Annotated in this window: 33 protein-coding genes, 3 rRNA genes and 1 pseudogene (2 of these 37 running past the window's edge); 22 read left to right on the top strand and 15 right to left on the bottom strand. The window is 61.1% G+C overall.

The window, feature by feature from the left end; all coding sequences use genetic code 11:
- From NWV16_RS01610 to NWV16_RS27765, 5 genes and pseudogenes are all read left to right on the top strand, one after another.
- Positions 1 to 2,173: ribosomal RNA gene (locus NWV16_RS01610) — 23S ribosomal RNA — on the top strand; it begins 718 nt to the left of the window's first position.
- 150 nt (positions 2,174 to 2,323) lie between these two features.
- Positions 2,324 to 2,439: ribosomal RNA gene (gene rrf, locus NWV16_RS01615) — 5S ribosomal RNA — on the top strand.
- 106 nt (positions 2,440 to 2,545) lie between these two features.
- Positions 2,546 to 2,661 (top strand): 5S ribosomal RNA (rrf, locus tag NWV16_RS01620).
- 258 nt (positions 2,662 to 2,919) lie between these two features.
- Positions 2,920 to 3,945 (top strand): annotated as a pseudogene (locus tag NWV16_RS27760) (cache domain-containing protein); the annotation flags it as partial.
- Between the two features lie 69 nt (positions 3,946 to 4,014).
- A complete protein-coding gene (locus NWV16_RS27765; RefSeq protein ID WP_404820990.1) occupies positions 4,015 to 4,800 on the top strand; it encodes a methyl-accepting chemotaxis protein in 786 nt (261 codons plus the stop codon).
- A 59-nt stretch (positions 4,801 to 4,859) separates the two neighbouring features.
- On the opposite strand, the gene NWV16_RS01630 is transcribed toward NWV16_RS27765, so the two are convergent.
- From NWV16_RS01630 to NWV16_RS01650, 5 genes are all read right to left on the bottom strand, one after another.
- Positions 4,860 to 5,327, bottom strand: a complete 468-nt coding sequence (locus tag NWV16_RS01630; RefSeq protein WP_260521714.1) for an SRPBCC family protein — start codon at positions 5,325 to 5,327, stop codon at positions 4,860 to 4,862.
- A gap of 23 nt (positions 5,328 to 5,350) precedes the next feature.
- Positions 5,351 to 8,740 carry a non-ribosomal peptide synthetase gene (locus NWV16_RS01635; protein WP_260521715.1) on the bottom strand — a complete coding sequence of 1,130 codons (3,390 nt, stop codon included), beginning with the start codon at positions 8,738 to 8,740 and terminating at the stop codon, positions 5,351 to 5,353.
- Positions 8,741 to 8,753: 13 nt separating this feature from the next.
- The gene (locus NWV16_RS01640) at positions 8,754 to 9,683 is read right to left on the bottom strand and encodes a diiron oxygenase (RefSeq protein WP_260521716.1); all 930 of its coding nucleotides are present in this window, start codon (positions 9,681 to 9,683) and stop codon (positions 8,754 to 8,756) included.
- The gene (locus NWV16_RS01645) at positions 9,680 to 10,453 is read right to left on the bottom strand and encodes a DUF3050 domain-containing protein (protein ID WP_409519315.1); all 774 of its coding nucleotides are present in this window, start codon (positions 10,451 to 10,453) and stop codon (positions 9,680 to 9,682) included. Before NWV16_RS01645 ends, NWV16_RS01640 begins: the two co-directional genes overlap by 4 nt.
- Positions 10,454 to 11,209: 756 nt before the next feature.
- On the bottom strand, positions 11,210 to 11,920 hold the full coding sequence (locus NWV16_RS01650) for a GntR family transcriptional regulator (protein WP_260521717.1): 711 nt from the start codon (positions 11,918 to 11,920) through the stop codon (positions 11,210 to 11,212).
- Positions 11,921 to 12,115: 195 nt separating this feature from the next.
- Here NWV16_RS01650 and lapG point away from each other — a divergent pair, with 195 nt between their 5' ends.
- Together lapG and lapD are read left to right on the top strand one after the other, a co-directional pair.
- Positions 12,116 to 12,808, top strand: a complete 693-nt coding sequence (gene lapG / locus NWV16_RS01655) for a cysteine protease LapG (protein WP_260521718.1) — start codon at positions 12,116 to 12,118, stop codon at positions 12,806 to 12,808.
- Between the two features lie 14 nt (positions 12,809 to 12,822).
- On the top strand, positions 12,823 to 14,766 hold the full coding sequence (lapD, locus tag NWV16_RS01660; RefSeq protein ID WP_260521719.1) for a cyclic di-GMP receptor LapD: 1,944 nt from the start codon (positions 12,823 to 12,825) through the stop codon (positions 14,764 to 14,766).
- A gap of 49 nt (positions 14,767 to 14,815) precedes the next feature.
- Here the strand turns inward: lapD and NWV16_RS01665 are convergent, their stop codons facing one another.
- Both NWV16_RS01665 and NWV16_RS01670 read right to left on the bottom strand, forming a co-directional pair.
- Positions 14,816 to 15,154, bottom strand: a complete 339-nt coding sequence (locus NWV16_RS01665) for a tryptophan synthase subunit beta (RefSeq protein ID WP_065261691.1) — start codon at positions 15,152 to 15,154, stop codon at positions 14,816 to 14,818.
- Positions 15,155 to 15,302: 148 nt separating this feature from the next.
- On the bottom strand, positions 15,303 to 30,635 hold the full coding sequence (locus NWV16_RS01670) for a LapA family giant adhesin (protein ID WP_260521720.1): 15,333 nt from the start codon (positions 30,633 to 30,635) through the stop codon (positions 15,303 to 15,305).
- A 360-nt stretch (positions 30,636 to 30,995) separates the two neighbouring features.
- On the opposite strand from NWV16_RS01670, the gene NWV16_RS01675 reads away from it, so the two are divergent.
- The 11 genes from NWV16_RS01675 (at position 30,996) to NWV16_RS01725 (ending at position 45,141) form a co-directional block, all read left to right on the top strand.
- Entirely contained in the window at positions 30,996 to 32,348 is a 1,353-nt protein-coding gene (locus tag NWV16_RS01675) for a TolC family outer membrane protein (RefSeq protein WP_260521721.1), read from the top strand.
- Between the two features lie 34 nt (positions 32,349 to 32,382).
- Complete coding sequence (locus NWV16_RS01680) at positions 32,383 to 34,539, top strand: type I secretion system permease/ATPase (RefSeq protein WP_065258111.1); 2,157 nt, start codon at positions 32,383 to 32,385, stop codon at positions 34,537 to 34,539.
- Complete coding sequence (locus tag NWV16_RS01685) at positions 34,529 to 35,896, top strand: HlyD family type I secretion periplasmic adaptor subunit (protein WP_065258110.1); 1,368 nt, start codon at positions 34,529 to 34,531, stop codon at positions 35,894 to 35,896. Before NWV16_RS01680 ends, NWV16_RS01685 begins: the two co-directional genes overlap by 11 nt.
- A gap of 399 nt (positions 35,897 to 36,295) precedes the next feature.
- Positions 36,296 to 37,192 carry a TauD/TfdA family dioxygenase gene (locus NWV16_RS01690; protein WP_260521722.1) on the top strand — a complete coding sequence of 299 codons (897 nt, stop codon included), beginning with the start codon at positions 36,296 to 36,298 and terminating at the stop codon, positions 37,190 to 37,192.
- Between the two features lie 18 nt (positions 37,193 to 37,210).
- Positions 37,211 to 38,236, top strand: coding sequence for an ABC transporter substrate-binding protein (locus NWV16_RS01695; protein ID WP_260521723.1), 1,026 nt, complete (start codon positions 37,211 to 37,213; stop codon positions 38,234 to 38,236).
- 5 nt (positions 38,237 to 38,241) lie between these two features.
- Complete coding sequence (locus NWV16_RS01700; protein ID WP_260521724.1) at positions 38,242 to 39,102, top strand: ABC transporter ATP-binding protein; 861 nt, start codon at positions 38,242 to 38,244, stop codon at positions 39,100 to 39,102.
- 20 nt (positions 39,103 to 39,122) lie between these two features.
- Entirely contained in the window at positions 39,123 to 39,989 is an 867-nt protein-coding gene (locus NWV16_RS01705) for an ABC transporter permease (protein WP_260521725.1), read from the top strand.
- 58 nt (positions 39,990 to 40,047) lie between these two features.
- Positions 40,048 to 40,965, top strand: coding sequence for a LysR family transcriptional regulator (locus NWV16_RS01710; protein WP_260521726.1), 918 nt, complete (start codon positions 40,048 to 40,050; stop codon positions 40,963 to 40,965).
- A 102-nt stretch (positions 40,966 to 41,067) separates the two neighbouring features.
- A complete protein-coding gene (locus tag NWV16_RS01715; RefSeq protein WP_260521727.1) occupies positions 41,068 to 42,603 on the top strand; it encodes an MFS transporter in 1,536 nt (511 codons plus the stop codon).
- 19 nt (positions 42,604 to 42,622) lie between these two features.
- Positions 42,623 to 43,693, top strand: coding sequence for an HlyD family secretion protein (locus NWV16_RS01720; protein ID WP_260521728.1), 1,071 nt, complete (start codon positions 42,623 to 42,625; stop codon positions 43,691 to 43,693).
- A complete protein-coding gene (locus NWV16_RS01725; RefSeq protein WP_260521729.1) occupies positions 43,690 to 45,141 on the top strand; it encodes an efflux transporter outer membrane subunit in 1,452 nt (483 codons plus the stop codon). The genes NWV16_RS01720 and NWV16_RS01725 overlap by 4 nt, the downstream gene beginning before the upstream one ends.
- Before the next feature lie 48 nt (positions 45,142 to 45,189).
- Here NWV16_RS01725 and NWV16_RS01730 read toward each other — a convergent pair whose 3' ends face one another.
- Together NWV16_RS01730 and NWV16_RS01735 are read right to left on the bottom strand one after the other, a co-directional pair.
- Positions 45,190 to 45,495 carry an XRE family transcriptional regulator gene (locus NWV16_RS01730; protein WP_064382656.1) on the bottom strand — a complete coding sequence of 102 codons (306 nt, stop codon included), beginning with the start codon at positions 45,493 to 45,495 and terminating at the stop codon, positions 45,190 to 45,192.
- A complete protein-coding gene (locus NWV16_RS01735; RefSeq protein ID WP_260521730.1) occupies positions 45,488 to 45,853 on the bottom strand; it encodes a type II toxin-antitoxin system RelE/ParE family toxin in 366 nt (121 codons plus the stop codon). Before NWV16_RS01735 ends, NWV16_RS01730 begins: the two co-directional genes overlap by 8 nt.
- Positions 45,854 to 46,022: 169 nt before the next feature.
- On the opposite strand from NWV16_RS01735, the gene NWV16_RS01740 reads away from it, so the two are divergent.
- From NWV16_RS01740 to NWV16_RS01755, 4 genes are read left to right on the top strand one after another with little or no spacing between them, the layout of a single operon-like run.
- Positions 46,023 to 46,802: an efflux RND transporter periplasmic adaptor subunit gene (locus NWV16_RS01740; RefSeq protein ID WP_260521731.1), complete on the top strand. Its 780-nt coding sequence runs from the start codon at positions 46,023 to 46,025 to the stop codon at positions 46,800 to 46,802.
- Positions 46,799 to 48,118, top strand: coding sequence for an efflux RND transporter periplasmic adaptor subunit (locus tag NWV16_RS01745; protein ID WP_260521732.1), 1,320 nt, complete (start codon positions 46,799 to 46,801; stop codon positions 48,116 to 48,118). The genes NWV16_RS01740 and NWV16_RS01745 overlap by 4 nt, the downstream gene beginning before the upstream one ends.
- Positions 48,119 to 50,215 (top strand): HlyD family efflux transporter periplasmic adaptor subunit, encoded by a 2,097-nt coding sequence (locus tag NWV16_RS01750; RefSeq protein ID WP_260521733.1) that lies wholly within the window; start codon positions 48,119 to 48,121, stop codon positions 50,213 to 50,215.
- A gap of 11 nt (positions 50,216 to 50,226) precedes the next feature.
- The gene (locus NWV16_RS01755; RefSeq protein ID WP_409519316.1) at positions 50,227 to 50,718 is read left to right on the top strand and encodes a GNAT family N-acetyltransferase; all 492 of its coding nucleotides are present in this window, start codon (positions 50,227 to 50,229) and stop codon (positions 50,716 to 50,718) included.
- Position 50,719: 1 nt separating this feature from the next.
- On the opposite strand, the gene NWV16_RS01760 is transcribed toward NWV16_RS01755, so the two are convergent.
- From NWV16_RS01760 to NWV16_RS01785, 6 genes are all read right to left on the bottom strand, one after another.
- Positions 50,720 to 52,906: a lipase family protein gene (locus NWV16_RS01760; protein WP_260521735.1), complete on the bottom strand. Its 2,187-nt coding sequence runs from the start codon at positions 52,904 to 52,906 to the stop codon at positions 50,720 to 50,722.
- Positions 52,907 to 52,918: 12 nt separating this feature from the next.
- Positions 52,919 to 53,692, bottom strand: a complete 774-nt coding sequence (locus NWV16_RS01765; protein WP_260521736.1) for a hypothetical protein — start codon at positions 53,690 to 53,692, stop codon at positions 52,919 to 52,921.
- Complete coding sequence (locus NWV16_RS01770; RefSeq protein WP_260521737.1) at positions 53,692 to 54,537, bottom strand: DUF4123 domain-containing protein; 846 nt, start codon at positions 54,535 to 54,537, stop codon at positions 53,692 to 53,694. The genes NWV16_RS01765 and NWV16_RS01770 overlap by 1 nt, the downstream gene beginning before the upstream one ends.
- Positions 54,534 to 56,603: a type VI secretion system tip protein VgrG gene (locus tag NWV16_RS01775; protein WP_260521738.1), complete on the bottom strand. Its 2,070-nt coding sequence runs from the start codon at positions 56,601 to 56,603 to the stop codon at positions 54,534 to 54,536. Before NWV16_RS01775 ends, NWV16_RS01770 begins: the two co-directional genes overlap by 4 nt.
- A 168-nt stretch (positions 56,604 to 56,771) precedes the next feature.
- Entirely contained in the window at positions 56,772 to 57,083 is a 312-nt protein-coding gene (locus tag NWV16_RS01780) for a DUF6916 family protein (protein ID WP_260521739.1), read from the bottom strand.
- A gap of 58 nt (positions 57,084 to 57,141) precedes the next feature.
- Positions 57,142 to 57,671: the 3' portion of a phage tail protein gene (locus NWV16_RS01785; protein WP_065258091.1), read on the bottom strand. It continues 58 nt past the right edge of the window; the window shows 530 of its 588 coding nt (coding positions 59–588); its start codon lies off the right edge, out of view; the stop codon is at positions 57,142 to 57,144.

Raw genomic sequence — 57,671 nt, forward strand, 5'->3', positions numbered from 1 at the left:
GGACCGAACCGACTACCGTTGAAAAGTTAGCGGATGACCTGTGGATCGGAGTGAAAGGCTAATCAAGCTCGGAGATAGCTGGTTCTCCTCGAAAGCTATTTAGGTAGCGCCTCATGTATCACTGCTGGGGGTAGAGCACTGTTTCGGCTAGGGGGTCATCCCGACTTACCAAACCGATGCAAACTCCGAATACCAGCAAGTGCCGAGCATGGGAGACACACGGCGGGTGCTAACGTCCGTCGTGAAAAGGGAAACAACCCAGACCGTCAGCTAAGGTCCCAAAGTTATGGTTAAGTGGGAAACGATGTGGGAAGGCTTAGACAGCTAGGAGGTTGGCTTAGAAGCAGCCACCCTTTAAAGAAAGCGTAATAGCTCACTAGTCGAGTCGGCCTGCGCGGAAGATGTAACGGGGCTCAAACCATACACCGAAGCTACGGGTATCACGCAAGTGATGCGGTAGAGGAGCGTTCTGTAAGCCTGTGAAGGTGAGTTGAGAAGCTTGCTGGAGGTATCAGAAGTGCGAATGCTGACATGAGTAACGACAATGGGTGTGAAAAACACCCACGCCGAAAGACCAAGGTTTCCTGCGCAACGTTAATCGACGCAGGGTTAGTCGGTCCCTAAGGCGAGGCTGAAAAGCGTAGTCGATGGAAAACAGGTTAATATTCCTGTACTTCTGGTTATTGCGATGGAGGGACGGAGAAGGCTAGGCCAGCTTGGCGTTGGTTGTCCAAGTTTAAGGTGGTAGGCTGAGATCTTAGGTAAATCCGGGATCTTAAGGCCGAGAGCTGATGACGAGTTGCCTTCAGGCGACGAAGTGGTTGATGCCATGCTTCCAAGAAAAGCTTCTAAGCTTCAGATAACCAGGAACCGTACCCCAAACCGACACAGGTGGTTGGGTAGAGAATACCAAGGCGCTTGAGAGAACTCGGGTGAAGGAACTAGGCAAAATGGCACCGTAACTTCGGGAGAAGGTGCGCCGGTGAGGGTGAAGGACTTGCTCCGTAAGCCCATGCCGGTCGAAGATACCAGGCCGCTGCGACTGTTTATTAAAAACACAGCACTCTGCAAACACGAAAGTGGACGTATAGGGTGTGACGCCTGCCCGGTGCCGGAAGGTTAATTGATGGGGTTAGCTAACGCGAAGCTCTTGATCGAAGCCCCGGTAAACGGCGGCCGTAACTATAACGGTCCTAAGGTAGCGAAATTCCTTGTCGGGTAAGTTCCGACCTGCACGAATGGCGTAACGATGGCGGCGCTGTCTCCACCCGAGACTCAGTGAAATTGAAATCGCTGTGAAGATGCAGTGTATCCGCGGCTAGACGGAAAGACCCCGTGAACCTTTACTATAGCTTTGCACTGGACTTTGAATTTGCTTGTGTAGGATAGGTGGGAGGCTTTGAAGCGTGAACGCCAGTTTGCGTGGAGCCATCCTTGAAATACCACCCTGGCAACTTTGAGGTTCTAACTCAGGTCCGTTATCCGGATCGAGGACAGTGTATGGTGGGTAGTTTGACTGGGGCGGTCTCCTCCTAAAGAGTAACGGAGGAGTACGAAGGTGCGCTCAGACCGGTCGGAAATCGGTCGCAGAGTATAAAGGCAAAAGCGCGCTTGACTGCGAGACAGACACGTCGAGCAGGTACGAAAGTAGGTCTTAGTGATCCGGTGGTTCTGTATGGAAGGGCCATCGCTCAACGGATAAAAGGTACTCCGGGGATAACAGGCTGATACCGCCCAAGAGTTCATATCGACGGCGGTGTTTGGCACCTCGATGTCGGCTCATCACATCCTGGGGCTGAAGCCGGTCCCAAGGGTATGGCTGTTCGCCATTTAAAGTGGTACGCGAGCTGGGTTTAGAACGTCGTGAGACAGTTCGGTCCCTATCTGCCGTGGACGTTTGAGATTTGAGAGGGGCTGCTCCTAGTACGAGAGGACCGGAGTGGACGAACCTCTGGTGTTCCGGTTGTCACGCCAGTGGCATTGCCGGGTAGCTATGTTCGGAAAAGATAACCGCTGAAAGCATCTAAGCGGGAAACTTGCCTCAAGATGAGATCTCACTGGAACCTTGAGTTCCCTGAAGGGCCGTCGAAGACTACGACGTTGATAGGTTGGGTGTGTAAGCGCTGTGAGGCGTTGAGCTAACCAATACTAATTGCCCGTGAGGCTTGACCATATAACACCCAAGCAATTTGCGCTTAAAAGCCAGATTGCGGTGTGTGAAGACGAAACGAACCGAAAGTTCGAGTTCACAAACACCGATGGCTGTCACATACCCGATTTGCTGAAGCGAGGCCATCTGGTCACGACTCGGCACACAGAATTTCTTGACGACCATAGAGCATTGGAACCACCTGATCCCATCCCGAACTCAGAAGTGAAACGATGCATCGCCGATGGTAGTGTGGGGTTTCCCCATGTGAGAGTAGGTCATCGTCAAGATTAAATTCCGAAACCCCGATTGCGAAAGCAGTCGGGGTTTTGTTTTAGTAGAAGTCATCAGTTTTTGCCGGAACGTTACTGCTGTAACGGGCTGGTCACAGAATTTCTTGACGACCATAGAGCATTGGAACCACCTGATCCCATCCCGAACTCAGAAGTGAAACGATGCATCGCCGATGGTAGTGTGGGGTTTCCCCATGTGAGAGTAGGTCATCGTCAAGATTGAATTCCGAAACCCCGATTGCGAAAGCAGTCGGGGTTTTGTCTTTTCAGGGCTCGCGGGAGCACACCATTCGGCGGGAATCTGGCAGAAATGCCATCCATTTCATACAAAGCGCTAAGTTTTCTTCGAATCGTGCCGACAGATTGATGAGACATGCGTGCACCAAAGTAGAGCAGCCGTCAGAACGCTGCCTGCGCTGTACATGGAATGTTGCATCTGGAACGCATCCCCACTTTTGGCATAAGAAGTCCCATGAAATGAATCTCAAGTTCAGCCATAAAATTTTGTTGGCCGCCTCGGGCGTCGTGGTCCTGGCGTTCGCGTTGTTCACTTTTTACAACGATTACCTGCAGCGAAACACCATTCGCCAGAATCTCCAGTCCTCTGTCCAGCAAGCGGGTGATCTGACCGCAAGCAGTGTGCAGAACTGGATGAGCGGGCGGATTCTGGTGCTGGAAAACCTCGCGCAGAACGTCGCTCATCAGGGCAAGAATGCCGACTTCCCGGGTCTGGTTGATCAACCGGCCTTCACCTCGAATTTCCAGTTCACTTACGTCGGCCAGGCCAATGGTGTATTCACCCAGCGTCCGGACGCGAAGATGCCGGATGGCTACGACCCGCGTCAGCGTCCCTGGTACAAGCAGGCCGTGGCCGCCGACAAAACCATGCTGACCCCGCCGTACATGGCTGCCGTCGGCGGTCTGGTGGTGACCATTGCCATGCCGGTGAAAAAGAACGGCGAGCTGCTCGGTGTAGTTGGTGGTGATTTGAGCCTGGAAACCCTGGTGAAGATCATCAACTCGGTGGACTTCGGCGGCCTGGGCCACGCATTCCTGGTCAGCGGTGACGGTCAGGTGATCGTCAGCCCGGACAAAGACCAGGTGATGAAGAACCTCAAGGACATCTACCCGAACGCCGATGTGCGCATCCAGAAGGGCAACCAGAACGTGGTGCTCAATGGCCAGGAGCGCATTCTGTCGTTCACTCCGGTCACCGGCCTGCCGAATGCCGAGTGGTACATCGGTCTGTCGATCGACCGCGACAAGGCCTACGCAGCACTCAGTCAGTTCCGTACCTCGGCACTGATCGCGATGTTCGTCGCGGTAGGCGCGATTGCGGTATTCCTGAGCCTGTTGATCACTGTGCTGATGCGTCCGCTGATCACCATGGGCCGCGCGATGCAGGACATCGCCCAGGGTGAAGGTGACCTGACCCGTCGTCTGGTGGTTGAAAGCAAGGACGAGTTCGGTGAGCTGGGCAGTTCGTTCAACCAGTTCGTGGAGCGTATTCACGCGTCCATTTCCGAAGTGTCTTCTGCGACTCGCCACGTACACGACCTGTCGCAACGGGTGATGGCATCGTCCAACGCCTCGATCATCGGTTCCGACGAGCAAAGCGCACGTACCAACAGCGTGGCTGCCGCGATCAATCAGTTGGGCGCCGCCACCCAGGAAATCGCCCGCAACGCCGCCGATGCTTCGCAACACGCCAGCGGTGCGAGCGAGCAGGCCGATGACGGTCGCCAGGTGGTCGAGCAGACGATTCAGGCCATGACCGAGCTGTCGCAGAAGATCAGCCTGTCGTGCACCCAGATCGAAACCCTGAACGCGAGCACTGACAACATCGGCCACATTCTCGATGTGATCAAAGGTATCTCCCAACAGACCAACCTGCTGGCACTCAACGCGGCCATTGAGGCGGCCCGTGCCGGGGAAGCCGGTCGCGGCTTTGCGGTGGTGGCGGACGAAGTGCGCAACCTCGCTCATCGCACCCAGGAATCGGCAGAAGAGATCCACAAGATGATCACCTCGCTGCAGGTCGGCTCCCGCGAAGCAGTGAGCACCATGAACGCCAGTCAGGCGTCCAGCGAGCAATCCGTGGAAGTGGCGAACCAGGCGGGCCTGCGTCTGGTCAGCGTGACCCAGCGCATCGGCGAAATCGACGGCATGAACCAATCGGTGGCAGCGGCTACCGAAGAGCAGACCGCCGTGGTGGAAACCCTCAATGTCGACGTCAACCAGATCAACCTGCTGAACCAGCAGAGCGTGGCCAACCTCAATGAAACGTTGAAGGATTGCGATGCGTTGTCGCAGCAGGCCAACCGGTTGAAACAACTGGTCGACAGCTTCAAGATCTGATCGCTTGCGGTCAAAAAAAAGCCCGCTGCGGAGTGATCCGCAGCGGGCTTTTTCATGCCTTATACAAACAGCTTCAGCACATTGCCCATCGCATCATCGGCGAACCCCTGCACGAAATCCTTGAACCCCGGCAGCGCCTCGGGCCCACCGCTGGCCGGCTCGGCGATGATCGTCCAGGTCGCCCGCGACTTCTCCGAACCCAGCGCCTCCACATTCATCGCTGCCCACAGATTGGCCACGCCCAGGGTGTTGTAGATGGTGGTCCAGGTCATGCTCAGCGCCTGGTCATCCCGGGAGTTGAGTTGCTCGACCACGACGTTGCCATCCTTGAAGAACTTCTTGCGCAGCGAAGACACACCTTCACCGGTCATCTCGATGTGTGACAGCGCCGGAATGAAACGGTCGAAACCGTCGAATTTGCCGACGACCTCCCACACCTGCCTGGCGTTCACCGGCACTTCCACCGAAGACACGACGTGGCAGCCGTGAGGGTTCTTGATCAGGGTGTCGGGTTGAAGATTGCTCATGGTGTTGCTCCTTGTTGGTTGAGTCAGATGAAGTTGATTTCTTTCAGGTAATCGCAGCCGCGACGCAGCAGCGCCGGGGATTTTTCCGGGTAGCGCGCGCCCATCTGCTGCACGCCGGCCTGAGCGTTGGCGTGGCCGATCAGGGAGATGTCGCCGATGTCTTCCTCGAAGCCGTTGAGGTAGAAACCGAGCACGCCGAACAGCGCGTTGTCGGCATCGACCCGGCCCAGTTGCTGCTGCCAGTCGGCGACGCTGACCAGCGCAAACTCGCGGCCGGTTTCACGGAACGACGCGACGTAGGCATCCCAGCTCAGAGGCTCCGGGTTGTGCAGGTTGAACACCGCCCGTTCGGGCGAGTAGCGGCTGGCGTGGAAGGCGATGAAGCGGGCGAGAAAGTCCACAGGCATCAGGTCGAAATTCAGCGCGAAGGCCGGCACCTGACCGAGTTGGATCGAGCCCTTGAGCATCAGCATCAGCCGGTTCTTGTGCGGCTGGCAGACGCCGCTGAGGCTGTTGAAACTGATGTTGCCGGGCCGATACAGATTGACCCGCACCCCACGTTCCCGCGCCCGTTCGAGGATGCGTTCGCCGACCCATTTCGACAGGTTGTAACCGTTGCGGATGTAGATCGGCGGCGTCGGGGCGGCGGGCAGTTCCAGCACCCGGCCTGCGTCGTCCACCGTGCTGGACGCCGACAGCGTCGAAACGAAATTGAACACCTTCTTGCTGCGCCCTTCGCACAACCTGAGCAGTTCGAAAACCGGCTCGACGTTGTCCGCTGCCAGCGACTCGTAATCGAGGACGTGATTGACGTTCGCTGCGTTGTGCACCAGCGCGCCGAACTCACGGTCAAGTCGCTCGTAGTCGTCATCGGACAGGCCCAGTTGCGGCCGGCTGATGTCTGCCGAATAGACCCGCACCCGACTCAGGTCCAGATGCTCCAGCCGGTTCTCCCGAAGCGCCTGGGCAAAGCGCTGCACCGCCGTTTGCCCGGCGCCGTCGCGCACCAGGCACGCGACCTCGCTGGCACCCCATCCCAGCAGCGCCTCGACGATGTGCACGCCGACAAAACTGTTGGCGCCAGTGACGATCACCTTGTGTACATCGCCCATGCGGCTGATCGGCAACGGTTCGATATCCAGCGCTCGCTCGGCGTCGGCCATCGCCTGGGCGCTGAGTACCGCGCTGTCATCGGTGCCGCGCACCAGCGTAGCGAGCTTGGCGATGGTCGGCAGTTCGATGAAGCGGTTGATCGAAATGCTGCGACCGAATTCCTCCCGCAGACGCAGGAGCATGCGCGACAGCAGAATCGAGTGACCGCCGAGATTGAAGAAGCTTTCGTCGGTGGAGATGTCGCTGGTCGGCAGCTCCAGCAGTTCGCCCCAGATCTCCAGCAGCAGCGCTTCGTCGGCGTTGGCCGGCAGGCATTTCGGGCCGCTGTCCTGCACGCTGACCGGCAGCTCCAGCAACGCCTTGCGATCGACTTTGCCGTTGGCCGCGAACGGCATGTTCGGCAGTTCCGTCCACGCTACGGGTTGCATGTAGTCGGGCAAGAACTGCTGGGCATGTGCCTTCAGTGCATCGCGTGCGGCATCCGTTTGCGGTTGGGCGATAAAGGCCAGAATCCGCCGGTGGCTGTCGATCACCACGGCAATCTGCCGATACAGCTGACTCTCGCGCAGACACCGCTCGATCTCTTCAGGCTCGACCCGAAAGCCGCGGATCTTCACCTGATTGTCGCGTCGCCCGCACAGCTCGATGCCGTCTTCGCCCCACTTGGCCATATCGCCGCTGCGGTAGGCGCGCAGACGCTGGCCGTCCGGCAACTCCAGATCCAGATAGCGCTCGGCGGTCTGCTGTGGATTGTTCAGGTAACCCAGGCACACACCGGGGCCGACGATGAACAGTTCACCCACGGTCTGCTCGGGTACAGGTTGCAGATCGTCATCGAGGATCAGTACCTGACTGTTGGCAATCGGCCCGCCAAGGCTGCGATTGCTGTCACCCGGCTGTAGTTGCCGCGCGGTGATCAGCACCGTGGCCTCGGTAGGGCCGTAAAGGTTGTGCAGCTTGCCCTGACGCGTCAGTTGTTCGATCACGAACGGCTCGCAGACATCGCCGCCGGTCATGATCTGCCCGACGCTTTGCAACTGCTCCAGCGGCAGGATGCTCAACAGTGCCGGCGGAAGGAATGCGTGAGTCAGCTGTCGACGGCGGATCAGCGCCGTCAGTTGCAGTGGATCGCGCCGCTGATTGTCATCGGGCACCACCAGTTCCGCGCCTTCGAGCAGGGTCGGGAAGATGTCGATCAGTGACGAGTCAAAACTCAGCGACGAGAACTGCAACACCCGGCTCTCAGCGTGCAACTGCACGTAATCGGCGTACCACGCCGTGAAATGAGCCAGGTTCGCCTGACTGAGCAGCACACCCTTCGGATGGCCGGTGGTGCCCGAGGTGTAGAGCGCCATGCAGGGCGAATCGAGCTGCGGACGCTGGCGCAGCAACGGCAGTGAGAGATCTGCGTCGGACTTGTCGATCCGCCTGACATCCAGCCCCGGCATCGAACCGCTCAGCGGATGTTCGCCATCGTGCAGCAACAACACCGCCCCGGCGTTTTCCAGGATGTATTGCTGGCGCTGCAGCGGGTGGCTAGGCTCCAGCGGCAGATACACCGCGCCGCTGCCGAGAATTGCCAGAATGGAGGCAAACAGCGCATCGCATTTGGGCAGGCAAATCCCTACTATCCACGGTTGCGGTTGTGCCTCGAGTATTGCCAGCAATCGCTGCTGGATCGCACGGCTGTGTTCATGCAGCTGGCGATAGCTGATCGACTGTTCGGCGAGGTGCAGCGCCGGGCGCTCCGCGTGCTTGGCCAGGCTTTGTTGCAGGCGCTCGATGAGCGGGGTCTGCGCCTGTTGCAACAAGAGCGGATTGGCCGTGGCATTGAAGCGATGGACGTAGGCCAGGCTGTCGAGAAACAGCAGGTTTTCCACCTGCTCGAAGTCCGGCGCCCGGGCCGTCGTTGCGTGCTGGAAATACTCGGCATCGCGGGAGAAGCGGCTGACCAGCAGCGCGACTTCGTCCACCACCAGCGCGAGTGTTCGCTGGCGCAGGGCCTGACCGTTGCCGGACAGTTCGTCGGCGATGGGCACGCGGCTCAGCAGTGTCGAATTGCACAGGCACAGCAGATCGAGCACCGGCAAACCGCCGCTGCCCGTTGCACCCACACCCAGGCGCAATGTGAGCTGCGGTGTCGCGCCGTAAGCCTGCGGAGCAAGACTGCCGTCATCGATCACCAGATCCATCGACAGTGCAGATTCCGTCAGCAATGAATGACCGTGTTGTTCGAGCGCCAATGCCAGGTCGGTCAAGGCCTGGCTGCGGCCCCTCAGCAAAATGTCGAGACGTCTCATGTCAGCCTCCTTGTCATACCAGGTAGTCGCGCAGGGCGTGCCGTACGCACGGTGTGTCGAGCAGTGAACTGTTGTGGAAAAACCGCACGATGTTGCCCACCAGCGGGTGGTGGCGATTGATCGGGAAGGCCAGCCCGGCCATCTCGTCCTTCAGTGCGCGGCGAGTCGCATCGTTGACCGGCAAGGCATCGATCAGGCGCAGGTCGAAGGACTTCTGGATGTCGTTGGTCAGGTAATGGCCGATGAACACCGGCAGGATTTGTGCGATGCATTCGCGATCCGCATCGCTTGCGGTGTTCCAGTAGATGCGCACCATCCGCGCCCAGAAACTCGAATGGCGACCCTCGTCGAGCAGATGGTCGGCCATCAGGCCCTTGATCGACGGCTTGACCGTGTCGTCCCGGGCGAACGCTGCGACATCGCCGGTCACGGTGTTCTCGGCGATGGCGACGCAGATCAGTTCCACAGCGCTGCGCAAATGTTCCGGAGCCAGTTCCACCGCAGCAGGAATCGCCCGGCTCAGTTCGATTTCATTCGGCAACTCGATGGGCTCGATACCGGTCATGGCGACGGTCTGCTGCATGAAATCCATTGCCACCAGCGCGTGGTAATCCTCGTCCACGACAACGGTCATGGCGTCGTAGCGACAGGCGAACGGGAACGCCACGGCGAAGCGGTTCTTGGCGATGCTGCGGGCGGTCTTGTCGACGATCTCGGTCTCGAAAATCACCACGTCGTTGATGAACTTGTACAGCGTCTGCACCAGGGCAAAATCTCGTTGCTCCGGGCATTCGCGCAGGAAGGTTTCACTGAGCACCAAAGGTTGGCGGCTGAGCGGATAGATCAGCCGCGCATCGTCCTCCAGCATGCGGCGCGGCCGGGTGCGGATGGTGGCGCGGCTTTCCCAGGCGTCGGCGAAGGATTGGTAGTCGGCGGCGTTCATTCGGCCACCTCCGTCAGCGGCTCGCGCATGCTCTGGCGCAGGCCGTCCCATAGCGCGATGCGGCTTTCCACGGCGGCGATGGCGCTGGCATAGACCTCGGCCTCACGTTGCGGATCACCAGCGACCAGGCGCTCCAGCAGATGCTCGGCGGCCGGGCCGTGATCTTCGGAGTCGACTTCGATGTGTCGCTCCAGGTAATAACGGAAGGTCGGCGCCTGTTCGACACCGATGCCCCAGGCATCGAGCATGCGCTGGAACATGGTTGGAATCACACTCTCGCGCCCATGCAGAAAAGCCGCGGCAACGCTGTGTCCTGGCGCGTGCAGCGCGGTGTGCAGGGTGTCGCGGACGAACTGTGCGGCAGCCGGATCGACATCGACACTCTGCAGCGCGACGTCGTAGCTCACGCCCTCTTGCTGCAACGCGACGAAACGCTCCACCGCCGAGGTGTTCGCACCGACTTCGCGCATCGCATCCAGGTACAACTCGAAATGACTGTAATGACCGTGGGACAGCCGGTCGTCCGACTCTTCACCCAGCACGATTTCATTGATAAGCCGCGCGGCGTGCGGATCGCGCGGCGGCAGCCACGGCAGTCGGGTGCAGGTCAGTTCCTGTTGCAGGCGTTTGGTCAGCGACATGAAATCCCATACGGCAAATACATGGGATTCCATGAAGCGTCGCAACACCGACAGCGAATCGATTTCGGAGAAGATCGGGTGAACGCTGAGTTCGGCTTTCTTTTGGGCGAGTTGTTCTTTAGTTGGCATGATGCGAGCCTCTGGCTTATAGGGATATAGGGACTGCTCAATCAATGGCTAACAACGTTGGATATATATTCCAGGCGAGCGATAGCCTCATTCGTTTCGATGAAAGTTGAAGTTGTAGAAAGAGGCCTGGTACAACGGCACGCCGGTAAAGACTGGCATGCGCCGGGCCTAACTGTTGGAGCTCGCCGGTTTTTCGGTGCGATAGAAAACCCGGCGAAGAAAAACTAATACATCGCAAAACAACTTCACAAGTATATTTTCAATTAATTTAAGTTTGCTGTTTTTCGGGTATGAGTTGGGCTGATAAAACTTTTGATTAAAGTTTTATTTGGGCGTAGTTGCTCCTTTCGGTGTTTAAAGACCAAAATTGAATAACAAGAGTGAATGCCTCACTCGAAGCAACTTTCTAATGAATTGATTGAGATGATCTGAGGGGATGAAGTTGGCCTGGTACGGCGGCGTATCTTCCTTTTCCCGTGACAAGGCTCCTTCCGTAGGTTCCTGGTGCGGGGACTGCTGCCGGGGCGGCGCGTCCCCGTTCTATAGTGGGTTGGCGATCCAAGGGTGCGCGTAATTCGGCGCCGCGGCTATCGTCGAAAATGACTTCCTTGCGGTGCAAATTCCGGGCTGTCCGAAGCTGGGGGGGAGGTTAGAGCGCAGGCACGCAAGTGCCACGGCAATTGAGCGCGATCAGGATGGGGATTTGTAAGCGGGTTATTCACCGGGTGAACGCGAGTCCACCCGGAAGGGGGAGAGTCAGCGGGCTGTCTTGCGGTTCTGGGCAGCGGTGCTGGCAAGGTATCGGGTGATGACCTCGACACCGCGATTGAGGTGTTGCTCCAGCAATGCCACCGCGAGCGGGGTGTCCTGTTGCTTCACGGCTTCCAGCAACGCCCGGTGATCGTCCTGAGAGATCTTGCCCAGTCCCATGGCCTCGAGGTTGAAGCGCAGAAAGCGTTCCTCTTCATTCAAGCCGTCCTCGACCAGCCGCAGCAGACGACCGTTCGGGGATTGGCAATAAAGTGCCATGTGGAACAGACGATTGAGCCGGCCGATTTCGGTGTAATCGTGCTCGGTTTCCAGCTCTTCGATATAACCGGCAGCGCGTTCGTGATCGGCGCTGGTCAGCAGCGGGATCGACTGGCGCAACGCTTCGGACTCCAGCAGGATCCGCAGCTCGTAGGTTTCGGTCGCGTCGCCCTGGATCAGCGGCGCCACCACGGCCCCCTTGTGGGCGACCACGCTCAACAGGCCTTGGGCTTCCAGTTGACGCAACGCTTCGCGCACCGGCATGCGGCTGACGCCGAAGAGGTCCGCCAGATCCTGCTGGCGCACGGCGGTGCCGCACGGCAGGCGTCCGTCAAGGATCGCCGAGCGCAGTGTTTCTTCGATGACCGAGCGCGCCAGATGCGCGGGAATCGGCCCGTCGACTTTGATGCTGTGGAGTGGCTTGGGCTTCTGGGTCACAACTGCACACCCTGTTGACTGCGAAATTTGGATCCAAAGGACACTAGTGATTGCTCTACGGGTTGTCAAACCGTGTAGAAGAACCCTGTCACAACTGAAGTTTAGCGCGCATGCGATGATCTCAGGGTGCCATTGTTTTTTGCTGGACTAACCTTCACCATCAGACGCCTTTCCTCCTGCCCTGGATGCCTAGCATTGGCGGTACGTTTCGCGATCCCCCGGTTCGTGCGCTGGCTTGTCTGCGCGCTGCTGCTGGCCGGCATCATGCTGGGCGGCCTGCATGCCGATTGGGATTTTTCCGCGATCAGCCGCAAGGCCACGGCATTGTACGGACCGCTGGGCGCCGGGCAACAGCGGATCGATGCCTGGCAGAACCTGTTGGCCACGCAGAAGCAGGTCAGCGAAATGGAAAAGCTCAAGGTGGTGAATCTGTTTTTCAACAAACAGATGCGCTATGTCGAGGACATCGACCTGTGGGGCCAGGTCGATTATTGGGAAACCCCCATCGAAGCCTTGTGGAAAGGCGCCGGTGACTGCGAGGACTACGCGATCGCCAAGTATTTCAGCCTGCGCCACCTCGGCGTGGCCAGTGACAAGTTGCGCATCACCTACGTCAAGGCTCTTCGCCAGAACCGGGCGCACATGGTGTTGACCTACTATTCCAGTCCCGATGCCATGCCGCTGGTGCTCGACAGCCTGATCGACCCGATCAAACCGGCCTCCGAGCGAACCGATTTGCTGCCGGTCTACTCTTTTAATGCCGAAGGTCTGTACCTGCCGGGCGCCAAGGGCAACAAAAAGGTCGGCGACACCAAACGCCTGTCACGCTGGCAGGATGTGTTGAAGAAAATGCAGGCCGAAGGATTCCCGGTCGAGACGACTAACTAGGAGCACGCGCTCAGATGTCTTTGTTCAAACAGCTGTTGATCGCTATCTGTCTGTTCCTGGTGGTCGCCTTCACCGGCAGCTTCATGGTCAGTCTGGAGAGCTCGCGCACCCAGTACGTCAACCAGTTGCGCTCCCACGCCCAGGACGCCGCCACGGCGCTGGCGCTGTCGCTGACACCGAATATCGATGACCCGGCGATGGTCGAGCTGCTGGTCAGTTCGATCTTCGACAGCGGTTATTACTCGAGCATCCGTGTGGTCGATCTGAAGACCGACCAGACCATCGTCGAACGCAGTGGCATTCCCGCCGTCACCAACGTTCCGGACTGGTTCGTCAAGCTGATCGGCCTGGAGCCGGCCGGTGGCGATGCGCTGGTCAGCCGTGGCTGGGAGCAGGCGGCGCGGGTCGAAGTGGTCAGCCATCCGATGTTCGCCCTGGCCAAGCTCTGGCAGAGCGCACTCGGCAGCCTTGGCTGGCTGCTGGTCTGCGGCGCCGTCAGTGCGGTGCTCGGCGCGCTGTTGCTGCGTCGCCAGTTGCGGCCGCTGGATTACATGGTCAAGCAATCCCATGCCATCGCCCGTCGCGAATTCCTCAGCCTGCCCGACTTGCCGCGCACACCTGAACTGCGTCGCGTGGTGCTGGCCATGAATCAGATGGTCGAGAAGCTCAAGGCGTTGTTCCAGGAGCAGGCCGAACGCAGCGAAAAACTGCGCACCGAGTCCTATCAGGACAACCTCACCGGGCTGGCCAACCGGCGCTACTTCGAGATGCAACTGAACGCCCGCGTGAGTAATCCGGAGCAGGCCAGTTCCGGTTACCTGTTGCTGTTGCGGGTCAAGGACCTGGCCGGGCTGAACCAGCGTCTCGGCGGTCAGCGCACCGACGAATTATTGAAAGCGGTCGGTCAGCAACTGTCCCGCGAATGCGCCAGATACCCGGAAACCCAAAACCTCGTGACCCGCATTCGTGGCGGTGAGTTCGCCGTGCTGGCGCCGGGCCTGACCCGTGAAGAAGCGCTGCAACTGGCGCAGAATCTCGACAGCGCTCTGGGCAGTTTGCACGCCACCGGTGCTACTGATGTGCCTGCTGTGGCTTCCATCGGTCTGGCGCCGTTCGCCCACGGTGATTCACCGCAAGCGGTACTCAGCCTGGGAGATCAGGCGCTGGCCCAGGCCGAAGGTCAGGGCGAGCAGAACTGGGCGTGCCTCGATCAGAGCCTGGTGGCGGATGTCGGCGATGATCATCACGCTTGGCATCGTTTGCTCGATCAGGCTCTGAATCAGCGGCGTTTCGAACTGTTCTTCCAGCCTGTGGTGGCGGCGCAGGACACGCAACTGGTGCTGCATTACAAAGTGCTGTCACGCCTGCTCGACGAGCAGGGCCAGACCATTCCCGCCGGGCGTTTTCTGCCATGGCTGGAGCGCTTTGGCTGGACCGCGCGACTGGATCGGTTGATGCTCGAACGAGTGCTGGAGCAAATGGCTGGCCATGAAGAATCCCTGGCGCTGAACCTGTCCTCGGCGACCCTGGCCGATCAACAGGCGCTGAACAAGGTGTTCGAGATCCTGCGCTCGCATTCCAATCTCGGCTCGCGTCTGACCCTGGAAATCGGCGAGGAGCAATTGCCGGAGCAAGCGGTGCTGGAGCAGTTGACCCGACGCCTGCGCGAACTCGGTTTCTCCCTGAGCCTGCAGCGTTTCGGCGGGCGCTTCAGCATGATCGGCAATCTGGCGCGGCTGGGGCTGGCGTACCTGAAGATCGATGGCAGCTACATTCGCGCGATCGATCAGGAGAGCGACAAGCGCCTGTTCATCGAGGCCATCCAGCGTGCTGCGCACAGCATCGATCTGCCGCTGATTGCCGAGCGGGTGGAGACGGAAGGGGAGTTGTCGGTGATTCGCGAGATGGGGTTGTACGGGGTTCAGGGGCAGCTATTCGGTGAGCCGAAACCCTGGTGATGAATTGTCAGTTCCCACCCACCATGTGGGAACTGACAGGACAAAAAGATCAGATCAACCCGGTCTCTTCATCATCGATCAACTGGCTCAATCCGCCCAACGCTACCCGGGCCTGGTTCCGGTCCATCAACTTGGCCTGTGCCGCCGGCGGCAGGTCGGTGACGCGGATCACGCCTTTCTGGGTAAGGACCTGGATCAGGTCGTCAAGCACCCGGATCATTTCCAGATCGCTCTGTTTGAGCTGTTTGAGGCTGTTTTCCACGGCGGCGTTGGCGAACCAGGCCTGGATTTCATGGTGGTCGGCCGGCAGCGTTTCCGTGGCCTCGGCCCAGGCCGCAGCCTCCACGCGACTCAACTGACCCTGCGCATCGCGTTGCACGTAAAACATTGAGCATCCCTCGAAAATGGACTGGCGTCATGCTGTCAGCAGCATAGCCAACTGCACGGGAGTATGCGGTGTGGCGACGAAGTCGTCACCGCAAAGAAAGGCGCAAACGTGACGACCGCCCCATTGGGGCGGTCGTTTTGTTCACGCATCAGCTGTTGTTGTGGTCGACCTTGATGGTCGGGTCGCTACCGGCAATCAGGTTGTGAATGTTGGCAGTGGACCAGTTGTTGCCTTCCAGTTTGATCGTCACGTCCGGTGTGGCGGCAGCCGCATCGGCGGAGTTGAACTTGCCCGCCGAGCTGACTTGCAGCGACGACACGCCGTCGACCGTGGTGATTTTCAGGAAGTTGTCGATGGTGCTGCCGGTCTCGCCCTGCAGCAGGTCACGCAGGTCGATGCGGTCACCTTCGCTGGCGTTGAAGTCCTTGATCACATCGTTGCCGGTGTCGCCTGCTTTCCAGACGAAAGTGTCGGCACCGGAACCGCCGATCAGGATGTCATTGCCCTGACCGCCTATCAGTGTGTCGTTGCCGGAGCCGCCCAGCAGGATGTCATTGCCCTTGCCACCATCGAGCACGTCATTGCCGCCACCGCCGAACAGGATGTCATTGCCTGCGCCGCCCAGCAGCGTGTCGTTGCCGTCGTGGGCACCGGACACATCGAACGCCTGATAGTGCTCGGTGATGTACTGGTGCACGTTGCTGGTGGTGACTTTGCTGACATCGACGCCGGTCTGCTGCGCAACGAACGCCTGCATCGCCTGGTAACCCTCGCCGGCAATGCCGTTGAAGCTCACCAGGTCGCCGAACAGGATGTCGTTGCCGTCGCCGCCGTTGACCGTGTCGTTACCCGGCATCGTCGCTTCGGTGTGGCCGATGATCGAGTTGGCCAGGTCCTTCGGATCGATGTTGGTCTGCGGGTTGTGATCAGTGTCGTAAGGTTTCAGGTCGTTGAGGCTGACACCGCTGTTGATCCCGATGGCTTCCACGTTGGACAGGTTGCCCAGCAGCGCGAAGGCGCTGTTGGCGTTGTCGGTGGTGGCCGAACTGGTGCTGCTGCCGGAACCTGCCAGGTTCGACAGCTCGTAGGTGCCGTCGCCCTGGGCGTGAATCGTACCCAGACTGTTCCAGTTCCAGCTGCCGTTCTTGTACGTCTGCAGCACCACGGCACCGGCCGTGCTGATGGTCAGGTAGTGCGTGCTGTCGATGTAGGTGCTGAAGCTGTCGCCCAGTTTGTAGTTGCTGGTCTTCACCACGTCGTCGAGCTTCACGTTGCCGTACAGCGTCGGGTTGGTCTGTTCGCCGCTCTGGTAGTAGGTCGGCTGGCCGTCGGTGATGAAGTACGTGAGGTTCTTCGCCCCGGTATTGGCAACCGCTTCGGTGCTCTGGAAGAAGTTGGCCGTGGCCTTGAACACGTCTTCGTAGTTGGTGCCGCCGCCGGAGGTCATCGAGTCCAGCACCGCTTTGAGCTTGGTCAGCGCGTTCGGGTCGTTGAGGTTCACCGACACCGACTTGTTGACCTGGGTATCGAAATCCACCAGGAAGATGTTCACCGTACCCGAGTTGTTGCCCATGCTCTGCTTGAGGGTGTTGAACACCGAGGTCAGCGAGTCTTTGGCGGCGTTGATCGACGAGGTGCTCATGCTGCCCGAGCTGTCGACCATGAACGCGATGTTGTAGTTGGTGCCCGGCACCACGGTCAGGCCGCCGATGTCGGCGACGATGATGTCGTTGCCATCGGTGCCGGTGACGGTGTCGTCGGCCGAGGTGGCGACAATCGAGTTGTACACCGCCGGCACCACGGTGACCGGAATGGTCGCGGTGGTGCTGGCAGAGCCGCCCAGGGCCTCGGTGGAGGTCGAGGTCACGGTCAGGTTGAACTGGCCGTTGTAGTAGGCCGGCGGGGTCACGGTCAGGCTGCCGAGGTTCCAGCCGGTGACGTTGGCGTCGCCGCTGGTGGCGGTCACGGTGAAGCTGTGACCCGCGCCGTCGCTGAGCACCGAACCGACCGGTGCGCCGCTGATCTTGATGCTCAGGGTTTCCGAGCCGTCGGTGTCGGTCAGCGCGGTGCTGATCGACGACAGTTTCACGGTGGTGCCTTCAGCGCCGGTGTTGAGCTTGTAGCCGTCGTAATAGCCTTCGCCGTTGGTACCATGCAGGTCGGAAACGGTCACGCCGGAGTTCACCAGATCCTGCACGCCGGTGTAGATCGGCACGCCGGCACTGCTCAGGTCGATCGGCGCAGCGCCGTTGACCGACAGGTTGACGTCGTAGCTGCCCGGACCGCTCTGGTTGTGGTGGTAGATCTCCAGGGTGTAGTAACCGCTCGTGGTCGGGGTGAACGAACCGTTCAGGTTGCCGCCAGCGCCCCACGTCGTGGAGGCCACGTTCTTGCCGCCGATGTTCACCAGCAGGCTGTCATCGCCGGTGCCGGTAAAGGTGTAGGTCTTGCCGGCTTCGAGGTAGATCAGGCCGGACGTCTTCGACGCCGTACCTGCCGCCACGTTGCCGTCGGACTGCACGTTGGTCACGTTGCCTTTGGAGTTCGCGGTGCCGGCACCGTCGATCACGTTTTTCAGGGTGGTCGAGTTCGCGCCGCTGCCGTCGGTACCCAGGCCCGACAGACCGGTCCAGACTTCCTTGATCAAGCCAGTGGACTTCACGCTGTTGTCGGCCACCGACAGGGTCGGCGCATCCGCCACCGGCGTGATGTCGATCTTGATCGTGCCGGTGTTGCCCAGCAGTTGACCGTCGGTTGGCTGGAACTTGATCTGTGCGTAGTCAGCCTGATTGTTGCCCACACCGTTTCCGCCGTAGCCGTTCGCGCCCGATTCGTTGGCGTCCGGCAGGAAGCGCAGCTTGCCGGCATCGATGTCGGCCTTGCTGAACGTCTGGTTGGTGGCGACATCTTTCCAGGTCGAGCCGTCCAGGTACTGCAGTTTGCCTTCGCCCGGCAGCTGGGTGATTTTCACGCCCAGGCTCGAGGCCGGGCTGTCGACGTCGGTGACGCCGAAGGTCGACCAGCCGAGGATCAGCGGGGTGTCTTCGGTGCCGGTGACGTTGACCGGAGCAGCGACCGGCGCGTCGTTGACCGCCACCACGTTGACCGTGGTGGTGGCGACGTTGGAGTAATTGCCGCCATCGGTGACCGTCACAGTAATGATCCGCGGCACGGTGCTCGGGTCTTCACTGCTGTTGGTGAAGGTGATGTTCTTGATCGCCTGCATGTAGTCGGCGAGCGTCGCATTGCCTGAGAGGGTCAGCGTGATCGTGCCATTGGTGCTGTTGGCGTTGATGGTGATGCCGTTGACGCTGTTGCCCAGGTTCAGCGCATCGCCGTCCTGACGGTTGGTCAGCACGATGGTGGCGCCGGTCAGCATGGTGCTGTCCGGGTCGGTGATGCTGATGTCGGTATCGGCAATCGACACGCCCGCGCCCGGGGTGTTTTCGGTAAAGGTCACCTTGTAGTCGGCCCCGGTGGCGCCGCTGGAGTTGTTGGCGTCGAGGTCGATCACCGGTGGCGCATCGTTGTCGATGATCGAGGTGCTGACGCTGCCGTTGGTGCTGCTGACGGCCAGGTTCTCGAAGTTGCCGCCGGTGGCCGAGTCGATCTTGACTACGAAGTTCTCGGTGCCTTCGGTGATCTTGTCGTCGATAGTCGCAACGTTGAATTGTGCGCTGCTGGCGCCCGCCGGGATCTTCACGGTGTACACGCCGGTGAAGTCCGAACCGTCGGCGGCGGTGCCGCTGTAGACGATCTTCAGGGTCACTTCGGTTTGCGCCGGGTGCGTCAGGCTTACGGTGTAGCTGGCGGTCTGGCCTTCGGTCACCGAGGTGCTGCCGGTGATGCTGACGGTGGTGGTGTCGATGGTGTCGGTGACGTTGGTCACCGCTGGTGTGGTGCTGGTCACCAGGTTTTCGAAGTTGCCACCACTGGCATTGGTGATGGTGGCCTGCACGGTGCCGGCGTCTTTGTAGACGTCATCGGCCGGAGCCGGAACCGTGACGGTGCCGGTGGTTTTGCCGGCGTCGATGGTGATTACCGAGCCGTTGCTCAGGGTTACGGTCACCGGCGAACCAGCGGCGTTGGTCAGCGTTGCGGTGTAAGTGATCTGGCCACCCTCGGCCACGGTGCCGGTCGCGGTCAGCGACAGGTTGGTGGTGTCGATGGTATCGGTCACGGTGGTGCTGACCGGCGTTTTGTCGGCCACAAGGTTTTCGTAGTTGCCGCCGCTGACGTTGGTGATGGCGTTGGTCAGCGGTGCGTGGCCGGTCAACGCGTCGTTCGGCGCAGTCGTGGTGACGGTGCCAGTGGTCTTGCCGATGTCGATCGTGATGGTCTGGCCGTTGGACAGTGTCACGACAACCGGCGAGCCGGTGACCGGAGCGCCCACGGTGGCGGTGTAGACGACGTTGCCGCCCTCGGCCGCTGTTGCGGTCGCGGTCAGCTTCACGGTGGTGGTGTCGATGGTGTCGGTGACGTTGGTCACCGCTGGTGTGGTGCTGGTCACCAGGTTTTCGAAGTTGCCACCGCTGGCATTGGTGATGGTTGCCTGAACAGTGCCGGCGTCTTTGTAAACGTCATCGGCTGGAGCCGGAACCGTGACGGTGCCGGTGGTTTTGCCGGCGTCGATGGTGATTACGGCGCCGTTGCTCAGGGTCACGGTCACCGGAGTGCCCGCAGCGTTGGTGAGGGTCGCGGTGTAGATGATCGAACCGCCCTCGGCAACCGAATTGGTGGCGCTGAGGGTCAGGTTGGTGGTGTCGACGGTGTCGGTGACGGTGGTCGAAACCGGAGTCTTGTCGGCGACCAGATTTTCGTAGTTGCCGCCGCTGACGTTGGTGATGGCGTTGGTCAACGGCGCATGGCCGTTCAACGCATCGTTCGGTGCGGTGGTGGTCACAGTGCCGGTAGTCTTGCCGACTTCGATGGTGATCTGCTGACTATTGGCCAGGGTCACGGTCACAGGCGAACCGGTGACTGGAGCACCGACAGTCGCAGTGTAAGTAACGGTGCCGCCTTCAGCTACCGACTCGGTCGCGGTGAGTTTCACCGTGGTGGTGTCGATGGTGTCGGTGACGTTGGTCACGGCTGGCGTGTTGCTGGTCACCAGGTTTTCGAAGTTGCCACCAGTGGCATTGGTGATGGTGGCCTGCACAGTGCCGGCGTCTTTGTAGACGTCATCGGCTGGCGCCGGAACGGTGACGGTGCCAGTGGTTTTGCCGGCCTCGATGGTGATGACGGCGCCGTTGCTCAAGGTCACGGTCACCGGGGTGCCCGCAGCGTTGGTCAGTGTGGCGGTGTAGGTGATCTGGCCACCCTCGGCCACGGTGCCGGTCGCACTGAGCGACAGGTTGGTGGTGTCGATGGTGTCGGTGACGGTGGTGCTGACCGGGGTCTTGTCCGCTACGAGGTTCTCGTAGTTGCCACCGCTTACGTCGGTAATCGCGTTGGTCAGCGGTGCGTGACCGTTCAACGCATCGTTCGGTGCGGTGGTGGTCACGGTGCCGGTGGTCTTGCCGACTTCGATGGTGATTTGCTGACCATTGGACAGGGTCACGACAACCGGCGAACCGGTTACAGGCGCGCCAACCGTCGCGGTGTAAGTAACGGTGCCACCTTCAGCTGCCGATTCGGTCGCGGTGAGTTTCACCGTGGTGGTGTCGATGGTGTCGGTGACCTGGGTCACCGCCGGAGCGGTGCTGGTCACCAGGTTTTCGAAGTTGCCACCGCTGGCATTGGTGATGGTTGCCTGAACAGTGCCGGCGTCTTTGTAAACGTCATCGGCTGGAGCCGGAACCGTGACGGTGCCGGTGGTTTTGCCGGCGTCGATGGTGATTACGGCGCCGTTGCTCAGGGTTACGGTCACCGGAGTGCCCGCCGCGTTGGTCAGTGTGGCGGTGTAAATGATCGAACCGCCCTCGGCAACCGAGTTGGTGGCGCTGAGGGTCAGGTTGGTGGTGTCGACAGTGTCGGTGACGGTGGTTGAAACCGGAGTCTTGTCGGCGACCAGATTTTCGTAGTTGCCGCCGCTGACGTTGGTGATGGCGTTGGTCAACGGCGCATGGCCGTTCAACGCATCGTTCGGTGCGGTGGTGGTCACGGTGCCGGTAGTCTTGCCGACTTCGATGGTGATTTGCTGACCATTGGCCAGGGTCACGGTCACAGGCGAACCGGTGACTGGAGCACCGACAGTCGCGGTGTAGGTGACGGTGCCACCTTCAGCTGCCGACTCGGTCGCGGTGAGTTTCACCGTGGTGGTGTCGATGGTGTCGGTGACGTTGGTCACGGCTGGCGTGTTGCTGGTCACCAGGTTTTCGAAGTTGCCACCAGTGGCATTGGTGATGGTGGCCTGCACAGTGCCGGCGTCTTTGTAGACGTCATCGGCTGGCGCCGGAACGGTGACGGTGCCAGTGGTTTTGCCGGCCTCGATGGTGATGACGGCGCCGTTGCTCAAGGTCACGGTCACCGGGGTGCCCGCAGCGTTGGTCAGTGTGGCGGTGTAGGTGATCTGGCCACCCTCGGCCACGGTGCCGGTCGCACTGAGCGACAGGTTGGTGGTGTCGATGGTGTCGGTGACGGTGGTGCTGACCGGGGTCTTGTCCGCTACGAGGTTCTCGTAGTTGCCACCGCTTACGTCGGTAATCGCGTTGGTCAGCGGTGCGTGACCGTTCAACGCATCGTTCGGTGCGGTGGTGGTCACGGTGCCGGTGGTCTTGCCGACTTCGATGGTGATTTGCTGACCATTGGCCAGGGTCACGGTCACAGGCGAACCGGTGACTGGAGCACCGACAGTCGCGGTGTAGGTGACGGTGCCACCTTCGGCGGCGGTTTCGGAAGCGGTGAGCTTCACGGTCGTCGTGTCGATGGTGTCAGTGACTTCGGTAACCGCTGCAACAGTGCTTGGCACCAGGTTCTCGAAATTGCCGCCGGACGCGTCCTTGATGGTCACTTCGACTTTACCGGCGTCTTTGTAGACGTCATCGGCCGGAGCCGGAACGGTTACGGTGCCCGTAGTCTTGCCGGCGTCGATGGTGATCACGGCGCCGTTGCTCAACGTTACGGTCACTGGCGTGCCGGCCGGATTGGTCAGGGTCGCGGTGTAAACAATCGAGCCACCTTCGGCCACGGTGCCGGTCGCGGTCAGCGACAGGTTGGTGGTATCGACGGTGTCGGTGACGGTGGTGCTGACCGGTGTTTTATCGGCGACCAGATTTTCGTAGTTGCCACCGGAAACGTTGGTAATCGCGTTGCTCAACGGTGCATGGCCGGTCAGCACATCGTTTGGCGCCGTGGTGGTCACGGTACCGGTGGTTTTACCCACTTCGATGGTGATTTGCTGACCATTGGCCAGGGTCACGACAACCGGCGAACCGGTCACCGGCGCGCCAACCGCCGCGGTGTAAGTAACGGTGCCACCTTCCGCTGCCGAATCGGTCGCGGTGAGTTTCACCGTGGTGGTGTCGATGGTGTCGGTGACTTCGGTAACCGCTGGAACCGTGCTGGGCACCAGGTTCTCGAAGTTGCCACCGGTTGCATCCTTGATGGTGACTTCGACCTTGCCCGCATCCTTGTAGACGTCATCGGCCGGAGCCGGAACGGTCACGGTGCCGGTGGTCTTGCCGGCCTCGATGGTGATCACGGCGCCGTTGCTCAAGGTTACGGTCACCGGAGTGCCGGCCGGATTGGTCAGCGTTGCGGTGTAAGTGATCTGGCCGCCTTCGGCCACAGTCCCGGTCGCGGTCAGCGACAGGTTGGTGGTGTCGACGGTGTCGGTCACCGTGGTGCTGACCGGAGTTTTGTCGGCGACCAGATTCTCGAAGTTGCCACCGCTCACGCCGGTGATCGAGTTGGTCAGCGGCGCATGACCGTTCAACGCATCGTTCGGCGCGGTGGTGGTGACGGTCCCGGTGGTTTTACCGACCTCGATGGTGATCTGCTGACCGTTGGCCAGGGTCACGGTCACAGGCGAGCCGGTTACAGGTGCGCCAACCGTCGCGGTGTAGGTAACGGTGCCACCTTCAGCTGCCGACTCGGTCGCGGTGAGTTTCACCGTAGTGGTGTCGATGGTGTCGGTGACATTGGTCACGGCCGGAACAGTGCTCGGCACCAGGTTCTCGAAACCGCCGCCGGTGACGGTCGAAATAGTTGCTTCGACCTTGCCGGCATCCTTGTAAACGTCATCGGCTGGCGCCGGGACCGTCACGGTGCCCGTAGTCTTGCCGGCTTCGATGGTGATCACGGCGCCGTTCGACAGGGTCACGGTCACCGGGGTGCCGGCCGGGTTGGTCAGCGTCGCGGTGTAGACAATCGAACCGCCCTCGGCTACCGAATCGGTGGCGGTCAGCGACAGGTTGGTGGTGTCGACGGTGTCGGTCACCGTGGTGCTGACCGGAGTTTTGTCGGCGACCAGATTCTCGTAGTTGCCACCGCTCACGCCGGTGATCGAGTTGGTCAGCGGCGCATGACCGTTCAACGCATCGTTCGGCGCGGTGGTGGTGACGGTCCCGGTGGTTTTACCGACCTCGATGGTGATCTGCTGACCGTTGGCCAGGGTCACGGTCATAGGCGAGCCGGTTACAGGTGCGCCAACCGTCGCGGTGTAGGTAACGGTGCCACCTTCAGCTGCCGATTCAGTCGCGGTGAGTTTCACCGTAGTGGTGTCGATGGTGTCGGTGACATTGGTCACGGCCGGAACAGTGCTCGGCACCAGGTTCTCGAAACCGCCGCCGGTGACGGTCGAAATAGTTGCTTCGACCTTGCCGGCATCCTTGTAAACGTCATCGGCTGGCGCCGGGACCGTCACGGTGCCCGTAGTCTTGCCGGCTTCGATGGTGATCACGGCGCCGTTCGACAGGGTCACGGTCACCGGGGTGCCGGCCGGGTTGGTCAGCGTCGCGGTGTAGACAATCGAACCGCCCTCGGCTACCGAATCGGTGGCGGTCAGGTTCAGGTTGGTGGTGTCGACAGTGTCCGAAACCGAAGTGTTGGCCGGTTTGCTGTCGACCGCGAGGTTTTCGTAGTTGCCGCCGGTGGCCTTGTCGATGGTCACGCTCAGCGAGCTGCCGCCCGCCAGCGGGCTGTTCGGCGCGACGAAGTTCACGGTGCCGGTGGTCTCGCCCACGGCAATGGTGATGGTCTGGCCGTTGGAAAGGGTCACCACCACTGGCGAACCGGTCACTGGCGCGGTCACGGTCGCGGTGTAGACCACGGTTTCGCCTTCGGCGACGTTGGCGGTGGCGGTCAGCGACACGGTGGACGTGTCGATGGTGTCGTGGACGGTGGTGATCGCCGGGGCAGTACTGGTGACCAGATTTTCAAAGTTGCCGCCGGTGGCGCCCTTGATGGTCGTTTCAACGGTACCGGCGTCCTTGTAGACGTCGTCTTTCGGCGCGTCGACGGTCACGCTGCCGGTGGTCTTGCCGGCCTCGATGGTGATCACGGCGCCGTTGCTCAGAGTCACGGTCACCGGAGTGCCGGCGGCGTTGGTCAGTGTGGCGGTGTAGGTGATCTGGCCACCTTCGTTGACTTCCGGCGTCGCGGTCAGTGTCAGGTTGGTGGTGTCGACGGTATCGGTCACGGTGGTGCTGACCGGCGTTTTATCGGCGACCAGATTTTCGTAGTTGCCGCCACTTACGTCGGTAATCGCGTTGGTCAGCGGTGCATGGCCGTTCAGCGCATCGTTCGGTGCGGTGGTGGTCACGGTGCCAGTAGTCTTGCCGACTTCGATGGTGATGGTCTGGCCGTTGGACAGGGTCACGGTCACAGGTGAACCGGTCACCGGTGCGCCAACCGTCGCGGTGTAAGTAACGGTGCCGCCCTCAGCCGCCGACTCGGTCGCGGTCAGTTTGACCGTGGTGGTGTCGATGGTGTCGGTGACTTCAGTAACAGCCGGCACCGTGCTAGGCACCAGGTTCTCGAAGTTGCCGCCGGACGCGTCCTTGATGGTCACTTCGACTTTACCGGCGTCTTTGTAGACGTCATCGGCAGGCGCCGGGACAGTCACGGTGCCGGTGGTTTTACCGGCGTCGATGGTGATGACGGCGCCGTTGCTCAAGGTCACGGTCACCGGGGTGCCCGCAGCGTTGGTCAGTGTGGCGGTGTAGGTGATCTGGCCACCCTCGGCCACGGTGCCGGTTGCGGTCAACGACAGATTGGTGGTGTCGACGGTATCGGTCACGGTGGTGCTGACCGGCGTTTTATCGGCGACCAGATTTTCGTAGTTGCCGCCACTTACGTCGGTAATCGCGTTGGTCAGCGGTGCATGGCCGTTCAACGCATCGTTCGGTGCGGTGGTGGTCACGGTGCCAGTGGTCTTGCCGACTTCGATGGTGATGGTCTGGCCGTTGGACAGGGTCACGGTCACAGGTGAACCGGTCACCGGTGCGCCAACCGTCGCGGTGTAAGTAACGGTGCCGCCCTCAGCCGCCGACTCGGTCGCGGTCAGTTTGACCGTGGTGGTGTCGATGGTGTCGGTGACTTCGGTGACGGCCGGAACGGTGCTCGGCACCAGGTTCTCGAAGTTGCCGCCGGACGCGTCCTTGATGGTCACTTCGACTTTACCGGCATCTTTGTAAACGTCATCGGCTGGCGCCGGAACGGTTACGGTGCCGGTGGTCTTGCCGGCCTCGATGGTGATCACGGCGCCGTTCGACAAGGTCACGGTCACCGGAGTACCGGCCGGGTTGGTCAATGTCGCGGTGTAAACAATCGAACCTCCCTCGGCGACCGAATTTGTGGCGCTGAGGGTCAGATTGGTGGTGTCGACGGTGTCGGTGACAGTAGTCGAAACCGGAGTCTTGTCGGCCACCAGATTTTCGTAGTTGCCGCCGCTCACGCCAGTGATCGAGTTGGTCAGCGGCGCGTGACCGTTCAACGCATCGTTCGGCGCGGTGGTGGTAACGGTGCCGGTGGTTTTACCCACTTCGATGGTGATGGTCTGGCCGTTGGACAGGGTCACGGTCACAGGTGAACCGGTCACCGGTGCGCCAACAGTCGCGGTATAGGTGACCGTGCCGCCTTCAGCTGCCGATTCGGTCGCGGTCAGTTTGACCGTGGTGGTGTCGATGGTGTCGGTGACTTCGGTCACCGCTGGAACGGTGCTCGGCACCAGGTTCTCGAAGTTGCCACCGGACGCGTCCTTGATGGTCACTTCAACCTTGCCGGCGTCCTTGTAGACGTCATCGGCCGGTGCTGGAACGGTCACGGTGCCGGTAGTTTTCCCGGCTTCGATGGTAATCACGGCGCCGTTGCTCAAGGTTACGGTCACCGGAGTGCCCGCAGCGTTGGTCAGCGTCGCGGTGTAAACGATCGAACCACCTTCGGCCACAGTGCCGGTCGCGCTCAGTGTCAGGTTGGTCGTGTCGACGGTGTCGGTGACCGTAGTCGAAACCGGGGTCTTGTCGGCCACGAGGTTTTCGTAGTTGCCGCCGCTGACGTCAGTGATCGAGTTGCTCAACGGTTCGTGACCGTTCAACGCGTCATTCGGTGCAGTGGTGGTGACGCTGCCGGTGGTCTTGCCGACTTCGATGGTGATTTGCTGACCGTTGGCCAACGTGACAGTCACTGGCGAACCGGTCACAGGCGCACTGACCGTTGCGGTGTAGGTGACAGTGCCACCTTCAGCCACCGAAGTATCGGCGCTCAGCTTCACAGTCGACGTGTCGATGGTGTCAGTGACTTCAGTGACGGCCGGGACGGTGCTAGGCACCAGGCTCTCGAAGTTACCGCCCGACGCGTCCTTGATGGTCACTTCAACTTTGCCGGCATCCTTGTAGACGTCATCGGCCGGAGCCGGAACGGTCACGGTGCCGGTGGTCTTGCCGGCCTCGATGGTGATCACCGCGCCGTTGGACAGGGTCACGGTCACCGGAGTGCCGGCCGGGTTGGTCAGTGTCGCGGTGTAGACGATCGAACCACCTTCGGCCACGGTGCCAGTCGCGGTCAACGACAGATGGGTGGTGTCGACGGTATCGGTCACGGTGGTGCTGACCGGCGTTTTATCGGCAACCAGATTTTCGTAGTTGCCACCGGAAACATCAGTGATCGCGTTAGTCAGCGGTGCATGACCATTCAATGCATCGTTCGGCGCAGTGGTGGTCACGGTGCCGGTGGTCTTGCCGACTTCGATGGTGATTTGCTGACCGTTGGCCAGGGTCACGGTGACTGGCGAACCGGTCACCGGTGCGCCAACAGTCGCGGTATAGGTGACCGTGCCGCCTTCAGCTGCCGATTCGGTCGCGGTCAGTTTGACCGTGGTGGTGTCGATGGTGTCGGTGACTTCGGTCACCGCTGGAACCGTGCTTGGCACCAGGTTCTCGAAGTTGCCGCCGGACGCATCCTTGATGGTGACTTCGACCTTGCCGGCGTCCTTGTAGACGTCATCGGCTGGCGCCGGGACAGTCACGGTGCCGGTGGTTTTACCGGCGTCGATGGTAATGACAGCACCGTTTGACAAGGTCACGGTGACTGGCGAGCCGGCAGCGTTGGTCAGTGTCGCGGTGTAAACGATTGAACCACCTTCGGCCACGGAGCCGGTAGCGCTCAAGGTCAGGTTGGTGGTGTCGATGGTGTCGGTGACTTCGGTAACCGCTGGAACGGTGCTTGGCACGAGGTTTTCGAAGTTGCCGCCAGAGGCATCCTTGATGGTGACTTCGACTTTGCCCGCATCCTTGTAGACGTCATCGGCTGGCGCAGGAACAGTCACGGTGCCGGTGGTTTTACCGGCTTCGATGGTGATGACGGAGCCATTGCTCAACGTCACGGTAACCGGGGTGCCGGCCGGGTTGGTCAGTGTCGCGGTGTAGACGATCGAGCCGCCTTCAGCCACGGAACCCGTCGCGGTCAGCGTCAGGTTGGTCGTATCGACGGTGTCGGTGACCGTAGTCGAAACCGGGGCCTTGTCGGCCACGAGGTTCTCGTAATTGCCGCCGCTTACGCCGGTGATCGAATTGGTCAGCGGCGCGTGGCCGTTGAGTACATCGTTCGGCGCCGGGGTGGTCACGCTGCCGGTGGTCTTGCCGACTTCGATTGTGATTTGCTGACCATTGGCCAGGGTCACGGTGACTGGTGAGCCGGTCACTGGGGCGCCAACGGTGGCGGTGTAAGTGACGGTGCCGCCTTCAGCGACCGACGTGTCAGCGGTCAGTTTCACGGTTGAAGTGTCGATGGTGTCGGTGACTTCGGTAACCGCGGGAACAGTGCTTGGCACCAGGTTCTCGAAGTTGCCGCCGGACGCGTCCTTGATGGTGACTTCGACTTTGCCGGCGTCTTTGTAGACGTCATCGGCCGGGGCCGGAACGGTCACGGTGCCGGTAGTCTTGCCGGCCTCGATGGTGATCACCGCGCCGTTGGACAGGGTCACGGTGACTGGCGAGCCGGCGGCATTGGTCAGGGTCGCGGTGTAAACGATCGAACCGCCCTCGGCCACGGTACCAGTGGCGCTCAGGGTCAGGTTGGTGGTGTCGACGGTGTCGGTGATCGTGGTCGAAACCGGGGTTTTGTCGGCCACGAGGTTTTCGTAGTTGCCGCCCGTCACGCCAGTGATGGAGTTGGTCAGCGGCGGATTGCCGGTCAGCGCGTCATTCGGCGCGGTGGTGGTCACGGTGCCGGTGGTCTTGCCGACTTCGATGGTGATTTGCTGACCATTGGCCAGGGTCACGGTGACCGGGGAGCCGGTCACAGGTGCGCCGACAGTGGCGGTGTAGGTGATGGTGCCGCCTTCCGACGCCGTTTCGGTCGCGGTCAGTTTCACCGTGGTGGTGTCGATGGTGTCGGTGACTTCGGTCACGGCCGGAACGGTGCTCGGCACTAGGTTCTCGAAGTTGCCGCCCGTGGTGCCGGTAATGCTGACTTCGACTTTGCCCGCGTCCTTGTAAACGTCATCGGCAGGTGCCGGAACGGTCACGGTGCCGGTGGTCTTGCCCGCTTCAATGGTGATGACGGAGCCGTTGCTCAACGTCACGGTCACCGGAGTGCCGGCCGGGTTGGTCAGCGTTGCGGTGTAAACAATCGAACCGCCCTCGGCCACGGAGCCGGTCGCGGACAGCGACAGATTGGTGGTGTCGATGGAATCGGTGACGGTGGTGGTCGCCGGCGTGGTATTCGGCACCAGATTCTCGAAGTTGCCGCCGGTAGCGCCGGTAATGGTGGTGCTGACGGTGCCGCCATTGTTGTAGACGTCATTCGGTGCGGTCGGCACGTTGACGCTGCCGCTGGTCTTGCCGGCTTCGATGGTGATGGTCGAGCCGTTGGACAGGGTGACGGTGACCGGCGTCTGCGCCGGATTGGTCAACGTCGCGGTGTAGGTGATCTGGCCGCCCTCGACCACGGTGCCGGTCGCGGTCAGGGTCAGGTTGGTAGTGTCAATCGAATCGACGATATTGGTGACGGCTGGCGTCGGGTTCGCCACCAGATTCTCGAAATTGCCGCCCGTGGCACCGGTGATCGTGGTGGTGACGGTGCTGCCATTGTTGTACACGTCATTCGGCGCGGTCGGGACGTTTACGGTGCCGGTGGTCTGGCCGGCTTCGATGGTGATGGTCGAGCCGTTGGACAGAGTGACGGTGACTGGCGTCTGCGCCGGGTTGGTCAGGGTCGCGGTGTAAGTGATTTGGCCACCTTCGGTGACGCTGCTGCCCGCCGTCAGTGTGACGGTGGTGGTGTCGATGGTGTCGGTGACCTGGGTCACGGCCGGTGTGGTCGGCACGGTGACGGTAATGCCGTTGCCGCCGGTGGTGCCGGTGACGGTCACGTTGATCTGGCTGGCGTCGTTGTAGACCGTGTCATTCGGTGCCAGCGGCACGTTGACCGTGCCGGTGGTGGAGCCGGCCGGAATCACGATCACCGCACCATTGGACAGGGTGACGGTCAGGTCGGTCAGCGGCGCCTGGGTCAGGGTCGCGGTGTACACCAGCACGCCGCCGGCTTCGGTGATGGTCGGTGTGGCGCTGAGGCTCAGGGTCGAGTCGCGCAGGGCGTTGGTGGTGGTGTCGGTGGTCTGGCCGCCGGTGATGTTCTGGGCGGCCTGACCGGCAGAATTGATGCCTGCGGTCGGGAAGCCGATGGTCGGGTCCACGCGTCCAGCGGTGGCGTCGAGCATCACGAAGCTGTGGCCACCACCGGCGGCACCGCCGGTGCCCGCAGCGGTCGGGCCGGCAGCGGTGGCTTCAAGCGCGGTGGTCGGGTCGGCGCCGGCGGCAATGGCTTGCTGCAGTTCTTCAACGGACGGTGCGGCTTGCGCAGTGGCCTCGGCCAGGTCAGTGCTGGAGTCCGGAGTATCGGCGCTCCATTGGGTATCACGACCCAGATCGAGGGTGCGGCCATCTGCCAGTTCCAGGGACACCGCGCCAGCGACGCCGGTATCGACCTGATCGCCTGCGAACAAGCGGTCGCCTTCAACGAGTACGCGACGGACGCCCTCCGGGGACACCACGAAAACCTGACCGACAATGCTTTTGACGATGGCAACAACACTGCTCATTGAAGACTCTCCGGGTGTCACGTTCAGTTGACTTCCATAGACCTGATGGCCTTTCTGCGCCGATTCAGTCTGGACGTACTTTTAAAAAAATGTGGATCAAGTTTGACGCTGATTTGTGTCAATATTTTGGCTAGATTCTTTCGCTATTAACTTTATGCCAAACTATTGACCTTCTGGGTGCCATCCTAAACAATCGCCCCACTAATGTCACATTGATATTTACCGGCGACTTGCCCTTGAGCATGTGATCCAGTTCCGGTTTTAAAATTTCCGACATACGGTCATACCGGTTGCCATCATCCGACGCAGCACCCTTGTTTGCTGTGATTCACGACAAGAAGTTCTGGGAAAATCCTCACCATGCGTTCGCCCCTGTTCAAGGCACTGCCTTTCGCTCTCGCCGCGTCTTTCGCACAAGCACAAACCCTGCCCGAAGCCATGCAACAGGCGCTGGATGTCCATCCGGAAATCCAGGCAGGGGTCAACAGTCGATTGGCTGCGGATTATCAGTTAAAGGCTGCCAAAGGGGGATACCTGCCCAAGGTCGATCTGCTCGGTGGTTATGGCCGTGAAGGAACCGACAGCGTCACCACCCGCGCCAATGGCGGTGGTAATCACTGGGAAACCCTGAACCGCGGCGAGTCAAGTTTACGTCTGTCGCAAATGGTTTTTGACGGTTTTGCGACGTCCAGTGAAGTCGGGCGTCAACAAGCCACCGTCAACTCCCGCGCGTACGCCTTGCTCGGCACCTCCGAGCGCACTGCGCTGACGGTCGCCCAGGTTTATCTGGATGTGCTGACCCGCCGCGAATTCGTGCGCCTGGCCGAGGAAAACCTCAAGAGCCACCAGCGCATCTACGACCAGATCCAGTTGCGTACCCAGCGCGGTGTCGGCAGCGGTGCCGACCTCGACCAGGCCGAAGCGCGGATGGCCCAGGCCCGCAACAACCTGATCACTGAACAGACCAACCTCGCCGACTCGGAAACCAACTTCCTCAGTGCTGTCGGCCAGATGCCCGATCAACTGGAGCGTCCGGCGCCGTTCATGGCGATGATGCCGGCCAATCTCAACGAAGCTCGCGCGCAGATGCTGGAAAACAGCCCGATCCTGCGTTCGGCCGAGTCCGACATCGCCGCTGCCGAAAAACAGTACGAAACCGCCAAGTCGACGTTCTATCCGCGTTTCGATGCCGAGCTGGGCCGCACCGCCGACAATGACCTGGACGGCCAGAACGGTCACAACAATGAATGGCAGGCGATGCTGCGCATGCGTTTCAACCTCTATTCGGGCGGAAGCAACAAGGCTGACCTGGAATCCAAGGCCTACCTGTCGAACCAGGCGCTGGACATTCGCAACAACGCCCTGCGTCAGTTGAACGAGGAGCTGGGCCTGGCCTGGAACGCCCTGAACAATGCCAACGCCCAGGTGCCGATCGCTCAGCAGTACGTCGATCACAGCACCGCGGTGCGCACCGCGTACCAGCGTCAGTTCAGTCTGGGCGAACGAACCCTGCTGGATTTGCTCGACAGTGAAAACGAACTGTTCACCGCTTCGCGCCGTCTGGCCGAGATCAAGAACATTCAGTTATTTACTCAATACCGAATCAAGGCGACCATGGGCGAGTTGCTCAAGAGCCAGGGAGTGGTCGCGCCGATGGCATCCGTTGTGCAGAACGACGTGAAGCCCAAGGTTCAGCTGCCCGGGATGAATTGAGTTGTCCCTTTTCAACTGTTAAAGAGTGTCGAGCGTGGAATCAGAAGTCAGTCGAGTTCATCTCAGTCATGATCCACGCGCGATGCACGACGATCCGTTGCTGGATGGTCTGCTCGCTCTTTGCATGCTGCACCAGAAGCCTGCCAGTGCGGCGATGCTGACCACCGGCCTGCCGCTGCCCAAACAGCGCCTGAGCGTCGAACTGCTTCCCCGCGCAGCCGCGCGCGCCGGTCTGCAGGGGCGGGTGCTGCAACGCAAGCTGGAAGAGATTCCGGCCATCGCCATGCCGGCGCTGTTGCTCCTCAAGGATGGCCGCAGTGCCGTCCTGCTCGGCTGGCAGGGTGAGAACGAAGCCCGGGTGCTGCTCAGCGAAACCGATGGCGGTGAGTCCCTCGTCAGCCGCGAATTGCTGGCCGACGATTACCTTGGCAAAGTGTTCTTTGCCCAGCCCCAGCACAAATTCGACGTCAACCACGGCACGCTGATTCCCCGTGCACGTTCGTGGTTCCGCGACACCCTCAAGCGTTCACGCTGGCTGTACGCCGACGCCATCGCTGCGAGTTTCCTGATCAACATCATCGCCATGGCCGCGCCGCTGTTCGTGATGAACGTTTATGACCGCGTGGTGCCGAACCAGGCCGAAGCGACCCTGTGGGTGCTCGCACTGGGCATCACCGGTGCCTATCTGTTCGACCTGATCCTCAAGAGCCTGCGCAGTCTGTGCCTGGATCTGGCCGGCAAGAAAACCGACCTGATCATCTCCGCCACGCTGTTCGAACGCATCGTCGGCATGGCCATGAAGTACCGCCCGGCACGGGTCGGCAGCTTTGCCCAGAACATCCACGAGTTCCAGAGCCTGCGCGATTTCCTCGCCTCGCTGACCCTGACCAGCCTGATCGATCTGCCGTTCACCATTCTGATCTTCATTGTCATCGCCATTCTCGGCGGGCATCTGGTGTGGATTCCGGTGCTGGCCTTCCCGATTGCGCTGCTGATCGGTTATGCGTTGCAGAAGCCGCTGGTGGCCACCATGGAGCGCACCATGGCGCTGGGTGCCGAGCGTCAGTCGAGCCTGATCGAGACCCTCGCCGGCCTCGACGCGGTGAAGGTCAATAACGCCGAAAGCGAACGCCAGTACCAATGGGAACAGACCATCGGCACCCTCAGCCGTCTCGAATTGCGGGTGAAGATGCTTTCCGGCCTGGCGATGAACATCACCCTGCTGATCCAGCAATTGGCCGGGGTGATCATGATTGTCTTCGGCGTGTACCAGATCATCGCCGGCAACCTGAGCATGGGCGGCCTGATCGCCTGCTACATGCTCAGTGGCCGGGCACTGAGCCCGCTGGCGTCGCTGTCCGGTCTGTTGACCCGTTACCAGCAGGCGCGAGTGACCATGACCTCGGTCGACCAGATGATGGAGCTGCCGCAGGAGCGCAATTTCGAAGAGCGCCCGCTGAGCCGCAAGGTCCTGCAAGGCGCCATTGAATGCCGCCAACTCAGTTTTACCTATCCGGAACAACAGAACCCGGCGTTGAAAAACATCAACCTGGTGATCCGTCCCGGCGAGAAGATCGGCATCATCGGCCGCAGCGGCTCGGGCAAGAGTTCGCTGGCCAAACTGCTGGTGGGCCTGTATCAGCCGGACGACGGCGCGTTGCTGGTTGACGGTGTCGACATCCGCCAGATCGACGTCAGCGAGCTGCGCTACAACATCGGTTACGTGCCGCAGGACATCCAGCTGCTGGCCGGTACTCTGCGCGACAACCTGATTTCCGGTGCCCGTTACGTCGAAGACGAGCTTGTCCTGCAAGCCGCCGAGCTGGCTGGCGTCCACGAATTCGCCCGTCTGCACCCGCAGGGTTATGAACTGCAAGTCGGCGAGCGCGGACAGAATCTGTCCGGCGGCCAGCGGCAGAACGTCGCCCTGGCCCGGGCGCTGCTGCTCAATCCGCCGATCCTGCTGCTCGACGAACCGACCAGCGCCATGGACAACACCGGCGAAGAACGCCTCAAGCAACGCCTGGCTGCAGTCGTTGAAAACAAGACCGTGGTGCTGGTGACGCACCGGGCATCACTGCTGTCGCTGGTGGATCGCCTTCTGGTGGTCGACCGTGGACAGATTCTCGCCGATGGCCCGAAAGCCGCCGTGATGGAAGCGTTGAAGAAGGGGCAGATCAGTGTTGCTTAAGTCGGGTTTCAAGGATTCGATCCGTCGCTACTTCAAGGGCTCTGCTTCGCTGCAGGGCCAGCCGTTGCCGGAAGTCAACAAGGCCTTGATCGAGGACGCTCCGCGTGTGGTGCGGCTGACGATCTGGGCGATCATCGGCTTCTTCGTGTTCATGATGCTGTGGGCCAACTTCGCCGTGATCGACGAAGTTACCAAGGGCGACGGCAAGGCGATTCCATCGTCGAAGATCCAGAAAATCCAGAACCTCGAGGGCGGGATCGTCTCCGAGCTGTTCGTCAAGGAAGGTCAGATCGTCGAGGCCGGCGCGCCGCTGATTCGTCTGGACGACACGCGGTTTGCCTCCAACGTCGGCGAAACCGAAGCCGATCGTCTGTCGATGCTGCTGCGGGTCGAGCGTCTGAGCGCCGAGGTCGATGACCGTCCGCTGAATTTCCCCGAGGATGTGCTCAAGGCCGTGCCGGGTCAGGCCAAGAGTGAAGAATCCCTGTACATCAGCCGTCGTCAGCAACTGCACGACGAGGTCGGCGGCTTGCAGGAGCAGTTGATCCAGCGTCAGCAGGAGCTGCGCGAATTCACCTCGAAGCAGGCGCAGTACCGCCAGCAACTCGGCCTGCAACGCCAGGAAATCAACATGTCCGAGCCGCTGGTGGCCCAGGGCGCGGTGTCACCGGTGGAAGTGCTGCGGCTCAAACGCGCCGAAGTGGAAACCCGGGGACAACTCGACGCCACCACCCTGGCGATTCCACGTGCCGAGTCGGCAATCAAGGAAGTGCAACGCAAGATCGACGAGACTCGCGGCAAGTTCCGCAGCGAAGCCCTGACCCAGCTCAACGAGGCCCGCACCGACCTGAACAAGGCCCAGGCAACCGGCAAGGCGTTGGAAGACCGGGTCAGCCGCACGCTCGTCACTTCGCCGGTGCGAGGCATCGTCAACAAGATGCTGGTCAACACCATCGGCGGGGTCATCCAGCCGGGCAGCGATCTGGTGGAAATCGTGCCGCTGGACGACACCCTGCTGGTCGAGGCGAAGATCCGCCCGCAGGACATCGCGTTCCTGCATCCGGGGCAGGAAGCCACGGTAAAATTCACCGCCTATGACTACACCATTTACGGTGGTCTGAAGGCCAAACTCGAACAGATCGGTGCCGACACCATCACCGATGAAGACAAGAAAACCACTTACTACGTCATCAAGCTGCGCACCGAGCGCAGCCATCTCGGGACTGACGAGAAGCCGTTGCTGATCATCCCGGGGATGGTGGCGTCGGTGGACATCATCACCGGCAAGAAGACCGTGCTGAGCTACCTGCTCAAGCCGATCATCCGGGCGCGGGCCGAGGCGTTGCACGAGCGCTAGATCTTCATTGGTCTTTCGGTCCTCATCGCTGGCAAGTCGAATCGTCGCACCGCAGCTCCCACAGATTCCGTGGTAAACACACAAGCTTGTGTCCACCCCGGGTCGCTGTGGGAGCTGCGGTGCGACGATTCGACTTGCCCGCGATGGCGTAAGTGAATTCGCCACGTTACGCACAGAAGTGCCACAAATGGTCACTCACCATCCAGTCCATTCCTAAGCAATCGCCATATCGTTATTCGCTAACGGTATTTAAATTAGTCTTCTTATATCTATAAAGTCAGCATCCTGCGTACCTGCCGACCAATCGGCGCGCCGCACGACACGAACCCACACGCAATCCAGCGTGAGTTTCTGATCGACGCGCGTGCCCTTGAGCGTGCCGTGCGTGGGAGATTGATGATGTCCGCAGCTACTGCTACCCCAAGCGCCGCGACTGTCGCGCCGCAAGTCTTCGAGATTCGCCCGTTCAACGGTGCCGTCGGCGCCGAAATCATTGGCCTGGACCTGACCCGCCCGGTTAACGATCAGGATTTCGCCCGTATTCACCGCGCGCACCTCGATCACCATGTCGTGGTGTTCCGCGACCAGCGCATCACCCCGCAACAGCAGATCGACTTCAGCCGTCGTTTCGGCGTGTTGCAGATCCACGTACTCAAGCAGTTCCTGCTGGCCAATCACCCGGAAATCCTCATCGTTTCCAACATCGTCGAGAACGGCCAGAACATCGGCCTCGGTGATGCCGGCAAGTTCTGGCACTCGGACCTTTCCTACAAAGAACTGCCGAGCCTCGGCTCGATGCTGCACGCCCAGGAGCTGCCATCCGAAGGCGGCGACACCCTGTTTGCCGACATGCACAAAGCCTGGGACAGCCTGCCCGACGCACTGCGCAAAGCTGTCGAAGGCCGCTCGGCTGCGCATTCCTACACCGCGCGTTACAGCGAAAGCAAATTCGAGGGCAACTGGCGCCCGACCCTGACCCCGGAGCAATTGGCTCAGGTCGCCGAGGTCGTGCATCCGGTGGTCCGCACCCACCCGGAAAACGGCCGCAAGGCGTTGTTCGTCAGTGAAGGTTTCACCACCCGTATCGTGGGCCTGCCGGAAGACGAGAGCAAACAACTGCTCGACGAGCTCTACGCCCACAGCGTGCTGCCGCAGAACATCTACCGCCATCAATGGCAGCCCCACGACCTGGTGTTCTGGGACAACCGTTCGCTGATCCACCTGGCTGCCGGCTGCCCTGCGCACCTGCGCCGCAAGCTGTATCGCACCACCATCCAGGGCGACGCGCCTTTCTGATTTACCGGAGACCCGATCATGTCCAAACGTCTTCCATTCGCGCCGCTGGCGGCGGCCATCGGCCTCGGTTTCAGCCTTCTCACCGGCAGCCTGGTGGCGCCGGCGGCGGCCCACGCTGAAGGTGAAATTCGCATCGCCGAACAGTTCGGCATTGTTTATCTATTGCTCAATGTGGTGCGCGATCAGGGACTGATCGAGAAGTACGGCAAGCAGGAAGGGCTCGATATCAAGGTCGACTGGACCCAGTTGTCCGGCGGCGCGGCGGTCAACGATGCGCTGCTGTCCGGTTCCATCGACATTGCCGGCGCCGGCGTCGGGCCGTTGCTGACGATATGGGATCGCACCCACGGCAAGCAGAACGTCAAGGCCGTGGCTTCGCTCGGCAACTTTCCGTACTACCTCGTCAGCAATAATCCCAAGGTCAAAACCATTGCTGACTTCACCGACCAGGACCGCATCGCGGTGCCGGCGGTTGGCGTTTCGGTGCAGTCGCGCTTCCTGCAATACGCAGCGGCCAGACAGTGGGGCGACAAGGAATTCAATCGCCTCGACAAATACACCATCGCCGTCCCGCACCCGGACGCCACCGCTGCGTTGATTGCCGGCGGCACCGAACTGACCGGGCATTTCTCCAACCCGCCGTTCCAGGATCAGGCGCTGCAAAATCCGAACGTGCATGTCGTCCTCAATTCCTATGATGTGCTCGGGCCGAACTCGCCGACCGTGCTGTTCGCCACCGAAAAATTCCGCAACGAGAACCCCAAGACCTACAAGGCGTTTGTCGAAGCCCTGACCGAAGCCGCGCAATTTGCGCAGAACGATAAAGGCGCGGCGGCGGACACCTACCTGCGCGTAACCAAAGCCAAAATCGACCGCGCCGAGCTGCTGAAAATCATCGAAAACCCGCAGTTCGAATTCAGCGTCACGCCAAAAAACACTTACCCGCTCGCCGAGTTCCTCTACCGCGTCGGCGCGATCAAGAACAAACCCGAATCGTGGAAGGACTACTTCTTCCAGGACGCCAGACCGCTGCAGGGGAGCTGATCGACATGAACGCCCCTTTGCAAGGCCACGCGGCCAGCAACCCGATCGTCGCCGCGCAAGCGTTGCTGGCGGTCGACCAGGTCAGCCTCGAATACCGCACGCCGCAGCGCGTCGTGCGTGCCACTCACCAGGTCAGTTTCGAAGTCGATCAACAGGATCGCTTCGTGCTGCTCGGCCCGTCCGGCTGCGGTAAATCCACGTTGCTTAAAGCCGTCGCCGGGTTCATTGCGCCGTGCGAGGGCGAGATCCGTCTGCAGGGTCAGCGCGTCGACGCGCCGGGGCCGGACCGGATCGTGGTGTTTCAGGAATTCGATCAACTGCCACCGTGGAAAACCGTCAAACAGAACGTGATGTTTCCGCTGTTGGCTTCGCGCACGTTGAAGAAAAAGGAGGCCGAAGAGCGTGCGCTGCATTACCTGGAAAAGGTCGGTCTGGCGGCATTCGCCGATGCCTATCCGCACACCTTGTCCGGTGGCATGAAAGCGCGAGTGGCGATTGCCCGGGCGCTGGCGATGCAGCCGAAAATCCTGCTGATGGACGAACCGTTCGCCGCGCTGGACGCCCTGACCCGGCGCAAGATGCAGGAGGAGTTGCTGCGGCTCTGGGAGGAGGTGCGTTTCACCTTGTTGTTTGTCACCCACTCGATTGAAGAAGCGCTGGTGGTGGGCAATCGCATCCTGCTTTTATCGCCGCACCCGGGTCGGGTGAGGGCAGAAGTGCACAGTCATCAATACGATCTGCACAGCCTCGGCGGAGTGGCGTTTCAGGAGTCGGCGCGGCGTATTCATCGGCTGCTGTTCGACGAAGGTCAATCACCGGAAACCGAACGCGAACACGATTTCAACGACATTCGCATCGCTTATTGAGCCACCCGGAGGATCGCCCGATGAGCCATTCATCGTCTGTACGCCAGGAATTCGAAAACCATCTGCAACCGTTGACCAGCGTGCCGGTGGAGCGCCGGTTGCCACTGGGCCAGCGCCTGTGGCAGCAAGGCTGGCTGCGCAAAAGCGTGATTCTGATTCTGCTCGCGGTGCTCTGGGAAATAGTGGCCCGGGTGCAGAACAACGACTTGCTGCTGCCGAGCTTTTTGCAGACCGGTCACGCGCTATACGACGGCCTGCTCAGCGGTGAACTGCCGGGCAAGGTGTGGATCTCGCTACTGGTGCTGCTCAAGGGTTACCTGATCGGCATCGTCCTGGCCTTCGCCTTGACCACGCTGGCGGTCTCGACTCAGTCTGGCCGGGATCTGTTGAGTACGCTGACCTCGATGTTCAACCCGCTGCCGGCGATTGCCCTGTTGCCGCTGGCGTTGCTTTGGTTCGGCCTGGGGCAGAACAGCCTGATTTTCGTGCTGGTGCATTCGGTACTCTGGGCGCTGGCGCTGAACACTTACGCCGGGTTTCTCGGCGTTTCGGAAACCCTGCGCATGGCCGGGCGCAATTACGGTTTGAAGGGCATGCGCTTCGTACTGTTCATCCTGATCCCGGCGGCGCTGCCGTCGATCCTCGCCGGGCTGAAAATCGGCTGGGCCTTCGCCTGGCGCACCCTGATCGCCGCCGAACTGGTGTTCGGTGCCACCAGCGGCAAGGGTGGCCTGGGCTGGTACATCTTCCAGAACCGCAACGAGCTGTACACCGACAAAGTGTTCGCCGGGCTGGCGGTGGTGATTCTCATCGGTCTGCTGGTGGAAAACCTGGTGTTCGACACGCTGGAACGGGTGACGGTGAAGCGCTGGGGCATGCAGCGCTGATTTTTTGATCTGCTAGCATTGCGTGCGGATCAATCCTGATCGGTTACGAGTGCTCAGCATGCAACTTCCGGACATGAACCTGTTGGTCGCCCTCGACGCCTTGCTCGACGAGGGCAGTGTGGTCGGCGCCGCGCGGCGGATGAACCTCAGCGCGGCGGCCATGAGCCGCACACTGACGCGGATCCGCGAAGCCATCGGCGATCCGATTCTGGTACGTGCCGGTCGGGGACTGGTGCCGACGCCCAAAGCGCTGGAGCTGCGCGAGCAGGTGCGTGATGTGGTCGAGCAGGCAGCGCTGCTGTTCCGCTCGGCAGATGCCGTGGAGCTGGGCACGTTGCGCCGACGCTTCAGCATTCGCGCCAACGATTTTTTCGTCGGCGTGTACGGCGGCAAACTGTTCGATACGTTGGATCAACTGGCGCCGCATTGCGAGTTGCGCTTCGTTCCCGAGGGTGACGGTGACGATGAAGCGCTGCGAGAAGGGCGGATTGATCTGAGCGTCAGCAACACGCGCCCGGTGACCCCGGAAGTCAAAGTACAGAACCTGTTTTCCACCCACTTCGTCGGTCTGGTGCGTGAAGATCATCCGTTGCTGGACGGCGAGATCACCGCCGAGCGTTATGCCGGGTTTTCCCATATCAGCATGTCCCGTCGCGGCATTGCCCGTGGCCCCATCGACACGGCGCTGAATGCCTTGGGCCTGGAGCGGCGGGTGGCGGTGATCGCGCCGAGTTTCCACGCGGCAATGTTCGCCCTGCCGGACTCCGATCTGATTCTGCCGGTACCCAAGGAAGCGCTGCTCAGCGTGCGGCGGCTGGGTTTGAAGCTGCGCTCGTTCAATCTGCCGATCCCGCTGCCGACGCTGATGCTGACTCAGGCCTGGCACCCGCGTTTCGACAAGGATCCGGCCCACCGCTGGCTGCGGGAAACGCTCAAGACCTGCTGCGACGAAACCTGGCTGGCGGCGCAACCCTGACGATTGCGTCTGGCGCACTTATAAGCTGCCGATAAGTCAATTTTCGTCAGCACTAAGCCTTACTAAGATGCTCCGGTATTTTTCCCTCCGGAGTTTGCCTGCATGACATCCCTGACGGTTACGGCGCCAATGGCCGCTGCCGCTCCGATGGCCGCCGCGCCACCGGTGTTCGGGGCGCGGATCATCACCGGCCTGGTCGGCGTGCTGCTGGCGGTGCTGGTGTCGGGTCTCAACGAGATGGTGACCAAGGTCGCCCTGGCCGACATTCGTGGCGCCCTGAGCATCGGCTACGACGAAGGTACCTGGCTGGTTGCCGGTTACACCGCGACTTCGGTGGCCGCCATGGCGTTTGCACCGTGGTGCTCGGTGACGTTCTCCCTGCGCCGTTTCACCCTGTGCGCCATCGGCCTGTTCACCTTGCTCGGGGTGCTCTGCCCGTTCGCCCCGAACTACGAAAGCCTGCTGTTGATGCGCATCCTGCAGGGCCTGGCCGGCGGCGCGTTGCCGCCGATGCTGATGACCGTAGCCCTGCGGTTTCTACCGCCGAACTTCAAACTTTACGGCCTCGCCGGTTACGCCCTGACTGCCACGTTCGGCCCCGGTCTCGGTACGCCGCTGGCCGGGTTGTGGACCGAATTTGTCGGCTGGCAGTGGACCTTCTGGCAAATCATCGTGCCGTGTCTGATCGCCATGGCGATGGTGGCGTACGGCATCCCTCAGGACCCGTTGCGCCTGGAGCGTCTCAAGACCTTCAACTGGAAAGGCCTGTTGCTGGGGTTTCCGGCGATCTGCATGCTGGTGATCGGCCTGTTGCAGGGCAATCGCCTGGACTGGTTCGAGTCGAACCTGATTTGCGCGCTGCTGGGTGCCGGCTCGCTGTTGCTGGTGGCGTTCATGATTCATGAATGGTCGCAGCCGATTCCATTTTTCAAGTTACAGATGCTCGGCATTCGCAACCTGTCGTTCGCCCTGATGACCTTGGCCGGGGTGCTGGTGGTGTTGTTGGCGGTGGTGCTGATTCCGTCGAGCTATCTGGCTCAGGTGCAGGGTTATCGGCCGGTGCAGACCGCGCCGATCATGCTGCTGGCGGCGTTGCCGCAATTGATCGCACTGCCGCTGGTGGCGGCGCTGTGCAACTTGCGCTGGGTCGACTGCCGCTGGGTGCTCGGCCTCGGGCTGAGCATGCTGGTGCTGTCCTGTCTTGGCGGATCGCAGCTGACTTCGGTGTGGATTCGCGACAATTTCTACGTCCTGCAATGGCTGCAGATTTTCGGCCAGCCGATGGCGGTGTTGCCGTTGCTGATGCTCTCCACCGGCAGCATCCAGCCCCAGGACGGGCCATTCGCTTCGGCCTGGTTCAACACCGTGAAAGGCCTGGCAGCGGTGGTCGCCACCGGGGTGATCGAGGCGCTGACCACGGCGCGCCTGCACTTTCACTCGACCATGCTGGTTGATCGCCTCGGCAATTCGCCGCTGGCCGCAAGCAACGACCCGGCACTCGCTCATCGCCTGCACGAACAGGCGGTGGTGCTGACTTCTTCGGATCTTTATCTGTGCATGGCTGGCGTCGCGGCGGCGCTGATCCTGCTGATTTTCTGGCTGCCGACGCGGATCTATCCGCCTCGTGCGCCGACCTGACTGGAACAGAAGGTTTTTTATGACGACTCAAGCAAAGCAAAAACTCGCGGTGGCCGTGGCGGCCGCGCTGGCGGTCGGCGTGCTGGTGTCTCTGGCGATGCCCGGCCTGTTCGGCAAGCGCTCTCAGCAGAGCACCAACGATGCCTTTGTTTCTGCCGATTTCACATTGGTGGTGCCGCGTGTGGCGGGGTTCATCAAGGAAGTGCTGGTGGAAGACAACCAACAGGTCAAGGCCGGGCAGTTGCTGGCGCTGATCGATGATCGCGACTTGCGCGCCGCCGCCGAAGCCGCCGATGCGCACACCGTGGTTGCCCGTGCGCAATTGCAGAACGCCAAAGCCACTTTGGAGCGGCAGGCCTCGGTGATCGCTCAGGCGCAGGCATCGGTGGTTTCGGCCAAGGCTGAAATGGCTTTCGCCCAGCAGGAGTTGAACCGCTATAACCATCTGGCCGGTGTCGGTGCAGGCACCGTGCAAAACGCCCAGCAGGCACGCACTCGCATCGATCAGGCGACTGCGCGACTGGACACCGCCACGGCAAAACTGGCGGCGGAACGCAAACAGATCGAAATCCTCACGGCGCAGCGCGATGCCGCCGAAGGCAGCTTGAAGCAAGCTCAGGCGGCGCTGGAAATCGCCAGTTTCGAGCTGTCCTACACGCGCATCACTGCGCCTCAGGACGGCATGATCGGCGAGCGTGCCGTGCGGGTCGGCGCCTATGTGACGCCGGGCAGCAAGCTGCTGGCGGTAGTGCCGTTGAAACAGGCTTATGTGGTGGCCAACTTTCAGGAAACCCAGCTCACCGACGTGCAGCCGGGGCAGGATGTCGTCGTGCGGGTAGACAGTCTTGGTGGTGAAGCCCTCAGCGGTCGTGTCGAAAGCATTGCCCCGGCCACCGGCGTGACCTTCGCCGCCGTGAAACCGGACAACGCCACCGGCAACTTCACCAAAGTCGTGCAGCGGATTCCGGTGAAGATCCTGCTGGAGCCGGGCCAGCCGCTGGCCGAGCGCCTGCGGGTCGGCATGTCGGTGGAGGCGAGCATCGATACCAAAAGCTCGGCAACCTCGGTGCGCGAGGTGACGCAGCGATGAAACGTGTTCAGTCCATCACGATGGTCCTGAGCCTTTCGGCGTTGGCGGCGTGCACCGTCGGCCCGGACTTTCAGAAGCCCGAAGCCACCCGAATCGCCGAATGGGCAAAGCCGTCAAAACCCGCCCCGAGTCAGGCGGTCAGCGAACCCTTGAACGAACGCTGGTGGGACGTCTTCCACGATGCGCAACTCTCAGCCCTGACCCAGCGCGCCGTGAGCAGCAACCTCGACCTGAAACTGGCCAGCAGCCGCCTGCAACAAAGCCGCGCCGCCCGCCAGGTGATCACTGCCGACCGCTATCCAACGACCGCCGCAACCGGCAGTTACGCCCGCAAACGCAACAGCGGTGAAGGTTTGAACGATCCGTCCGGACACAACGGGAATTCTGCTTTCAACCTGTGGGACGCCGGTTTCTCCGCCTCCTGGGAGCTGGATTTCTGGGGCCGTGTGCGTCGGGAAACCGAAGCCGCCGACGCCAACCTCGAAGTCGCGGAAAACGACCGGCGCGGTGTTCTGTTGGCGGTACTCGCCGACACTGCGCAGAATTACATCCAGCTGCGCGGCGTGCAAAACACCCGCGCGGTCACCGAACAGAACCTCGATGTGGCGCGACACAGTCTGAAACTCTCGCAACTGCGCCTCAATGACGGTGTAGCCACCGATCTCGACGTCGCCGAAGCCGCGGCGCAAGTGGCGGCCATCGAATCGCGGTTGCCGGCGCTGGAGCAGCGTCAGGCACAACTGATCAACGCCATCAGCCTGTTGATGGGCGAACCGCCACAAGCGCTGGCCAAAGCGTTATCCACAGACGCGCCGGTGCCGCAGTCGCCGCCGGAAGTCGCCATCGGCTTGCCGTCGCAACTGGCCGAGCGCCGACCGGATATCCGCCGGGCAGAAGCCCGGTTGCACGCCGCCACTGCCAACATCGGTGTGGCCAAGGGCGATTTCTATCCGCGCATCACCTTGTCCGGCAACCTCGGCTCGCAAGCCATGCAACTCAGTGACTTCGGCTCCTGGGGCTCACGGGCCTTCGGTATCGGCCCGCAATTCAGCCTGCCGCTGTTCGACGGTGGCCGCTTGCGCGGCGTGCTGCAACTGCGCGAAGCCCAGCAACAGGAGGCTGCCATCGGTTATCAACAGACCGTGCTGCGCGCCTGGCATGAAATCGACGACCAGTTGACCGCCTACAACGCCAGCCAGCGCCGCCGCGACAGCCTCGCCGAAGCCGTGCGCCAGAACCGGATCGCTCTGCGCACCGCCCAACAGCAATACGTCGAAGGTGTGGCGGACTTCGTCAACGTTCTGACCGTACAAGGCGCGTTGCTCGCCACCCAGGAACAATGGGTGGAAAGCTCCACCGGCGTTTCACTGGCGATGGTCGGGTTGTACCGGGCGTTGGGCGGGGGATGGGAGTCGGTGTATCCGGTGGGGGAGATGGCGCAGCGTTGATGGTCGTGCGGAAAACAAAAAAGCAGGTTGTGCAGCGTTTTTGGCTGCTCAACCTGCAAAGTTTTCGATTTTGATTTGCCCATCAGGAAATGTAGCGATGATTTCAAGTTCGCCGCCCATCGCGCGGATGTAATTGCGCAGCGTGCTGATGTACATATCGGTGCGTCGTTCCATCTTTGAGATCGCCGCCTGATTGATGTGCAGGGTCTCGGCAAGTGTCGCTTGACTCAAAGCCTTGGCCTGTCGCAATTCGTTTAGCGGCATTTCCTTGATGTGTTGTTCGTAGATCGAATCGGCATGTGCCCGGGCTTCGGGTGTCATACGCGCTTCGAGTTCGGCAAATTTCTTAGCCATCTTTGTAACCCTCTTTGCGCAATGTATCGAGGTGCTCATCGTACAATTGATCGGCGAGCGGGACATTGACTTCATACCAGCGATCCTGACCGGTTTTGTCTCCACCGATCAATAGCAGCGCACATCGCCTCGGATCAAATGCATAAAGTATGCGGTACGGTCGTCCGGCATGTTGAACCCTCAGTTCTCGCAGATGGCCATGTCGCGCACCCTTGATCGCGCTGCTGTGTGGAAAGCGCAGGCCTGGTCCGAATTGCCCTAGCAATTTGATGCTCGCAGCCACCGAGCTCTGCTCGTTTTCAGTCAGATCTTCCCACCAATTGCCGAACTCGTCGGTGTATTCGATATCCCAATTCATGGGTGGCGAATATGAATGTTATGGAATATTCCTTCAAGGTTATATTTTCGATGAATTGATCTTAGTCGTTACATAGAATTTCGCCAGCCCTGCGGATGAGTGATGGCCTTTAGCTTGACGCTAAACCCCGCTGTCGTAGACTCCGCTCATCCGTCAGGGAGTAGCGGTCATGCAGCGTTTTCGTGGTTGGGTTATCGGAGTGGCCTTTGTTACGTGTGCAGTCCAGGCGCAAACGCCTGTGCCAGACGATCCGCTGCAGGATAACGTCGGCGCTGCCAATGCCTCGGCCGGCAGCGAGGCGCGGGGTGTATTGCGGGCGCGGGATCAGGCGACGCTGGCCAGCGAGCTGTCCGGGCGGATCGTCGAGTTGCCGTTCAGCGAGGGAGAGTCGTTCAAGAAGGGCGATACCCTGGCGAAGTTCGACTGCTCGGCCTATCAGGCTCAGTTGAATGCCGCGCAGGCCGCCAGCCGTGGCGCCGGCGAAGAGTTGGCGCACAACCGGCAACTGGCGGCGCTCAATTCGGTCGGGCGTTTCGAAGTGGCGCGGGCCGAGGCCAAGGTCAGCGAAACCCAGGCGCAATCTCAGGTTTATCAAGTTCAGGTCAAGCGCTGCAGTGTGGTCGCGCCGTTCGACGGACAAGTGGTCGAGCGCAAGGTGCAGCGCTACGAAAGCGTGGCCGCCGGTGCGCCGCTGCTCGATGTGGTCGACAACCGCACCCTGGAAATTCACTTGCTGGTGCCTTCGCGCTGGATGGCGAAACTCAAGCCCGGCCAGACGTTCAGCTTTGTTCCCGATGAAACCGGGCAGCCGATCGACGCCACGGTCAAGCGCCTCGGCGCGCGGATCGATGAGGGCAGTCAGACGCTGTTGCTGGTAGCAACACTGCCCGAAGCCAAAGGCTTGCTCGCCGGCATGAGCGGCACGGCGCGTTTCCCGGAGCTCAAGTGAACGCCCCGGTGAGCGGCGGCGCCGAGCAGGTGTTCGCGCGGTTTCTCGATCTCGAACGGCAGACCCGCGCCGCCCGCGAGGCTTCGCAGTTGGCCTACAGTCTGGTCAATGACGGGCAGTCGCTGTTCGGCTATCGCCATGCGGCCCTGTTGATCGCCGGCAAGGTGCAGGCGGTGACCGGCGTCAGTGCCGTTGAGCCGAATGCGCCGTTCGTGGCCTTCGTCGAGCAGGCGGTGGCGCAGTTGTTCAAGCAGGATGTGTTGAAGGTGGCCCGTGTCATTTCGCCTGAAATGGTCAGCGAGTCGATCCAGAGCGACTGGCGCAGTCTGTCGGCGTTGCAGGTATTCTGGCTGCCGCTGATCGACCGCGAGGGCCAGATGTTCGGCGGATTGTGGCTGGCCCGCGACGTGCCGTGGAATCCTTCCGAACAAGTGCTGTTGTCGCAACTGGGCGACACCTACAGCCACGCCTGGCTGGCCTTGCAACCGCGCAAACCGTGGCGCCTGCGCTGGACCCGCAAACGCCAGGTGGCGCTGGTCGCTGTGCTGCTGCTCGGTTTGTTGATCCCGGTGCGCCAGTCGGTGCTGGCCCCGGCCGAAGTGGTACCGCTGGGCGGGCGCGTGGTGGCGGCGCCGCTGGACGGGGTGATCGCCGAGTTTCTGGTCAAACCCAATCAGAGCGTGAAAACCGGTGATCTGTTGCTGCGCTTTGAAAGCACCACGCTCAAGGCCCAGGCCGATGTCGCCGAGCGTGCGCTCGGCGTCGCCGAAGCCGAACTCAAAGCCAATTCCCAACGTGCATTCGCCGACGCCGAATCCAGCTCACGGGTGGACCTGCTGGCCGCCCGCGTCGAGCAGAAACGCGCCGAGCGGGATTACGCCCGGGAACTGCTCAACCGCAGCGAAGTGCGTGCCGAGCGTGACGGCATTGCAGTATTCGCCGACGCCGAGCGCTGGACCGGCAAACCGGTACAGACCGGCGAGCGACTGATGGAAATTGCCGACCCGAATCAGGCCGAATTGCGCATCGAACTGGCGGTGGGCGACGCGATTGCGCTGGAGCCGGGTGCCGATATTGCGCTGTTCCTCGACAGCGATCCGTTGCAACGCCACGTCGCCAGACTTGAACGCTCCGCCTACGAGGCGCAACCCACCGCTGGCGGCCAACTGGCCTATCGGCTGGATGCGAACTTTACCGATGCACCGCCGCGCATCGGTTTGCGGGGTACGGCGAAGATCTTCGGTGAACGCGCGCCGCTGGCGCTGTACCTGCTGCGCAGGCCATTGGCCGGTTTGCGTCAGAGTGTGGGCCTGTAAATGAACCTGCCGAGCCTGCGTGCCGACCTGCAACTGTCGCCCGCGGCGCCGGCACTGGACGGTTCGCCGCGCTGGACCCTGGCCGATCCGGTGCGCGGCCGCTATTTCAAACTGGGTGCGGCGGCGATGCGCCTGTTGCGCCACTGGTCCCTGGGCGATCCCGAGCAAGTGCTGCGCGCCGCCAATCGCGAACCGGGTCTGCCGCTGGATGGCGTTGAACTGGAGCAACTGCTGACGTTTCTGCGCGGGCATGACCTGATCAGCGCCCTCGACGATCAGCAACGCGCCAGCTACCCGCTCAAGGCCCTCGCACAACGCCAGAGCCTGTGGAAAATCCTGCTGCATCAATATCTGTTTTTCCGGATCCCATTGTGGCGGCCGGACGCGTTTCTCAATCGGGTGTGGCCGTGGCTACAGCGCGTGGGTCCCAACATCCTGCGCTACGGTTTTCCGGCGACCCTGGGGCTCGGGGTGTTTCTGGTATCGCGGGACTGGCAGCGCTTCGTCGGCACCTTCCCCCACCTGTTCAGCCTCGGCGGGGCAATTTCGTTCGGTGTGGCGCTGTTCTTCGCCAAGCTCTGCCACGAATTCGGCCACGCCTTCATGGCCAAGCGCGCAGGGTGTCGGGTGCAGAGCATGGGCGTGGCGTTCATGGTCTTGCTGCCGATGTTCTACACCGACGTCAGCGATGCCTGGCGGGTCAACGACCGGCGTGCGCGGCTGCTGATCGGTGCCGGCGGGGTGCTGGCGGAATTGCTGCTGGCGTGCATCGCCTTGCTGGTCTGGTCGCTGTTGCCCGACGGGCCGGCGCGCACGGCGGCGTTCATGCTCGCCAGTGCGACCTGGATCACCACGCTGGTGGTCAACCTCAACCCGTTCATGCGTTTCGATGGTTACTTTCTGCTCAGCGATCTGTGGGAAGTCGACAACCTTCAGGGCCGGGCATTTGCCTACTGTCGCTGGCGTCTGCGTGAGTTTTTGTTCGGCTATGGCGCACCGGCGCCGGAGCCTTGGTCGCCGGCGATGCAGCGGCGTTTGCTGATCTGGGGGTATGGCTCGTGGTTATGGCGTGCGGCGTTGTTTTTCGGGATCGCGCTGGCGGTCTATCACCTGTTCTTCAAGGTGTTGGGGATCTTCCTGATGCTGGTGGAACTGGTGTGGTTCATCTTTTTGCCGATCATGAGTGAGTGGCGCCAGTGGTGGAGCCGCCGCGAACAGGCTCACGGCCCGCGCGTGCTGCTCAGCAGCCTGGCGGTGCTTGGCCTGCTGCTGGTGCTGATCGTGCCGTGGCGCAGCGCCGTGGAATTGCCGACGATGCTCGAGGGCGGTCGGGCCAGTGCGTTGCATGCACCGATGGCGGCACGGATCAAAACCGTGAAGGTTGTCGACGGCCAGACTGTCGCTCAGGGTGATGTGCTGATCGAGCTGGAATCGCCGGACCTGGATTCGCGGCAGGCCATCGTCCGTCGGGAAATCCGGATTCAACAATTGCTGATGCGCCGTCAGGCCGGCCGCAGCGAAACGGCCGCCGATGCCGGCATCGTCGAACAGCGACTGGCCGAAGCCGTGGCGGAATACCGTGGCCTGAGTGCCCGCCGTGAACGCCTGCTGCTGCGGGCGCCCCATGCCGGCACCGTGCGTGATGTGCTGCCGAACCTCACGCCGGGTCGCTGGCTGTCGAGCAATGATGCGTTGGCGCGGGTCGTCGAAGACGGCTCGCGCCTGCGCGGTTATGTGGCCGAAGCTGAATTGTGGCGGGTCAGACCGGGCGCCACCGGGCGGTTTATCGCCGACGACCCGATGCACCCGGCGATCACCGTGAAACTCGATGAAATCGATACCAATGGCGTGGCCTATGTCGATCAGGAAGCCTTGACCTCCGATCATCACGGACCGATCGCCGTGCGCCGCGACCAACAGCAACGGGCGGAGCCGGTGCAGGCGCAATACGGTGCACGATTGACTACGCTGGATCAGCCATCGACACCGGCGCAGCCATTGCGCGGCGTGGTGGTGTTGCAGGGCAGCGGCGAATCCGTACTCGGCGTGGCCTGGCGACGGCTGGCGGCGCTGGGCGTCAGGGAAAGCGGTTTCTAGGGAGCATGAAGATGACGGAAAACCTGGCAGCGGACGGATTGGTGGTGCGGCCTTCGCGGGCGACTGACGGCCCCTTTTTGCAAAGCCTGTATCAATCGGCGCGGCCGGATCTGCAATGGATCGACGGCGAGCAGGAACAGGTGCAGCAAATCGTTGCCCAGCAGTTTCAGGTGCAGGAGCAGGGCATGGGTGAAAACCACCCCAATGCCATGCACTACGTCGTGGAAAAACTCGGCACGCCCATCGGTGCGCTGAGCACCGATTTTGGCCCCAATGAAATCCGCGTGTTGTACATCGCCTTCATCCCTCAGGCCCGGGGCAAGGGTTACGGACGAACCGTGCTGCAAGGCGTACAAAAGGCCGCGCAGCAAGTGCGTTGCCCGGTGGCGACGGTGGTCTGGGCCAACAATCCCCATGCACGTCAGCACTATCTGGCGCTGGGCTTTACCGTGGAAGAGCGCAACCCGGCGGCGGAGCGTCTGGTGTGGTATCCCCAGGGCTGAGTCAGATGACCGAGTCGATATCAAAGGTGTGTGGAGCGCCGATCCTGTGGCCATAAAGTGTCGCCATTAACGGGTCATCTTCACTGGCGTCCGGCGCCATGGCCAATTGTTCCGTCACGAGGTTTTCCGGGTGCGCCTGCCAGCGCGGCAGGCTTTCGGCCAGGCGTTCCGGGTGTTCTGCCGGCACGCCATAGACATCCATGGCCGTCATGCGTCGATGCCGCAGCCGGACCAGTCGTTCACGGGTGGTTCGAATGAGATCGACCTCTCGATTGAGCGCCTGGAGAACTTTTTCCCGGCTACGGACATAGCTGTCCGGCCGCCCCCGCAGATTGTTGCGCTGGGTGCGCAGCTGATCGGTGATGCGTTGCAGGGCCGATTCGACCAGCGCGAATTCCCGCTCGGTCACCAGCGTTCGGTTTGAGTCCAGTGCTTCCTGCCAGCGTCGCAACACTGCCCAGCAAGCCGGAATGTAAGCGCCCGTCATCGAATGATGCCTGGCGTCGAAGATCTGCCTGAGCAGGGACGGGCGATCCGGCAGACCTCGCTGCTGCCGGATCGCCACGTCGCACGCGGCGTGTTGGCTGATGGTGTCGCATCCCGGTTCCCAGAGGATCGACGACATCTGCTGACGGTTGAATTCCACCGGCATGGCATGACGCAGATGGCCGTGATGGTCATAGGCTTCGCCAGTCCAGTTGGTGATCCCGGCAACGAACACCGACAAGCCCACCGGCACATTGACGAACGTCAGCGCCGCCCCGGTGCCGTAGATGTCGGCCTTGGTGTTCATCCAGCTGCCGGGCACGCTGGGCACCGGGTCGTTGTGATTGACCATGCGGTGGTGCACGAGATCGGCGGCACCCCTGACGAAATCCGCGTCCCCGGCGCGGGGGGCGCCGTAGGTGTAGAGCTGGATGTTGTAGTTGAACCCGGCTCTTCGGCGCAGCATTTCCGAGAGCAGTAATGTGATCGCACCTCCGAGGCTGTGGCCGCAGATCAGGAGGTTTTGGCCGGTGTAAAAGCGATCAAGATAGCTGACCACAAAGGCTGCGGCCTTTTTAGCTGCTTCATAGAATCCACGATGGACTTGGCCATCACCTTCAGTAAATGGCACTTGCAGGGCATCGGCATCGCGCAATCCGTCGGCGATTATCTCGGCAGTACCACGTACAGCTATCAAAATGAGTTCGTCATTGTGGGTAATAAAGGCTTGGGTGTCGGTGCTGTCTTTATTACCGATGTCGTCGAGGAAGTGAACACTGGCCGGGTGTTCCAGATCTCCTTCAGGCGTCGGTCTGTTCATGGGGTAGAGGTTTGGATCGAATGGTATGATTTCTAGCCGCCTCGAGTAGGGTACGTCCTCATAAAGCGGGTAGTAAGCTTGGTTTTGAGCGCTGTCGACTTTCCACAGCTCTTCGCATTTGGCCAAGGAATCACCAAACCAATTGCCAACGCTTGGTTGCAGAGGAAAGCCTACTGTTTTTGTTTCTGCGGAGGGAATTTTGGGCTTCTGGCCGAAAGGGCAGTAACTCAGAGTTGCCATCAATGCGAGCTGGTATAGATTGAGTGCGCAGAACTCCGGGGCTGTGGACAACATTGGACGCAACGATCGGAGCGGGCGCACTTCCAGAACGGTGTGACGTTGCGGCATCAGGGCGGCGCCGAATTTGCCGTGTTCACGCATGATGGCTGCACACCCGGAATCTAGGGGGTAATCGCGAAATACCTCCGGTGGCAGGTGTGAAACGTGTCTGACCAGATGACGGACCTCAACTTGAAAGTAATCCCCTCCGTTTGCAACCTCGGGTCGTTCACGCGTGCGAGTGGCATTCGGGTTCAGGTAGCGGGTTGCTTCTGCGCGAACCTGAATCTCGGTTATTTTCAGAGGGTAATGTGGTCTGACTTGCAGATATGAATAGTACTTTTCCTTACCTTCATACGCTTGATCAAACAGCAGCGATACAGGCCCCGCAAAGTGATTATCCACCCTGCCTCTGCCCTCCGCGTCAAGGCGGCCTGTGTATTTGTAGCCTTCAGAGTCGGTGGCGACATAGGTTAGTCCCGCATAGGGTTTACCCGAGCAGAACTCGTCGATGAGCTGGAAACTGGTCCAGTTTCCACCGACAGGACAGTTCAGCAGACGGCTGCTCAATGGCGATTGCAGATCCTTTTCCAGTGATGTCATTGCGAAACCTCCTTATTCCGTGCATCCGGGATATACAGTGCATTGCTTCCCATCTGGCATTTGAAAGCTGCTGAAGTCTTTGTAGTTGCCGTAACAAAAGGCGTACTGATCCTCAGCGTTGTCGCCCATACAGCGTTTCCATCCATTTGGTACTTTGACCCATGTGTCGCCGATGGCAGGCTTTTCTTCCTTGGCCAACCTGACTTTCAATTCCATGGTCTTGCCCGGTAGTTGTTCAAGGGTGAAGGCGGAAAATGTCTTGCCCTGCTCTCGGGTTCCTTGAGCATTGGATGAGGAGCAATCAAGAATTTTGACGATACGACGGTTGGTCCCCACTGTGCGGAACCGCCATTCGCACTGGCTGTAAATGAAGCTTTCTCCAGCATCGTTGAAGGTGTTTTTGTACTGTTCTTCCAGCACATCACGAATGATCACCATGCCTTGATCACCGCTGATGTCTCCCCAGTCCTTGCCATACGCAGAGTTGATTTCCAGGGAGATTTTTCTGACCACCAAAGGACATCCTTTAACCGTCTTGCGAATCGTGATTTCGGCATCCGGTTTGTAGTCCGTTCGCCACTTGCTGTTGAACACCGGCGCAAGGTTGTCGCGTCTGTCGACGGTACAGGTCTGGCCTTTTTCGGGGGCGTAATGCACCGCTGCGACATAGGCGAATCCCGGTGGCAGATCGGCAGTGAAAGTGAAGGTGTTGGGCAGTTCGCTCCTGCAGCCGCCCAGTGCCGCGAAACAGCCGATCAGACCGAGGCTTTTGAGCTGAATCTTCATCAAGGTGTCTCCCCGTTCCAGCTCTTCGAAAGCTGGTAAACCCGATCAAAGTGTTCCTCCGGCGTTTCCTCCGGGCGGGCTTGCCAATGGGGCGCTAGATTGGGGGTATGGAGACTCTGGATCAGCAGAAACTCCAGCCGTTCCGGCGCCAGCCAGCCCCAGGCTTCGGCCAGCGTCAGCCGTTCTTGCAGCCAGATGTGCGGATCCCGGGAGCGCGCCAGTTCGGCGTAAGCCTGTACATGCCCGGCCAGCAGAAAGCGGTGGGTATTGGCCAGGCGGATCTCCATGGCTTGCTCGTCAGGTATCGACAGTTGCAGCCACGGCGGCGTGTCCGGCACGGGGTAGCTGCCCGGCGCGGGGTTGTCGGTGACCTGCCAGTGCGAACCCTGCCAATGGCAAACGCTGATCGCCGGCCCGAGATACGCCGGCAACGCCTCGACCGGCAAATGTTTCAGCGCCCGGCCCAGTACGCGGTTGTCGTGAAAGCGGTACAGCGCCTGATGCGGACGAGTGCCGATGATCAGCCGCTCCTGCCAGTGTCGGACCCACGCCTTCAAATCGCCTTTGCCCAGGCTGGCGAACCACCCCCAGTGGCTGTCCGGTCTGTCGAGCAAGGCGTCGAGACGACGGTCATCGGGTTGGTCGAAGGTGAAGAGGAACGGGCCGGTGTCTGCCAGTTCGGCGACGGTGGTTTCGCCGTAGACACTGGCGTATTGCTCGTAACGGCAGCTTTTCAGCCAGCGCTGACGCATCTCGCGTTCGTTCTGTGAATCGAGAACCAGGCACAGGAGGCGGTCGGCACGGTGCTGCTCGAGCAGCCAGCGTCGTACAGGGGCGTCGGTCATGCAGCGGCCTCCGGCACCGTGCACATTCCGGCGCGGCAGGCTTCGCAGATCGGGCAGAAGTCGGCCCCCAGGGTTTTACTGGCAGCCATCAGTGCCTGTTGCGAAGGCGCGACCAATGGCGGCAGGGGTGCAGGAACCGGCAGATTTTCAATACCGTCGGGCTGCAGCAGCGGGGCGCGCAGCAAGGGCGCGGGCACGCCGCCGATCAGCAGGTCGCTGCTGCCGAAAAGGCCGCTGTGATCGAGGACAAAATGCTCGCCACCGACTTTCAGACTGATGCTTTTTCCGGCCTCCAGCACCAGATGTTCGCCAGCGCTGAGGCACAGCTGTCCGGCGGCTTCGGTGGTCAGTGATTGACCGACCCGGGTGTGGCTGCTGTCGCCGACGTGCAGGTAATCGCTGGCCTTGAGATGGGTCTTGCGATGACCGGTCACGAGGCGGTGTTCCTCAGCGTGCAGCGCACTGAAGCTGTTGCCCCTGATGGTTTCCCGGCGTTGGTTGCCGATGTCCAGATGACTGTCGTGCTCGACCTTCTGTCGCAGGTCGCGCTGGGCGCGCAGGTAAATCTGCTCCTGGCCTGCGCGGTCTTCGATCATCAGCTCGTTGAAGCCTGAGCTGTCCGGCGAGCTGCGGGAGCGAAACACACTGCGGGTCTTGTGCGCCGGCAACTCGTAAGGCACCGGGTTGGCGCTGTTGGTCAGGCAGCCGCTGATCACCGGATGGTCGGGATCGCCGTGGAGAAAGGTCACCAGCACTTCCATGCCCACACGCGGAACGATCATGCAGCCATGAGCATTGCCGGCCCAGCCCGAGGCCACGCGCAGCCAGCAACTGCTCTTGTCGTCGTGGCGGCCCTCGCGATCCCAGAAGAACTGCACCTTGACCCGGCCATACGCGTCGCAATGAATGTCTTCGCCTTCCGGGCCGGTGACCACGGCGGTCTGGGTCGAGCCGATGCGGGGTTTGCGGTAGCGCAACGGCGGTCGATGGATTGCCTCCCAGGGCGTTGCGGTGAAGTGGTTGCGATAGCCCTGGATGAAGTCTTTCTCGGGATCGGCCGACGCGTGGCTGGCGGTTTCCTCCAGCACTTGCGGTTGTTTGCCTTCATGGCGGATTTCGGTCAGCAGCCACAGGTCGTTCAATGTCGGATCGGGGTGTTCGGCCAGTGACAAGAAATGCCCCGACACCAGCGCCGGTTCGTTGCTGTCGCCTTCTCCCAGGCAACCATCGGCGCGGTGACCCTCCAGGGCTCGCCGGGCCAGCTGCTTGCCGTGCTCGCGATCGAGGTAACGTCCCGGGTATTCGTAAACCCCGGGATCTGGCTGGAGATGCCGATCGGATTTTCGGGCATCCGCCTCCAGCGTCATTCGCGCCTTTTTAAAGTCGTAGGCGCGGCTGGAGGTGTGGTCGGGCCGGGTTTCGAGCCGGTAGTCGAATCGCTGAATCACCGGCCTGTCGGCCACCATGGCGTTGTGCGGTTTAAAGCGTGTTGGCCGTGAGAGGCGGGGAAACACGGTCTGGTCGTCGCCAAAGACCAGCAGGTGCCCGTCACGGCCATGACGGAAGTGGTAATGCAAACCGTCTTCCTGGCACAGACGCTGGATGAAGTGCAGGTCGGACTCGTTGTACTGCACGCAATACTCACGGTCCGGCAGCGGGTGACCGATGCGCAACCGATAGCGGTCAGCGTGAATGCCATGTTCTTCGAGGATCTGCGCGATGATGCGTGGGACGCTCAGGTTCTGGAATATCCGTTGATTGATGCGATGACGCAGATTGGCCAGAAGAGGCGCAAGGGTCAGACGGTATCGCGTCAGCCGTTTGCCGATGTGGCCTCGGGCGATGTGCTGGATCTGTCCATGGATGCCGTGTTCCTGGTCATCGAGAGCAAGAAAGGCCAGCTGATTCAGCAGGCCTGGAAGGTCGGCATCCGGCCTCGGGCTGACCAGTTCGATCCGGAAAGAAAAAGGCTCGTTGATGGCTTCGCTGCCGCTGAAGGACAGCACCTGAAAATCGTGTTTAACGTCGTCGATCGTAAGGCGAAAGCGTGCGTTGGCATCGAACATCCGTTGTTCCTCGTCCAGTGACGGATTCGGAACAACGCTAACAAGGTGATCGGGGAAATGATGTCGGACGTTTCCCAATAAATTGGTTTAAGTCCCCGGACTACAAGGATCCGGTTTTGCTCCTACATCTTTTGCCTACAAGGTTTGGCGTAGATTCTGTCCGGGGTATCAGTTGAATGAAATGCAGAAATACCCCAACTGCGAATCCCGCCCCATGGCCGGTACCCGGGACACGAAAATATCCTCCAACCGGCCGAACTCCGGCAGCTCCAGTGCACACAGGCCGTCGACGAATTCCGTCGGCACCAGGCTGTTGAATTCGAGGCAGAAGGGCATGCGTTCGCTGTAGCGCATTTTTGCCGACGGGACCTCTTCGAGGTGGGCGAGGAGAATCGGCAGCGCCGTGCCATCCGGCAGGTGCAGTGTGCGTTGTTGCCCCAGCAACGGCTGGAGGTGTTCGATCTGAACCGATTGCAACATGGTCTGACTCCAGAGAGAAAACGAAACGTCCGGGGGCTCGGGGCCCCCGGACGATCACTCAGTTGCGCGACGGGAAGAGGCCGTTCAGGGCAACGCTGAAGTTGAGCACCAGGAAAGGGTTCATGATGCCCAGCGGCTGGCTGCCGCCGGTGGACGAAATGTCTCCGGTGACGGTGGTGGTCAGGCCTTTGATCGGCACTGGCGTGGCGCCCTGGGCGTCGGAATAGATGTTCGCCGAGCCAGGGCCGCCGCCGGAGGCGCCGATGTAGGAATTGGTGGCGGTCGGCACGGTCGCCGGATTGCTTGCCGGAACGGCCAGTTGCAGCGCGGTGTTGGCGCTCAGGCCGGTCATCGCGTGGGTGTGGTTGGGCATGTTGGCAATGGTGGCGGTGACGCTTTCGGTTCCGGCCACCTGGCCGATGACACGCGGCGTCAGGCCCAGACCGTTGCCCTGGGCCATTGGCACGCGCCCCTGCAAGTTGGGCAACTGAAAGTTGGTCGTGCCGTTGCCGCCGTAGTAGGTGCCCAGCAACGCGAACAGCGCGTTGTATTGTGCAATGGACAGGGTCTGTCCATTGCACAGGGCCC

It is taken from the genome of Pseudomonas sp. BW7P1, assembly GCF_024981055.1.
Lineage (GTDB): Bacteria > Pseudomonadota > Gammaproteobacteria > Pseudomonadales > Pseudomonadaceae > Aquipseudomonas > Aquipseudomonas bananamidigenes.

What these genes read in the sequence shown, in the direction of transcription:
- NWV16_RS01700 (WP_260521724.1), top strand. Translation starts at nt 38,242, where the DNA reads ATGAACGCCCCTTTGCAAGGCCACGCGGCCAGCAACCCGATCGTCGCC.
- NWV16_RS01675 (WP_260521721.1), top strand. Translation starts at nt 30,996, where the DNA reads ATGCGTTCGCCCCTGTTCAAGGCACTGCCTTTCGCTCTCGCCGCGTCT.
- NWV16_RS01670 (WP_260521720.1), bottom strand. Translation starts at nt 30,635, where the DNA reads ATGAGCAGTGTTGTTGCCATCGTCAAAAGCATTGTCGGTCAGGTTTTC.
- NWV16_RS01710 (WP_260521726.1), top strand. Translation starts at nt 40,048, where the DNA reads ATGCAACTTCCGGACATGAACCTGTTGGTCGCCCTCGACGCCTTGCTC.
- NWV16_RS01695 (WP_260521723.1), top strand. Translation starts at nt 37,211, where the DNA reads ATGTCCAAACGTCTTCCATTCGCGCCGCTGGCGGCGGCCATCGGCCTC.
- NWV16_RS01755 (WP_409519316.1), top strand. Translation starts at nt 50,227, where the DNA reads ATGACGGAAAACCTGGCAGCGGACGGATTGGTGGTGCGGCCTTCGCGG.
- NWV16_RS01775 (WP_260521738.1), bottom strand. Translation starts at nt 56,603, where the DNA reads ATGTTCGATGCCAACGCACGCTTTCGCCTTACGATCGACGACGTTAAA.
- NWV16_RS27765 (WP_404820990.1), top strand. Translation starts at nt 4,015, where the DNA reads ATGGCATCGTCCAACGCCTCGATCATCGGTTCCGACGAGCAAAGCGCA.
- NWV16_RS01780 (WP_260521739.1), bottom strand. Translation starts at nt 57,083, where the DNA reads ATGTTGCAATCGGTTCAGATCGAACACCTCCAGCCGTTGCTGGGGCAA.
- NWV16_RS01630 (WP_260521714.1), bottom strand. Translation starts at nt 5,327, where the DNA reads ATGAGCAATCTTCAACCCGACACCCTGATCAAGAACCCTCACGGCTGC.
- NWV16_RS01645 (WP_409519315.1), bottom strand. Translation starts at nt 10,453, where the DNA reads ATGCCAACTAAAGAACAACTCGCCCAAAAGAAAGCCGAACTCAGCGTT.
- NWV16_RS01765 (WP_260521736.1), bottom strand. Translation starts at nt 53,692, where the DNA reads ATGAAGATTCAGCTCAAAAGCCTCGGTCTGATCGGCTGTTTCGCGGCA.
- NWV16_RS01715 (WP_260521727.1), top strand. Translation starts at nt 41,068, where the DNA reads ATGACATCCCTGACGGTTACGGCGCCAATGGCCGCTGCCGCTCCGATG.
- NWV16_RS01705 (WP_260521725.1), top strand. Translation starts at nt 39,123, where the DNA reads ATGAGCCATTCATCGTCTGTACGCCAGGAATTCGAAAACCATCTGCAA.
- NWV16_RS01640 (WP_260521716.1), bottom strand. Translation starts at nt 9,683, where the DNA reads ATGAACGCCGCCGACTACCAATCCTTCGCCGACGCCTGGGAAAGCCGC.
- NWV16_RS01770 (WP_260521737.1), bottom strand. Translation starts at nt 54,537, where the DNA reads ATGACCGACGCCCCTGTACGACGCTGGCTGCTCGAGCAGCACCGTGCC.
- NWV16_RS01635 (WP_260521715.1), bottom strand. Translation starts at nt 8,740, where the DNA reads ATGAGACGTCTCGACATTTTGCTGAGGGGCCGCAGCCAGGCCTTGACC.
- NWV16_RS01735 (WP_260521730.1), bottom strand. Translation starts at nt 45,853, where the DNA reads ATGAATTGGGATATCGAATACACCGACGAGTTCGGCAATTGGTGGGAA.
- NWV16_RS01725 (WP_260521729.1), top strand. Translation starts at nt 43,690, where the DNA reads ATGAAACGTGTTCAGTCCATCACGATGGTCCTGAGCCTTTCGGCGTTG.
- NWV16_RS01690 (WP_260521722.1), top strand. Translation starts at nt 36,296, where the DNA reads ATGTCCGCAGCTACTGCTACCCCAAGCGCCGCGACTGTCGCGCCGCAA.
- NWV16_RS01665 (WP_065261691.1), bottom strand. Translation starts at nt 15,154, where the DNA reads ATGTTTTACGTGCAACGCGATGCGCAGGGTCAGTTGAGTCGCGTGGAG.
- lapD (WP_260521719.1), top strand. Translation starts at nt 12,823, where the DNA reads ATGTCTTTGTTCAAACAGCTGTTGATCGCTATCTGTCTGTTCCTGGTG.
- NWV16_RS01740 (WP_260521731.1), top strand. Translation starts at nt 46,023, where the DNA reads ATGCAGCGTTTTCGTGGTTGGGTTATCGGAGTGGCCTTTGTTACGTGT.
- NWV16_RS01750 (WP_260521733.1), top strand. Translation starts at nt 48,119, where the DNA reads ATGAACCTGCCGAGCCTGCGTGCCGACCTGCAACTGTCGCCCGCGGCG.
- NWV16_RS01720 (WP_260521728.1), top strand. Translation starts at nt 42,623, where the DNA reads ATGACGACTCAAGCAAAGCAAAAACTCGCGGTGGCCGTGGCGGCCGCG.
- NWV16_RS01730 (WP_064382656.1), bottom strand. Translation starts at nt 45,495, where the DNA reads ATGGCTAAGAAATTTGCCGAACTCGAAGCGCGTATGACACCCGAAGCC.
- NWV16_RS01760 (WP_260521735.1), bottom strand. Translation starts at nt 52,906, where the DNA reads ATGACATCACTGGAAAAGGATCTGCAATCGCCATTGAGCAGCCGTCTG.